45 protein-coding genes (1 of these 45 running past the window's edge) are annotated in these 57,671 nt (G+C 70.3%); 23 read left to right on the top strand and 22 right to left on the bottom strand.

Annotated features, from left to right (window positions below):
• Positions 1 to 2,290, bottom strand: partial view of an ATP-dependent helicase HrpB gene (gene hrpB / locus BLP95_RS05265; protein WP_089677384.1) — the 5' portion only. It extends 200 nt beyond the left edge of the window; only the first 2,290 of its 2,490 coding nucleotides appear in the window; its start codon is at positions 2,288 to 2,290; its stop codon lies beyond the left edge, outside the window.
• An 8-nt stretch (positions 2,291 to 2,298) separates the two neighbouring features.
• Positions 2,299 to 2,970: a TetR/AcrR family transcriptional regulator gene (locus BLP95_RS05260; RefSeq protein WP_089677383.1), complete on the bottom strand. Its 672-nt coding sequence runs from the start codon at positions 2,968 to 2,970 to the stop codon at positions 2,299 to 2,301.
• 191 nt (positions 2,971 to 3,161) lie between these two features.
• Here BLP95_RS05260 and xdhA point away from each other — a divergent pair, with 191 nt between their 5' ends.
• The 5 genes from xdhA to BLP95_RS05235 all read left to right on the top strand — a co-directional run bounded on the left by xdhA (position 3,162) and on the right by BLP95_RS05235 (position 10,972).
• The gene (gene xdhA, locus BLP95_RS05255; RefSeq protein ID WP_089677382.1) at positions 3,162 to 4,673 is read left to right on the top strand and encodes a xanthine dehydrogenase small subunit; all 1,512 of its coding nucleotides are present in this window, start codon (positions 3,162 to 3,164) and stop codon (positions 4,671 to 4,673) included.
• Positions 4,657 to 7,158 carry a xanthine dehydrogenase molybdopterin binding subunit gene (gene xdhB / locus BLP95_RS05250; protein WP_089677381.1) on the top strand — a complete coding sequence of 834 codons (2,502 nt, stop codon included), beginning with the start codon at positions 4,657 to 4,659 and terminating at the stop codon, positions 7,156 to 7,158. The genes xdhA and xdhB overlap by 17 nt, the downstream gene beginning before the upstream one ends.
• Positions 7,155 to 8,009, top strand: a complete 855-nt coding sequence (xdhC, locus tag BLP95_RS05245; protein ID WP_089677380.1) for a xanthine dehydrogenase accessory protein XdhC — start codon at positions 7,155 to 7,157, stop codon at positions 8,007 to 8,009. Before xdhB ends, xdhC begins: the two co-directional genes overlap by 4 nt.
• A 137-nt stretch (positions 8,010 to 8,146) precedes the next feature.
• Positions 8,147 to 9,469 (top strand): guanine deaminase, encoded by a 1,323-nt coding sequence (gene guaD / locus BLP95_RS05240; RefSeq protein ID WP_089677379.1) that lies wholly within the window; start codon positions 8,147 to 8,149, stop codon positions 9,467 to 9,469.
• Between the two features lie 135 nt (positions 9,470 to 9,604).
• Positions 9,605 to 10,972 carry an NCS2 family permease gene (locus BLP95_RS05235; protein ID WP_089677378.1) on the top strand — a complete coding sequence of 456 codons (1,368 nt, stop codon included), beginning with the start codon at positions 9,605 to 9,607 and terminating at the stop codon, positions 10,970 to 10,972.
• 84 nt (positions 10,973 to 11,056) lie between these two features.
• Here BLP95_RS05235 and BLP95_RS05230 read toward each other — a convergent pair whose 3' ends face one another.
• From BLP95_RS05230 to BLP95_RS05200, 7 genes are all read right to left on the bottom strand, one after another.
• On the bottom strand, positions 11,057 to 12,049 hold the full coding sequence (locus tag BLP95_RS05230; RefSeq protein ID WP_089677377.1) for an adenosine deaminase: 993 nt from the start codon (positions 12,047 to 12,049) through the stop codon (positions 11,057 to 11,059).
• Between the two features lie 148 nt (positions 12,050 to 12,197).
• A complete protein-coding gene (locus BLP95_RS05225; protein WP_089677376.1) occupies positions 12,198 to 14,201 on the bottom strand; it encodes a DUF4139 domain-containing protein in 2,004 nt (667 codons plus the stop codon).
• A 41-nt stretch (positions 14,202 to 14,242) separates the two neighbouring features.
• On the bottom strand, positions 14,243 to 15,973 hold the full coding sequence (cydC, locus tag BLP95_RS05220) for a thiol reductant ABC exporter subunit CydC (protein ID WP_089677375.1): 1,731 nt from the start codon (positions 15,971 to 15,973) through the stop codon (positions 14,243 to 14,245).
• Positions 15,970 to 17,640, bottom strand: coding sequence for a thiol reductant ABC exporter subunit CydD (gene cydD, locus BLP95_RS05215; protein WP_089677374.1), 1,671 nt, complete (start codon positions 17,638 to 17,640; stop codon positions 15,970 to 15,972). The genes cydC and cydD overlap by 4 nt, the downstream gene beginning before the upstream one ends.
• A gap of 3 nt (positions 17,641 to 17,643) precedes the next feature.
• A complete protein-coding gene (gene cydB, locus BLP95_RS05210) occupies positions 17,644 to 18,645 on the bottom strand; it encodes a cytochrome d ubiquinol oxidase subunit II (protein WP_089677373.1) in 1,002 nt (333 codons plus the stop codon).
• A 1-nt stretch (position 18,646) separates the two neighbouring features.
• On the bottom strand, positions 18,647 to 20,062 hold the full coding sequence (locus tag BLP95_RS05205) for a cytochrome ubiquinol oxidase subunit I (RefSeq protein ID WP_089677372.1): 1,416 nt from the start codon (positions 20,060 to 20,062) through the stop codon (positions 18,647 to 18,649).
• 286 nt (positions 20,063 to 20,348) lie between these two features.
• Complete coding sequence (locus tag BLP95_RS05200) at positions 20,349 to 21,329, bottom strand: calcium/sodium antiporter (protein WP_089677371.1); 981 nt, start codon at positions 21,327 to 21,329, stop codon at positions 20,349 to 20,351.
• Positions 21,330 to 21,570: 241 nt separating this feature from the next.
• On the opposite strand from BLP95_RS05200, the gene BLP95_RS05195 reads away from it, so the two are divergent.
• The 11 genes from BLP95_RS05195 to BLP95_RS05145 all read left to right on the top strand — a co-directional run bounded on the left by BLP95_RS05195 (position 21,571) and on the right by BLP95_RS05145 (position 34,420).
• Positions 21,571 to 22,917 (top strand): paraquat-inducible protein A, encoded by a 1,347-nt coding sequence (locus BLP95_RS05195; RefSeq protein ID WP_245678699.1) that lies wholly within the window; start codon positions 21,571 to 21,573, stop codon positions 22,915 to 22,917.
• Complete coding sequence (gene pqiB / locus BLP95_RS05190) at positions 22,914 to 24,590, top strand: intermembrane transport protein PqiB (RefSeq protein ID WP_089677369.1); 1,677 nt, start codon at positions 22,914 to 22,916, stop codon at positions 24,588 to 24,590. Before BLP95_RS05195 ends, pqiB begins: the two co-directional genes overlap by 4 nt.
• Positions 24,591 to 24,630: 40 nt before the next feature.
• Positions 24,631 to 25,233 (top strand): PqiC family protein, encoded by a 603-nt coding sequence (locus BLP95_RS05185; RefSeq protein WP_089677368.1) that lies wholly within the window; start codon positions 24,631 to 24,633, stop codon positions 25,231 to 25,233.
• A gap of 152 nt (positions 25,234 to 25,385) precedes the next feature.
• On the top strand, positions 25,386 to 26,717 hold the full coding sequence (locus tag BLP95_RS05180; RefSeq protein WP_089677367.1) for a DEAD/DEAH box helicase: 1,332 nt from the start codon (positions 25,386 to 25,388) through the stop codon (positions 26,715 to 26,717).
• A gap of 69 nt (positions 26,718 to 26,786) precedes the next feature.
• Complete coding sequence (locus tag BLP95_RS05175; RefSeq protein WP_089677366.1) at positions 26,787 to 27,338, top strand: hypothetical protein; 552 nt, start codon at positions 26,787 to 26,789, stop codon at positions 27,336 to 27,338.
• Entirely contained in the window at positions 27,331 to 28,536 is a 1,206-nt protein-coding gene (locus BLP95_RS05170) for an MFS transporter (RefSeq protein ID WP_245678687.1), read from the top strand. The genes BLP95_RS05175 and BLP95_RS05170 overlap by 8 nt, the downstream gene beginning before the upstream one ends.
• A 73-nt stretch (positions 28,537 to 28,609) precedes the next feature.
• Positions 28,610 to 29,341 carry an ABC transporter ATP-binding protein gene (locus BLP95_RS05165; RefSeq protein WP_089677365.1) on the top strand — a complete coding sequence of 244 codons (732 nt, stop codon included), beginning with the start codon at positions 28,610 to 28,612 and terminating at the stop codon, positions 29,339 to 29,341.
• 7 nt (positions 29,342 to 29,348) lie between these two features.
• Positions 29,349 to 31,715 (top strand): ABC transporter permease, encoded by a 2,367-nt coding sequence (locus tag BLP95_RS05160; protein ID WP_089677364.1) that lies wholly within the window; start codon positions 29,349 to 29,351, stop codon positions 31,713 to 31,715.
• The gene (locus BLP95_RS05155) at positions 31,712 to 32,923 is read left to right on the top strand and encodes an efflux RND transporter periplasmic adaptor subunit (protein ID WP_089677363.1); all 1,212 of its coding nucleotides are present in this window, start codon (positions 31,712 to 31,714) and stop codon (positions 32,921 to 32,923) included. The genes BLP95_RS05160 and BLP95_RS05155 overlap by 4 nt, the downstream gene beginning before the upstream one ends.
• Positions 32,924 to 32,987: 64 nt before the next feature.
• Positions 32,988 to 34,046 (top strand): asparaginase, encoded by a 1,059-nt coding sequence (locus BLP95_RS05150; RefSeq protein ID WP_089677362.1) that lies wholly within the window; start codon positions 32,988 to 32,990, stop codon positions 34,044 to 34,046.
• Between the two features lie 137 nt (positions 34,047 to 34,183).
• Complete coding sequence (locus BLP95_RS05145) at positions 34,184 to 34,420, top strand: DUF2789 domain-containing protein (protein WP_089677361.1); 237 nt, start codon at positions 34,184 to 34,186, stop codon at positions 34,418 to 34,420.
• Between the two features lie 105 nt (positions 34,421 to 34,525).
• Here BLP95_RS05145 and BLP95_RS17075 read toward each other — a convergent pair whose 3' ends face one another.
• Positions 34,526 to 35,110: an anti-virulence regulator CigR family protein gene (locus tag BLP95_RS17075; RefSeq protein ID WP_089677360.1), complete on the bottom strand. Its 585-nt coding sequence runs from the start codon at positions 35,108 to 35,110 to the stop codon at positions 34,526 to 34,528.
• A gap of 90 nt (positions 35,111 to 35,200) precedes the next feature.
• Positions 35,201 to 36,616, bottom strand: a complete 1,416-nt coding sequence (trhP, locus tag BLP95_RS05135; RefSeq protein WP_089677359.1) for a prephenate-dependent tRNA uridine(34) hydroxylase TrhP — start codon at positions 36,614 to 36,616, stop codon at positions 35,201 to 35,203.
• A 223-nt stretch (positions 36,617 to 36,839) separates the two neighbouring features.
• Here trhP and queC point away from each other — a divergent pair, with 223 nt between their 5' ends.
• On the top strand, positions 36,840 to 37,556 hold the full coding sequence (gene queC / locus BLP95_RS05130) for a 7-cyano-7-deazaguanine synthase QueC (protein WP_089677358.1): 717 nt from the start codon (positions 36,840 to 36,842) through the stop codon (positions 37,554 to 37,556).
• Positions 37,556 to 37,822: a YkgJ family cysteine cluster protein gene (locus BLP95_RS05125; protein WP_089677357.1), complete on the top strand. Its 267-nt coding sequence runs from the start codon at positions 37,556 to 37,558 to the stop codon at positions 37,820 to 37,822. The genes queC and BLP95_RS05125 overlap by 1 nt, the downstream gene beginning before the upstream one ends.
• On the opposite strand, the gene BLP95_RS05120 is transcribed toward BLP95_RS05125, so the two are convergent.
• Positions 37,819 to 38,097 carry a hypothetical protein gene (locus BLP95_RS05120; protein ID WP_245678686.1) on the bottom strand — a complete coding sequence of 93 codons (279 nt, stop codon included), beginning with the start codon at positions 38,095 to 38,097 and terminating at the stop codon, positions 37,819 to 37,821. The genes BLP95_RS05125 and BLP95_RS05120 overlap by 4 nt on opposite strands.
• Before the next feature lie 343 nt (positions 38,098 to 38,440).
• Between BLP95_RS05120 and BLP95_RS05115 the strand changes: the two genes are divergently transcribed.
• Positions 38,441 to 39,262 (top strand): helix-turn-helix domain-containing protein, encoded by an 822-nt coding sequence (locus BLP95_RS05115; protein WP_089677356.1) that lies wholly within the window; start codon positions 38,441 to 38,443, stop codon positions 39,260 to 39,262.
• A 137-nt stretch (positions 39,263 to 39,399) separates the two neighbouring features.
• On the opposite strand, the gene BLP95_RS05110 is transcribed toward BLP95_RS05115, so the two are convergent.
• From BLP95_RS05110 to BLP95_RS05075, 8 genes are all read right to left on the bottom strand, one after another.
• Complete coding sequence (locus tag BLP95_RS05110) at positions 39,400 to 39,780, bottom strand: histone-like nucleoid-structuring protein, MvaT/MvaU family (protein WP_023006985.1); 381 nt, start codon at positions 39,778 to 39,780, stop codon at positions 39,400 to 39,402.
• 393 nt (positions 39,781 to 40,173) lie between these two features.
• Positions 40,174 to 41,850, bottom strand: a complete 1,677-nt coding sequence (gene rpsA / locus BLP95_RS05105) for a 30S ribosomal protein S1 (RefSeq protein WP_089677355.1) — start codon at positions 41,848 to 41,850, stop codon at positions 40,174 to 40,176.
• Between the two features lie 180 nt (positions 41,851 to 42,030).
• Entirely contained in the window at positions 42,031 to 42,723 is a 693-nt protein-coding gene (cmk, locus tag BLP95_RS05100; protein WP_089677354.1) for a (d)CMP kinase, read from the bottom strand.
• Complete coding sequence (locus BLP95_RS05095; RefSeq protein ID WP_425402541.1) at positions 42,720 to 45,038, bottom strand: bifunctional prephenate dehydrogenase/3-phosphoshikimate 1-carboxyvinyltransferase; 2,319 nt, start codon at positions 45,036 to 45,038, stop codon at positions 42,720 to 42,722. Before BLP95_RS05095 ends, cmk begins: the two co-directional genes overlap by 4 nt.
• 9 nt (positions 45,039 to 45,047) lie before the next feature.
• Positions 45,048 to 46,139, bottom strand: coding sequence for a prephenate dehydratase (gene pheA, locus BLP95_RS05090; RefSeq protein WP_089677352.1), 1,092 nt, complete (start codon positions 46,137 to 46,139; stop codon positions 45,048 to 45,050).
• A 3-nt stretch (positions 46,140 to 46,142) separates the two neighbouring features.
• Positions 46,143 to 47,246 carry a 3-phosphoserine/phosphohydroxythreonine transaminase gene (serC, locus tag BLP95_RS05085; RefSeq protein ID WP_089677351.1) on the bottom strand — a complete coding sequence of 368 codons (1,104 nt, stop codon included), beginning with the start codon at positions 47,244 to 47,246 and terminating at the stop codon, positions 46,143 to 46,145.
• Positions 47,247 to 47,277: 31 nt separating this feature from the next.
• Positions 47,278 to 49,980: a DNA gyrase subunit A gene (gene gyrA, locus BLP95_RS05080; protein ID WP_089677350.1), complete on the bottom strand. Its 2,703-nt coding sequence runs from the start codon at positions 49,978 to 49,980 to the stop codon at positions 47,278 to 47,280.
• 109 nt (positions 49,981 to 50,089) lie between these two features.
• Positions 50,090 to 50,509, bottom strand: a complete 420-nt coding sequence (locus BLP95_RS05075; protein WP_089677349.1) for an acyl-CoA thioesterase — start codon at positions 50,507 to 50,509, stop codon at positions 50,090 to 50,092.
• A gap of 165 nt (positions 50,510 to 50,674) precedes the next feature.
• Between BLP95_RS05075 and BLP95_RS05070 the strand changes: the two genes are divergently transcribed.
• From BLP95_RS05070 to BLP95_RS05055, 4 genes are all read left to right on the top strand, one after another.
• Positions 50,675 to 51,598 (top strand): recombination-associated protein RdgC, encoded by a 924-nt coding sequence (locus BLP95_RS05070; protein WP_089677348.1) that lies wholly within the window; start codon positions 50,675 to 50,677, stop codon positions 51,596 to 51,598.
• Between the two features lie 5 nt (positions 51,599 to 51,603).
• Positions 51,604 to 52,812: a 1-acyl-sn-glycerol-3-phosphate acyltransferase gene (locus BLP95_RS05065; RefSeq protein ID WP_089677347.1), complete on the top strand. Its 1,209-nt coding sequence runs from the start codon at positions 51,604 to 51,606 to the stop codon at positions 52,810 to 52,812.
• Positions 52,813 to 52,898: 86 nt separating this feature from the next.
• Positions 52,899 to 53,615, top strand: coding sequence for a transglutaminase-like cysteine peptidase (locus BLP95_RS05060; protein WP_089677346.1), 717 nt, complete (start codon positions 52,899 to 52,901; stop codon positions 53,613 to 53,615).
• An 11-nt stretch (positions 53,616 to 53,626) separates the two neighbouring features.
• Complete coding sequence (locus BLP95_RS05055; RefSeq protein WP_089677345.1) at positions 53,627 to 55,543, top strand: EAL domain-containing protein; 1,917 nt, start codon at positions 53,627 to 53,629, stop codon at positions 55,541 to 55,543.
• 75 nt (positions 55,544 to 55,618) lie between these two features.
• Here the strand turns inward: BLP95_RS05055 and BLP95_RS05050 are convergent, their stop codons facing one another.
• Together BLP95_RS05050 and BLP95_RS16645 are read right to left on the bottom strand one after the other, a co-directional pair.
• On the bottom strand, positions 55,619 to 55,957 hold the full coding sequence (locus BLP95_RS05050) for a tryptophan synthase subunit beta like protein (RefSeq protein WP_089677344.1): 339 nt from the start codon (positions 55,955 to 55,957) through the stop codon (positions 55,619 to 55,621).
• 90 nt (positions 55,958 to 56,047) lie between these two features.
• A partial coding sequence (locus tag BLP95_RS16645) for an immunoglobulin-like domain-containing protein (protein WP_143004401.1) occupies positions 56,048 to 57,671 on the bottom strand: 1,624 nt, incomplete at its 5' end.

The raw sequence follows: 57,671 nt of genomic DNA, 5'->3' as shown, positions 1-57,671 counted from the left end.
GCAGGGGACGCCGCGCCGGCGAGAGCAGGTGCAGCAGCACCGCCGCACGGCCGTCGGCCACCCGCGGGGAGGCCTCCCAACCGAAGCACTCCTGCAGCTTTACCGCCAGCACCGGCGGCTGGTCCTCCAAGCAGGGCGCGTAGTCGACTCGATGATGGGCGCCGCTGGGCACCGCGAGGCGCTCCGGGGCGAGCGCGTCGAGCCGCGCGCGCAGCGGCCAGTCGAGGGTATCCAGCAACAGACGCGCGAGGGGCAGGCGCGCCACGGCGTCGAGACGGGTGATGCCATCGAGGTGCGGCCCGAGCCACCCCGCCAGGCTCGCGAGCAGCGCCTCCTCCGATGCATCGGGCCACTCCTCGCCCAGGGTGCGGCGCAGCAGCGCCAGGCGGCCACGCAGCTGGGTCAACGCCTCGTCCCTCGGCAGGCCGCGGCGGCGCAGCGCCTCGAGCAGGGCCTCGCGCACCGCCTCGGCCGGCAGCCGCTCCAGTGGCCGGCGCGCCAGCACCACGGCCCCCATGCCGCGCACCTGCTCCCCGACGAGGCGGCCCTGCTCGTCGGACCACTCCAGGCGAGGGCGCCATTCACTGCACTCGGGATAGAGCGACTCCAGGCGCTCGACACCCAGCGCCACCGCCCGGTAGATCCGCGCCCCGCTCGCTTCCCCCGAGAGCTCCGCGGCCACCAGCAGCTCGGTGTGGGCCAGGGGATGCGACTCGGGCAGGGTCGCCAGGCCCCCGGAAGCCAGGCGGAAGCGCCCCGGTTCGTCCAGGCGCTGGGCGATGCGCTCCGGGTAGGCGACCGCCAGCAGCGCCCCCAGCGGGGCCAGGCTCGCCGCCGCGAGGGGTACGCCGGCGATGCGGGCCAGGCGCTCGGCGTCGTGCCGCCACTGGCGATGGGCGCGGGGCTCGCGAAGGCGCGCCTGCAGCGCCCGTTCCAGGTCGCGCTCCTCGTCGCCACCACGCTCCTCCAGCAGCGCCACCAGGGCGCAGGCCAGCGGCAGCGCATCGAGCTCATGGGAGCGCTCCAGCATCGCCGCCAGGCGCGGGTGGGTGGGCCAGCGGGCGGCGGCGCGCCCCCGCTCGGTCAGCTGATGGCGCTCATCCAGCAGCCCCAGGCGACGCAGCAGGTCGCGACCGGCGGCCAGCGGCGCCTCGGGCGGCGGGGTCACCCAGGCCAGGCCGACGGGGTCGGTGATGCCCCAGCGCGCCAGCTCGAAGGCCAGCGGCGCCAGGTCGGCCTGGCGGATCTCCGGCTCGCCATGGGGGACCAGCGGCTGCTCCTCGGCCCACAACCGCAGGCAGAGGCCGGGTCCCTGACGGCCGGCGCGACCGCGGCGCTGGTCGGCGCTGGCGCGATTGACGCGGCGGGTCTCGAGCCGGGTCAGGCCGCTCCTGGGCTGGAACACCGGCACCCGCTCGAGGCCCGCGTCCATCACCAGGCGCACGCCGTCCACGGTGACGCTGGACTCGGCGATGGCGGTGGCCAGCACCACCCGCCGGCGTCCCTCGGGGTCCGGGCGCAGGGCCCTGCGCTGCGCCTCCAGGGGCAGGCGGCCGTGCAGCTCCATCACCTCAAGCTCGGGCGCCCGGCCGGCGAGCTCCCGGGCCAGGCGGCGAATCTCCGCCACCCCGGGGAGGATCACCAGGGCGTCGCCATGCTGCGCCGCCATGGCGTCGAGCAGCGCCCGGGCCTGCTGGGCAGCGGTGTCGTCGCGGGCATTGAGGGCGCGGTGGCGGGTCGCGACGGGGAAGCTTCGCCCGGGGCAATCGATCACCGGGGTCGCCTCCCCCAGCACCCCGAGCAGGGCCTCGACGTCCAGGGTCGCCGACATCACCAGCAGGCGCAGGTCGTCACGCACCGACTGGGCGTCCAGGGCCAGCGCCAGGCCGAGGTCTCCCTCCAGGCTGCGCTCGTGGAACTCGTCGAAGAGGATGCCGGCCACCCCCTCGAGCAGTGGGTCCTCCTGCAGCATCCGGGTCAGCACCCCCTGGGTGACCACCTCGAGCCGGGTGCGTGGGCCCACACGGCTCTCGCCGCGCATTCGGTACCCCACTGTCTCCCCAACACGTTCGCCAAACTGATCGGCCATAAAACCGGCGGCCAGGCGCGCCGCCACCCGCCGCGGCTCCAGCAGCAGCAGCCGGCCCTCGCGGGCCCAGGGCGCCTCGAGCAGCGAGAGTGGCACGCGGGTGGTCTTGCCGGCGCCGGGCTCGGCCACCAGCATCGCCCGGGAATGGTGGGCAAGGGCCGCCTGGATGGCGGGGAGACGGGACTCGATGGGGAGTGACATGCGGCGCTTCAGTCGGTTGACGTGGCGCGCGGTCTGACGCCGCACCCCTTGAGGATCACCCGGGTCAGGAAGGCGGTGATCGCCTCCACGTCGGCGTCGCTGAGCGACTCGCGGTCGGTGATGCCGAGCACCTGGGCCTCGAAGTCGGCGTAGTGCTGGGTGGCCGACCAGATCAGGAAGATCAGCCATACCGGGTCCACCGGGTCCATCAGGCCGCGCTCGGCCCACTGGCGGAAGATCGCCGCCCGCGCCTGCACCCAGTCACGCAAGTCGCCGCGCAGGTACTCCTGCAGGAAGGGGGCGCCGCCCAGGATCTCGGCGGCGAACAGCCGCGACCCCTCGGGATGCCGCCGCGAGAGCTGCATCTTGCTGCGGATGAAGGCCTCCAGCACCTCGGCCGGGTCGTCCTCGACGGAGATGTCGTCAAGCAGGGCGTTCCAGCGCGCCATCATCCGCTCCAGGAGGCGAACGTAGAGGCCCCGCTTGCTGCCCATGTAGTAGAGCACGTTGGACTTGGGCAGCCCGGCCTGCTCGGCGATGGTGGCCAGGCTGGCACCACGGTAGCCGTGGGCGGCGAAGACCCGTTCGGCGGCGGCCAGGATCTCGCGCTCGTTGCGCTCCCGGGTGGCACCGTTGCCACCCTCCGTCCCGGGGTTCGCGGGGACATCGCCCTGGCTCATCAAGCGCCTCCTGGCCATATGTAAGGTTGCGGCGAGTTTGCCGCATGCCCCGGGAGCTTGCAAAGCACCCGCATCTGGACCATGCTGAGAGCATTCCTGACCAAACGGTCAAGATAATCCCCCGAACCCACACCCCCGACACCATCGACGAGTCGCACTCAACAGTCGTACGACACAACAGAGACAACACGATGATCGACTTCCTGCTCAACGGGCAGCCCCGCCGGTGCGAGGCCTCGCCCGACACCAGTGTGCTCGAGCTCCTGCGCGACGCCCTGGGCCAGACCGGCACCAAGGAGGGCTGCGCCTCCGGTGACTGCGGCGCCTGCACCGTGGCCATCGGCGAGCCCGATGCCGACGGCACGACCCGCTACCACGCCGCCAACGCCTGCATCACCCCGGCCCACCAGCTCCAGGGCCGTGCCCTGGTCACCGTGGAGGGGCTGGCCCGGGGCGATACCCTGCATCCCGCCCAGGCGGCCATGGTCGTGCACCACGGCAGCCAGTGCGGCTTCTGCACCCCGGGCATCGTGATGTCGCTGTTCACCCTGCATGAAAGCCAGCGCCGGGGAGATGGAGAGCGTCCGGCACCGCTGACACCGCAACGCCTGGAGGCCGCGCTGGGCGGCAACCTCTGCCGCTGCACCGGCTACCGCCCGATTCGCGACGCGGCGCTGGCCATGGGCGACTACCCCGAGGCGCGCCCCGACTGGCTCGACCTCGCCGTGGACGCCACGGCCCCGCCGCAGGAGGCGGCGACCGAGGCCGCCTTCGTCCAGCCCACGAGCCTGGCGGCACTGATCGCCGAGCGTCGCGTCCATCCCGAGGCGCCGATCGTCGCCGGGGGCACCGACCTGTGGCTGGAGGTGACCCAGCGCCTGGCCCGCTTCCCGCGGGTAGTCGATGTCACCCGTGTGGCCGAGCTCACCGCCCTCGAGGAGGCGACCCTCGCGGATGACCGCGTCGGCTGGTGGATCGGTGGCGCGGTGACCTATGCGCGCCTGGAACCGCTGCTCGCCGAGCACTACCCGGCCTTCGCCCACCTCCTGCACCGGCTGGGCTCGGCCCAGGTGCGCAACCGCGGCACCCTGGGCGGCAACATCGCCAACGCCTCCCCCATCGGCGATACCCCGCCGGTGCTGCTCGCCCTGGGCGCGCGGCTGTGGCTGGCGGGCCCCGCAGACGATCAGGAAATCGCCGAGCGTGAGTTGCCCCTCGACGACTTCTTCCTCGACTACAAGCAGACCGCCCTGAACCAGGACAAGGCGTGCGAAGGCGAGGTGATCCGCGCCATCTTCCTGCCCAGGCCAGAGGCGGGACGACACCTGAAGGTCTGGAAGCTCTCCAAGCGCCGCGAGGACGATATCTCCGCGGTGCTCGGCGCCTTCGCCTGGCGCCTGGAGGAGGGCGTGCTGCGCGACGTGCGCCTCGCCTTCGGCGGCATGGCGGCGATACCGAAACGCGCCAAGGCCGCCGAGGCGGCCCTGGAGGGCCAGGCCCCCAGCGAGGCGGCCTTCGCGGCGGCCCGCGCCGCCCTGGCGGACGACTTCCAGCCGATGTCCGACGTGCGCGGCAGCGCCGACTACCGTCGCCTCTCCGCCGCCAACCTGCTCGAACGCCTGCGCCTGGTAGTGACCGCCCGCGACCAGGACCCGACATCCAACAGCGCCCGGGAGGTGATGCTCGATGCGTACGCTCACTAAGCTTTCTACCCAGGCGCCCGAAGCCGCGCCGACTCAGACGCCCGACACCCGTCCCGACGACCTCGATAGCGACGCCGCGGCGGCGCGCCGCGACCTCGAGGGGCGCATCCAGGGCTCGGGCCCGGTCGCTCGCGAGACCCTGGGCCAGGGCGGCGCCGGCAGCGCCCGCGCCCACGAGAGCGCCATCAAGCACGTCACCGGCCGGGCCGCCTATATCGACGACCTCAAGGTACCGGCGGACTGCCTGCACCTGGCGCTCGCCCTCTCGCCGGTGGCCCATGGTCGCCTGACCCGCCTCGACCTCGACCGGGTCCGCGCCCTGCCGGGCGTGGTGGACGCCGTGGGCTTTCATGAGGTGCCCGGCCACACCGACATCGGCCCGGTCTTCCCCGGCGACCCGCTGTTCGTTGCGGATACGATCAGCTACGCCGGCCAGGTGCTCTTCGCGGTGGCCGCCGACAGCCATCGCGCCGCCCGGGAGGCGGTGAAGGCGGCGTGTGATGTCGGCGTCGTCGAGATCGAGGAGCGCCCGGCGAGCCTCGATGCAGTGGCCGCCGCCGAACGCGGCGAGTTCGTGCGCCCCACCCATGTGCAGGAGCTCGGCGACTGGGCGGCCAGCCTGGCCGAGGCACCGCTGATGGTGGAGGGTGAGCAGTTCGTCGGCGGCCAGGAGCACTTCTACCTGGAGGGCCAGGCCTGCCTGGTCACCCCCACCGAGGACGAGGGCGTGGTGGTGCATACCTCCAACCAGCACCCCAGCGAGACCCAGAAGCTGGTCGCCGAGGTGCTGGGGGTGCCCCTGCATGCGGTCACCGTGGAGGTGCGCCGCATGGGCGGCGGCTTCGGCGGCAAGGAGACCCAGGCCTCGCCCTGGGCCTGCATCGCCGCCCTGGTCAGCCGGCGTACCGGCCGCGCGGCCAAACTTCGCCTGCCCCGCGGCGAGGACATGCGCGTCACCGGCAAGCGCCACCCCTTCCACAACCGCTATCGGCTGGGGGTGGACGCGCAGGGCGTGATCCAGGGCGGCGAGATCACCGTGGTCGGCGACTGCGGCTACTCGCCGGACCTCTCGGATGCCATCGTCGACCGCGCCATGTTCCACGCCGACAACGCCTACTCCCTGGGCCAGGCGCGGGTCACCGGCCAGCGGGCGCGCACCCACTTCGCCTCCAACACCGCCTTCCGCGGCTTCGGCGGCCCCCAGGGGATGATGGTGATCGAGGCGGCCATGGACGACATCGCCCGGCGCGTCGGCGAGGACCCGCTGACCATCCGCAAGCGCAACCTCTACCGCCCCGGTCGAGAGACCACCCACTACGGCCAGAGCGTGGAGCAGATCGGCCTGCTGCATGAGCTGGTGGAGCGCCTGGAGGCGAGCAGCAACTACTGGACACGGCGCCGCGAGATCAGTGCCTTCAACGCCGCGAGCCCGGTGGTCAAGCGCGGCCTGGCGCTGACCCCGGTGAAGTTCGGCATCTCCTTCACCGCCCAGCATCTCAACCAGGCGGGCGCCCTGCTCCACGTCTATACCGACGGCAGCGTGCAGATCAACCACGGCGGCACCGAGATGGGCCAGGGGCTGCACACCAAGATCTGCCAGGTGGTGGCCCGGGAGCTGGGCCTCGACCTCGATGCCGTGCGCATCACCGCCACGCGCACCGACAAGGTGCCCAACACCTCGCCCACCGCGGCCTCCAGCGGCGCCGACCTCAACGGCATGGCCGCCCGCGACGCCTGCCTGAGGCTCAAGGAGCGCCTGTTCGACTTCGCCGCCGAGCACTTTTATCAAGGGCATGCCCTCGACCGCGAAGGCATGCGCCTTGAGGACGGCCACCTGGTGGCGGGGTGGGGTGAGAGCGAGCGGCGCATCCCCTGGGGCGAGCTAGTGCAGACGGCCTACTTCGGGCGGGTCTCGCTCTCCGAGAAGGGCTTCTACGCCACGCCGCTGATCCACTACGACCGCCAGACCGGCCAGGGGCGCCCCTTCTACTACTACGCCTTCGGCGCCGCGGTGGCCGAGGTACGCGTGGATACCCTGAGCGGCGAGTACCGGGTGGAGGGGGTCGACATCCTCCACGACGTCGGTGACTCCCTCAACCCGGCCATCGACGCCGGCCAGGTGGAAGGTGGTTTCATCCAGGGCATGGGCTGGCTGACCAGCGAGGAGCTCAAATGGAACGAGGGCGGGCGGCTGATCTCCGATGGCCCCGCCACCTACAAGATCCCCACCTTCGGCGACCTGCCGCCGCGCTTCAACGTCGAGCTGATGGAGGGCCACCCCAACTCCATGGCGAGCCTCTACCGCTCCAAGGCGGTGGGCGAGCCGCCGTTCATGCTGGCCATCTCGGTGTGGTCGGCGCTGCGCGACGCCCTGGCGAGCCTCACCTCCTACCGCGAGGCGCCACGCCTGGACACCCCGGCCACCCCGGAGCGTGTCTTGATGGCCGCCGAGGCGCTGCGCCGCCGCGGGGAGTCGACGCCATGAGCCGGCAGGCCGAGAGCTGGCACGCCGCCCTGCACCGGCTGCAGCGCGAGGGGGTGCCCCACGCCCTGGCCACCCAGGTGACCAGCGCCGGCTCTACGCCCCGGGAGCCCGGGGCGCGGATGGTGATCACCGCGGATGACGTCTTCGACACCCTGGGCGGCGGCACCTTCGAGTGGCAGACCATCGAGGCCGCCCGAAGCCGCCTGTCCGCCGGCGAGCCCGGCATGAGCCTCGAGGCCTTCAGCCTCGGCGGGCGCAGCGGCCAGTGCTGCGGTGGCTTCGTCAACGTGCTGCTGGAGGTCTTCCCGGGCAGCCCCGTGACCCTGGCGCTGTTCGGGGCCGGCCACGTCGGCCGCGAGATCGTGCGGCTGGCCGCCCCCCTGGGCTGGCGCATCGTCTGGCACGACAGCCGCGACGACGCCTTCCCGTCCTGGGGCGAGGAGATCCCGCGCCTGGAGTGCCGGCGAACCACGGACCCGGCCGCCGCCGTGGCCACCCTCCCTCCGGGCAGCCACGCCCTGGTGATGACCCACGACCACGCCGAGGATCGCGCCCTGGTGGACGCCCTGCTGCGTCGCGACGACACGGCCTCGCTGGGCCTGATCGGATCAAGGAGCAAGTGGGCGAGCTTCCGCTCGCGGCTGATCGATGCCGGCCACGCTGAGGCGGCGCTGGCCCGGGTGCGCTGCCCGATCGGCGACTCCGGCGGCGACAAGCGCCCCTACGCCATCGCCCTGGCCACCCTCGCCGAGCTGCTGCCGCTGACCGCCGACGCCGAGCGCCCTGACCAGCGCGGTCTGGCTCCTGCCGTGCTGAGGGCCACTTTCCAAAGGGCTACCCCCGGAACCTAGGGGCGCCGGGGGCAGGGCGAAGAGGAGGTCCTACGCCAGGGATGGCGTCGGTAGCGTACAGGGAAGTATTCACAGCGCCTCCTCGCAGCCCTGCCGCCGGATCAGTCCCGGTGATACCAGATGATGAGCTCGACACCATGACGACGACAGACTCGCGCGTGCTGCGCGCCGAACTGCTGAGCTTCGATGCCGACCCCGGCGACGACGACACCCCGGCGCCGGGCAGCGTACGCCACCACCCCGATGGCGCGGTGTGGATCGAGAACGGCCGACTCCGTGCCGTTGACGACTACGCCACCCTGGCCCCCGACCTGCCCTCCGGCATCGAGGTCATCGATCATCGGGGAAAATTGATAGTGCCCGGCTTTATCGACAGCCATGTCCACTACGTGCAGCTGGAGATCATCGCCTCCTACGGGCGCCAGCTGCTCGACTGGCTGAACGACTACACCTTCCCCGAGGAGCTGCGCTTCTCCGACCCCGACCATGCCGCGGCGCTCTCCGAGGCCTTCCTCGACGAGCTACTGCGGGTCGGCACCACCACCGCCCAGGTGTTCTGCTCCAGTCACCCTGCCTCGGTGGACGCCTTCCTCGCGGCCAGCCACCGCCGCGGCCTCTGCATGCTGGCCGGCAAGGTGCTGATGGACCGCCATGCGCCGGCGGGGCTCACCGACGACGTCGAGGGCGGCATCCGCGACAGCGAGCGGCTGATCGGCGACTGGCACGGCAAGGGGCGCCTCGGCTACAGCCTGACCCCGCGCTTCGCCCCCACCTCCACCCGCGAGCAGCTCGACGCCACCGGGGCGCTGTTGCGTAACGACCCGAGCCTCTGGCTGCAGACCCACCTGGCCGAGAACACCGGCGAGCTGGACTGGGTGGCCGAGCTCTTCCCCGGCAGCCGCGACTACCTGGAGGTCTACGAGCGGTCCGGCCTGGTGGGCCCGCGCAGCACCTTCGCCCACGGCATCCACCTCGACCAGGAGATGCGCGGGCGGCTCGCCGAGCGTGGCGCCAACCTCGCCTTCTGTCCCAGCTCCAACCTCTTCCTGGGCAGCGGGCTCTTCGACCGCCAGGCCGCCCGGGAGATGGCCCTCAACGTCACCTACGCCAGCGACGTGGGCGGCGGCACCGACCTCTCGGGGCTCGCCACGCTCAAGGCCGCCTATCAGGTGGGCCAGCTGCGCGGCCAGCCGCTGACCGCCTGGCAGGGGCTCTTCGGACTGACCCTGGGCAACGCCCGGGCGCTCTCGCTCGACGATCGCATCGGCCGCCTGGCGCCGGGCATGGACGCCGACCTGGTGGTCCTCGACCCCGCCGCCACGCCGCTGCTGGCGCGGCGCACGGCACACAGCCGCAGCCTGGCCGAGACCCTCTTCGCGCTGATGATGATGGGCGACGATCGCTGCGTGGCCGAGACCTGGGCGGCCGGGCGCCTCCAGCACCGCCGCGACGCCGCCTGAGCCAGGCGTGGGCGGGGCGTTGACCGATGACACCAAGGTCGACTTGTCCGATCGGTCAACCCCGCCTAGGCTGCCGAGGTGCTTGCTGACCGAACGGTCAACAGAAACTTCCGCCACAACAACAACGGGTTCGACATGACAACCGAGACCTCCTCCCTCCCCGGCGAGGCGGCCAGCGCCGCCTCAGCCTCCGACGCCCCCTGGCTCGACCGCTTCTTCGGCGTGAGCCGACGTGGCTCCAGCCTCAGGACCGAGATACTGGCCGGCATCGCCACCTTCCTGGCCTCGATGTACATCATCGTGGTCAACCCGGCGATCCTCTCCGAGGCCGGCATCCCCTTCTCCGCGGCACTCTCCGCCACCGTGCTGATCAGCTTCATGAGCAGCCTGGCCATGGGGCTCTACGCCCGCAACCCCATCCTGGTCGCCCCGGGCATGGGCATGAACGCGCTGTTCACCTACACCCTGGTGCTGGGCGCCGGCCTCTCCTGGGAGGTGGCCCTGGGCTGCGTCTTCTGGTCCGGGGTGCTGTTCGCCCTGCTCGCGGTGTTCAACGTGCGCAAGGCGATCATCGAGGCGATCCCCGCCTCGCTGCGCTACGCCATCACCTGCGGCATCGGCCTGTTCATCACCTTCATCGGGCTCAAGAACGCCGGCTTCATCGTCGGCAGCGACGCCACCCTGGTGACCCTGGGCAGCTTCGGGCCGGGCCTTGTGACCTTCTTCATCGGCCTGATGGCCACCGCGGTGATGGTGATCCTGCGCATGAACGGCGCCCTGATCCTGGGCATCGCCCTGACCACCCTGCTGGCCACCCCCATGGGCCGGCTGTGGGGCGGCGAGATGGTCGTGGAGTGGAGCGGCCTGGCCGCCTGGCCCGACTTCGGCGCGGTGATGCAGGTGGATATCTGGGGTGCGCTCAAGGTCGCCTACCTGCCGTTCATCTTCGTGATGCTGTTCACCAACTTCTTCGACGCCCTCTCCTGCTTCATGGCGCTCTCCGAGTCGGCGGATCTCAAGGACAAGGACGGCAACCCCCGCAACCTCAAGCGCTCCATGACGGTAGACGCCTTCGCCTCGATGATCGCCGCGCCGCTCGGCACCAGCGCCGCCCAGACCTTCATCGAGTCCGGCGCCGGCGTCGCCCAGGGCGGGCGCACCGGCCTGGTGGCGGTGACCATCGCCCTGCTCTTCCTGCCGTTCCTGTTCCTGTCGCCGCTGCTGTCGCTGGTGCCCGGCATCGCCACCGCCCCGGCGCTGGTGCTGGTGGGGCTTTTCATGCTCTCGCCCATCGGCCGCATCGACTGGAGCCGCTACGAGGAGGCCTTCCCCGCCTTCCTGGCGATCATCCTGATGCCGCTCACCTACTCCATCACCCTGGGCATCGCCTTCGGCTTCCTGAGCTACGTGCTGATCAAGCTGACCACCGGCAAGGCCGGCGAGATCCGCCCCGCCATGTGGGTCTCCGCGGCCCTCTGCGTGGTGCTGCTGGCCACCACCTGAGGCTGATCGCCGGTACCGAAACGCCGAAGGGCCGCCCATGGGCGGCCCTTCGACGTTTCAGAAAGCCCCAAGGTGGCGACTGGGCTACGCCTCGGCCAGCAGGCGACGCAGCTCGTCGCGGCGAGCCTCGTCGACGAAGGCCGCCTCGATGGCGTTGCCGGCCAGGCGGCGGAAGGTCGCCTCGTCCCAGTCGAAGGCGCGCTGGCAGGCGAGGAAGTTCTCCAGCATGCCGCCGCCGAAGTAGGCCGGGTCGTCGGAGTTGAGGGTGACGTTGAGCCCCTCGGCGAGGAGTCTCGGCAAGGGGTGATCCTCGAGGCGGTCGACCACCCTGAGGCGCACGTTGGAGAGCGGGCAGACGGTAAGCACCGTCTGCTCGTCGCGCAGCCGGGCGACCAGCGCCGGATCCCCCAGGCAGCGCACCCCATGGTCGATGCGGCACACGCCGAGGAGGTCCAGCGCCCCACGGATATAGGCGGGCGGCCCCTCCTCGCCGGCGTGGGCCACCCGCGGGATGCCGAGCCGCCGGGCGCGCTCGAACACCTCGACGAACTTCTCCGGCGGGTTGCCCTGCTCGGCGCTGTCCAGCCCCACGGCGTCGAGCATCTCCCAGTAGGGGGCGGCCTCCTCCAATACCTTGAGCGCCTCCTCGGCGTCGCGGTCGCGCAGGAAGGCCATGATCAGGGCGGTGGAGAGCCCCAGCTCACGGGCCGCCTCGCGCCGCGCCAGGGAGAGCCCCTCCATGACGACCGGCAGCTCGACCCCGCGCGCCAGGTGGGCCTGGGGGTCGAAGTGCATCTCCACGTGGACCACCCCTTCGGCATGGGCGCGCCGGAAGTAGTCCATGGCCAGGTCGTGGAAGTCCTCGGCGGTGTGCAGCACGCTCATGCCCTGATAGTAGAGGTCCAGGAAGGACTGCAGGTCCGAGAAGTCGTAGGCGGCGCGCACCTCCTCCACCGAGGCGTAGGGCAGCGCAACCCCGTTGCGCTCGGCCAGGGCGAACATCAGCTCGGGCTCGAGCGAGCCCTCGATATGCAGGTGCAGCTCGGCCTTGGGCAGGCGGGTCAGGAAGTCACGCATGGTTCGTCTCGCTCTCCTCGGATCCTATCACCACATCCTGATAGAAAGCGGGCCACCGCGCAAAGCCCGCGCCCTCAACGCCCTCCTGGGCATGGCAACGCCTTCAGGGCAGCCGGCGCTCAACGCCCTCCTGGGCATGGCAACGCCTTCAGGGCAGCCGGCGCAGGGTCTCGGCCAGGGCCTCGCGACGCCGCTCGCGCTCGGCCTCGGCCTCGGTGCGCCGCGCCTCCAGCTCGGCGATGCGTTCCTCCGCGGCCTCCAGGTCGGCGAGATAGCGCTGCCCCAGGGCGTTGTCGGTGCCCACCGCCGCCAGGTTGTCGCGGATGCGAGCCTGCCCCTCAACGGCGCGCTCGAGCTCCCGCGCGATGCCCTCGAGGTCACGCTCCACCTCGGCCAGGGCTCGGCGCCGCTCCAGCACCCGCTCGAGCCCCTGCGCGGTCTCCCCCTCGGCGGCCTGCCGCCACTGCACCAGCTGGGCCTCGCCGGCGTCGGCCAGGGCCACGCTCTGGCGGCGGGTCAGCGTCTCCACGGCCGCCACCTCGCCACTCTCGCCGGCGGCCAGGCGCAGCGCCAGGCGGCGGTGGTTCGGGGTGCTCTCGACGAGGGCCTCGGAGGCGAACTCCCACCCCGCGCGGCGCGGATGCTCGATCAGCACCTCGCGCGCCTCCCGGGCATCGTTCTCCACCGCATAGCGGGTGATGCGCCGGGAGAGGTGGGTCAGGCGCAGGGCGCCGTCGACGATCACCATCCGCTCGAGGCGCTCCTCGGGGCGGCTGCTCTCCACCACACGCACCTGGCGATCGGCGGCGAAGCTCGCCAGACGCGACTCGCCGGCCGGGATGCCGGGGAGGTCGACGTCCCCCACATGGCCGAGCCCGGCGTCGTAGACGGTGACCAGCCCCGGCGGCAGCCAGGCGTCGGTGGTGTTCTCCAGGCGCACCGCGGCCACCGGATGGCGCTCGCCGCGCTCCGGCTGGTAGAGCGAGACGCGCCGCGCCGGCACCTCGGCGTCGATGAAGGGCAGCGACAGGGTGCGCCCGGCGTCCAGGTCCACCGGGGCCGGCAGGCGCCAGGTGGCGGCGGTAGCGCCCTCGCGCACCTCGGCGGGTCGGGCCGGCGCCGAGGGGGCCGCCTGAACACGCTCCGCGGCATCGGCGCCGAAGGCCATGGCGGACTCCAGGCGGGCGGCGCGAGGCGCGGCGATGGCGCCCTCGTCGGGGCGCACCGGCGCGATGGCATCGGCGCCCACCGGGACCTCGGGGCGCTCGGCCCAGTAGCGCGCCAGCAGGCGCTGGGTGAGGGTCACCGGGGCGCCGCTGGAGAGGGTCAGGGCGACATCGTCCCAGTCGCTGCCGCTGGCGTTCTCCACCACCGACCACGCCTGCAGCCGGGCCGCGTCGTCGCCCTCCAGCAGCAGCCGGTAGGCGCTCTTCCACACCGGGGCGGCCACCACGTAGGTGAGCGCCACCTCGCGCTCGCCCTCCCCGTCGAGGGCGATGGCGAGGCGGCGCATCTCGTCGGTGCGGGCCCGGGCACTGACCGCGGCGGCCTCACCCAGCCGCTCGCGCAGCGCCGGGTCGAGCAGTTCCAGCCGGGCGTCGTCGTCCAGCGCCAGGGTGGCCACGGCGCCCTCGGCATCGAGCAGCGCCAGGGTGCGCGTGACGCGACCCTCCGCGTCGCGCCGCTCATCGATGCCGAGCACCCGCCCCTCCAGGCGCTGGCCGGCAGCGCTGACGCGCACCTCTACTCCCTGCAGCGCCTGGGCCAGGCGCGCCACCGAGCCGAGGTCCTCGGGGCCGAAGGGCAGCCGACGGAAGGTCTCCTCCAGGGTCGCCAGGCCATCGAGGCTCACCCCCTCGAGGCGGCCGGCGGGGTCGCGCACCACCAGGCTCTTGAGCACGTCGTCCACCTGCTCCAGGGGCACGTCGAGATGCAGGGTGCCATCCCCCTCGAGGGTGGCGCGGCGCTCCACCTCGGCAAGGCCGCCCGAGGAGAGGGTGACGGCGGTCACCGCCAGCCCCTCGGCCTGGGCGGTGGAGGAGAAGGCCACCGTGGAGAAGGCGATGGTGAGGGGGGCGAGGCCGGCGAGGGCCACGGCGAGGCGCAGCGGGCGGCGGCGGGCCCGACGCGGGGCGATATCCCTGAGGATCATGGGGTACTCCTTGAGGTCGGATTCGGGGGAGCGGCGTTGGCTCAGGTATAGCCCCCGGGCTGCCCTTCGACCAGCGTCAGGGCGTGATCGATCCCCGGCGGGTCGAAGGCCCCGCCATCCAGCTGATGCACCAGGAAAAGCGTGGTGCGACCGGCGAGCCAGGCGTCGAGGCGCGGGCCCAGGCGCGCCACGGTCTCGGCATCGAGGCCGGCGAAGGGTTCGTCGAGGAGCACCAGGTCGGGCGCCATCAGGTGCAGCCGCGCCAGGGCCAGGCGCCGCGCCTGGCCCCCGGAGAGGCGCCGGCCGCCCTCACCCACCCGGGTGGCGAGCCCCTCCGGTAACGCCGCCGCCCAGTCGGCGAGCTCGACCCAGGCGAGCGCCGCCCACAGCGCGCCCTCCTCCGCATCCGGAGCCGCCAGGCGAAGGTTGGCGGCCAGACTGTCGTCGAGCAGGTCGACCCGCTGGGTCAGCGCCGCGACGCGTCGGCGCAGGGCCTCCTCGGGCCAGGCCGCGAGCGCCACCCCGCCCAGCCGGATCTGCCCCTCGTCGGGGGCGAGCCGGCGCAGCAGCAGCGACGCCACGCTGGACTTGCCCGCACCCGAGGCGCCGCACAGCGCCAGCCGCTCGCCTGGGGCCAGGCGCAGGGAGAGCCGCTCCAGGGTCGGCAACGACGCGCCGGGGTAGCGCAGCGACACCGCCGCCATCTCGACCGAGAGTGGCCCGGCGAGCGGGGTCGCGCCGCCCTCCCCGGACGGGGGCGGCGAGGCAGCCCGGCGCAGGGCGTTGAGCCGCGCCGCCGCGCCCCGGGTCGCCCCCAGCCAGGTGAAGGCCGCCGGCAGGGCGGCCAGCGCCTCGTTCATCGCCAGCACCGCCAGGGGCATCATCACCACCAGGGGCCCCGAGAGCGCGCCGGCCTGCCAGGCCGTGGCGGCGAGCCACAGCGCCGCCAGCGACGCGCCCCCCACCAGTAGCGCCACCAGGGCGTTGCCCAGCGCCACCAGGCTGCCGAGCCGGCGCTGGTCCCGATAGAGCGCCGCCTCGAGCGCCGCGAGGCGGCGCCGATGATCCGCCAGGGCGCCATAGGCCTCGAGCTCCGCCAGCCCCTGCAGCTGCTCCACCAGGCGGCCGCGCAGGGCATCACGGCCCTCGACCTGGCGCCGGCTGGCGGCCATGCCGAGCCGCGCCTGCCCGACCACCAGCCAGCCCCAGCCCACCAGCAGCAGCGCCGCCACGCTGAACCCCACCGCGGGGGCGAACAGGGCCAGGAAGGCACCGAGGCCGAGGATCGCCGCAAGCGCCACACCCGCCGGGGCCAGCAGGCGCAGGAAGAGGCTGTCCAGGGTATCGATGTCGGCGGTGAGCCGGCCGAGCCAGTCGCTGGCGCGACGCCGGGCGAGGGCGTCGGCGTCGAGGCCGGCCACCACGGCGAACAGGCGCCCGCGCAGGTCGGCCAGCAGGCGCAACACCGTGTCGTGGTTATAGAGCCGCTCCAGGTAGCGCGCCACGGTGCGGGTCACGGCGAAGGCACGGATGCCGCCCCCGGGCAGGTAGACGTCCAGCCGCGCCGCCACCCCCGCGGCCAGCAGCAGCCCGGTGAGGCCGGTGGCGGCGATGAACCAGCCCGAGAGCGCCAGCAGGCCGATGGCCGAGACCAGGGTCAGAACCATCAGCCCCGCCCCGCCGGCCAGCCGCCCGCGACGCCGGGCCAGCAGCCGCAGCCAGGGGGCGAGTTCGGCGAGCAGGCCGACGGGGCTCTGATCGTGTCGGCTCATGCGCCCTCTCCCGGGGAAGCGTCCAGGGCCAGGCGCCGGTCGGCCAGCGCCATCAGCGCCGGATGGTGGGTGGCGATCACCAGGCAGCGCCCCTCCTCGGCCAGCCGGCGAAGCGCCGCCACCACGACCGCCTCGCTATCGGCATCGAGGCTCGCGGTGGGCTCGTCGAGCAGCACCAGGGGGGCGTCGGAGAGGAAGACCCGGGCCAGCGCCAGGCGCTGGGCCTGGCCTCCGGAGAGCCCGGCGCCGCGCTCCCCCACCGCCGTGGCCAGGCCTTCCGGCAGGCGTGTGAGCAGCTCGGCCAGGCCGGCGCGCTCCAGCGCCTCGACAAGACTGGCATCGTCGGCATCGGGGGCGGCCAGGCGCAGGTTGTCGGCGAGGCTGCCCTTAACCAGCAGCGGGCGCTGGTCCATCCAGGCGAAACGTAGCCCAGGGGCCGTGCACCGCCGCCCCTCGGCGGGGCCGAGGAAGCCGGCGAGCAGCGCCAGCAGGGTCGACTTGCCGCCTCCCGAGGGCGCGGTGACCGCTACCACCTCGCCGGGAGCGAGGGCGAGGTCCAGGGGCCCCAGCACGCGCCCGCGCCCGGGGTAGTCGACGCAGGCGCCCTCCAGCACCACCAGGCGGCCCGCCGGCGCCGGCGGGGCCGCCTCGGCGCTGCCGCGCAGGGCATCGGGATCCTCGTCGAGCAGCGCCACCAGGCCGTCGGCGGCGCCCAGGGCCGCGGCGCGGTCATGGTAGTGCTGGGAAAGCACGCGCAGCGGCTGGAAGAACTCCGGCGCCAGCAGCAGCACCGCCAGGCCACTGGCCAGGGTGAGCTGGGGCGAGGGGCCGTAGGTGATGTAGCCGAGCAGGCCGAAGCCGACGTAGATCGCCACCACGGCGATGGCCACCGAGGCGAAGAACTCCAGCACCGCCGAGGAGAGGAAGGCCAGGCGCAGGGTGCGCAGGCTGCGCCGGCGGTAGTCGTCGGCGGCGGCATGAACCTCGGCGGTGGCCTCCCGGGTACGGCCGAAGAGCTGCAGGGTGGCCACCGCCCGCACCCGGTCGATGAAGTGGCCGGAGAGGCGCGAGACCGCCACGAACTGCTCGCGATTGAGGCGCTCGGCGCCCATGCCCACCAGGGCCATGAAGAGTGGAATTAGCGGGGCGGAAAGCAGCAGGAAGAGCGCCGCCAGCCAGTCGAGCCAGGCCACCACGGCGAGCACCGCAAGGGGCTGCAGCAGCGCCAGCACCAGCTGGGGACGGTAGCGCGCCACATAGCCATCCAGCGCCTCCACCTGCTCCACCAGCTGGCTGGCCAGCGCGCCCGTGTGCCGCGCGGCGAGTCCCGCCGGCCCCAGGCGTGCCAGGTGGTCGAGCAGCTCGCCGCGCACCCGGCGCCGCAGCGCCAGGCTGGCGGCGAGCCCCTGGCGCTCCTGGGCGAACAGCGCCAGGCTGCGCAGGACGACCAGCCCCAGCATGGCGATAGCCAGCGGCAGCAGCGTGGCGAGCGGCGCCTCCTCGACCAGCAGCGCCCCCACGAAGCGGGCCAGCAGCAGCAGCTGGGCCAGGGTGGCCAGGGTGGCCAGCACGCCGGCGGCCACCGCCAGGGCGAGGCGGCGCCGCTCGAGGGCGGCATGGGCCGCTAGCCAGCGCGCCGCCTGCCGCGGCTCCCGCGCCTCGGCCACCGCTCAGTGGTAGCCGTCGCCGGGGCGGACCTTGCCGCGGAACACCCAGTAGGTCCAGGCGGTGTAGGCGAGCACGATGGGGATCACGAAGAGCACACCGATCAGCAGGAAGAGCTGCGACTCGGGAGCCGAGGCGGCGTCCCAGATGGTGTAGTCCGGCGGCACGATCACCGGCCACTTGCTGGCCACCAGGCCCAGGTAGGTGAACAGGAAGAGTCCCAGGGTGGCGACGAAGGGCTGCCCCTCCTGGCGCCGGTGCACCGCCATCGCCAGCCAGGCCGCACAGCCCAGGGCGAGCGCCGGCAGCACCCAGATGAGATGCAGGTGGTCGAACCAGCGCTCGAACACCGCCGGGTCGACCAGCGGGGTCCAGACGCTGATGGCGGCGAAGGCCACCAGCACCGCCACCAGCAGGGCTGGGGTGATGCGGTAGGCCCAGCGCTGCACCTCGCCCTCCGACTTGAGGATCAGCCAGGTGGCACCGAGCAGCGCATAGCCGGTCATCAGGCTCAGCCCGGTGAGCAGCGTGAAGGGCGTCAGCCAGTCCAGGGCGCCGCCGACGTAGACGAAGTCCTCCACCGGGAAGCCCTGGATATAGGCGCCCACCACGGCCCCCTGGGCGAAGGCGGCCACCGCCGAGCCCCAGCAGAAGGCGCGGTTCCACCACACCCGGTTGCGCCGCGACTTGAAGCGGAACTCGAAGGCGATGCCGCGGAAGATCAGCCCGGCGAGCATCAGGAAGACCCCGATGTAGAGCGCCGGCAGGTAGACCGAGTAGACCAGCGGGAAGGCGCCCAGGAGGCCGGCGCCGCCCAGCACCAGCCAGGTCTCGTTGCCGTCCCACACCGGCGCCACCGAGTTCATCATCACGTCCCGGGCCTCCTCGTTGGGCGCGAAGGGGTAGAGGATGCCCAGTCCCAGGTCGAAGCCATCCATCAGCACGTACATCATCACGCCGAAGCCGATGATCAGCGCCCAGATCAGGGAGAGGTCGAAGGATGCCATGTCACTGCCTCCAGGTCGGGGCCGCGTCGTCGTCGAAGCGGGCGTTGGCGGCGGAGAAGGGACGCTTGGCGTGGTGCGCCTCGGCGCCGTCGTCATCGGGCGATTCGGGCAGCATGCCCTGGCGCACCACCCGGGTCAGGTAGTAGGTGCCGCAGGCGAACACCACGGCGTAGACCGCCACATAGCCGACCAGAGTGAACAGCGCCATGCCCCCGGTGAGCGACGGCGTCAGCCCCTCGGCATGGGTCATGATGCCGTAGACCAGCCAGGGGGCGCGGCCGGTCTCGGTGACGAACCAGCCGGCCAGCACCGCCACGAAGGGGGTCACGCTCATCAGGCGCAGCACCTGCAGGAAGCCACGATGGTGGTAGAGCCGCCCGCCGCGACGCAGCCAGAGCCCGGCCACGGCCACGGCGATCATCACAAGGCCGATGCCCACCATCACCCGGAACGACCAGAACACCAGCCACACCGGCGGTTGCTCCTCCGGCGGCACCTCGCTGATGCCCGGCACCACGCCGTCGGCATGGTGGGTCAGGATCAGGCTCGCCAGGTTGGGAATGCCGATCTCGAAGCGGTTCTCCTGGGCCAGCTGGTCGGGCCAGGCGGCCAGCAGCAGCGGCACGTTGGACTGGGTCTCCCAGTTGCCCTCCATGGCGGCCACCTTGGTGGGCTGGTGCTCCAGGGTGTTGAGGCCGTGGAAGTCGCCGATCACCGCCTGGGCGGGGGTCAGTATCAGCAGCAGCCACAGGCACATGGAGAGCGCCCGGCGATTGGCCTCGACGTCACGCCCGATCAGCAGGTACCAGGCGCTGACCCCGGCCACCACGAAGCCGCCGGTGACGAACGACGCCATCACCTTGTGGCTGAAGCGCCAGGGGAAGGAGGGGTTGAAGATCGCCGCCGCCCAGTCGGTGACGTGGAAGCGGCCATCGATCAGTTCCACCCCCGCCGGGGTCTGCATCCAGCTGTTGGCGGAGAGGATCCAGAACGAGGAGATGAAGGTGCCCACGGCCACCATGATGGCGGCGAAGAGGTGCACCCCCTGGGGCACCTTGCCGCGCCCGAACAGCAGCACGCCGAGGAAGGCGGCCTCCAGGAAGAAGGCGGTGACCACCTCGTAGCTCAGCATCGGCCCGAGGAAGTTGGCGCTGGTGTGGGAGAAGTTGCTCCAGTTGGTGCCGAACTGGAAGGACATCACGATGCCCGAGACCACCCCCATGCCGAAGACCACGGCGAAGACCCGGGTCCAGAACAGCGCCAGGCGGTCCCAGGCGGGGTTCTCGGTCCTGTAGAAGAGGCCGTTGAGCACGGCGATGTAGGACGCCAGGCCGATGGTGAACACCGGGAAGATGGCGTGGAAGGAGACCACGAAGGCGAACTGCAGTCGCGACAGCAGGAGGGGATCCAGTTCCATGACGCTTGCCTCGGTTCAGGGGTGACACGAGCCGGACGCAAGGGATGCGGATGCACGCTGGGAAGCGTGTTGTGCCTCTGGTGCCGAGTCTCGCAGACACCATGACGCATTCCACCTGGCCACCTGAGGTACCGCTTCAGCCTAGCAGGCCGTGGCGAGGCGCACGGCAGCGCCCCGAAAATGCATTTTAGTTATTTAATTATTCCTTAACTTCAGAACAGTCTACCCGTCTCGACAGGCAGATGGGCGAGGAAGTTGCGTGGCGCCTTGTCGCACCCGCCTCGCCTCAGCCGCCACCGCTCACCACCAGGTTGACCATCCAGGCGGTGTAGGCGACGAACATCGACAGCAGCGCCGCGCCCTCGTAGCGATTGATGCGCCCCTCGCGGCCCCGCCAACCCATGGCGAACACCGCCAGCATCACCGTCATGGCGGTCATCAGGCTCCAGTCGCGCAGCAGCACCTCGCTGCTCACCTCGATGGGGGTGATCACCGCGGCGAGCCCGACGACCCCCAGGGTGTTGAAGAGATTGGAGCCCACCACGTTGCCCAGCACCAGGTCGTGCTCGCGGCGGCGCAGGGCGCTGATGGAGGAGGCGAGCTCGGGCAGCGAGGTGCCCACCGCCACCACGGTGAGGCCGATGATCAGGTCGCTGACCCCGAAGCCCTGGGCGATGGCCACCGCTCCCCACACCAGGATCCGCGAGCTGACCACCAGCAGCAGCAGGCCGATACCGGTCCAGGCCAGGCCGGCCTTGAGGCTCATGGGATGGACCTCCAGGCTCTCCTCGGTCTCGGCGGCCAGCGGGTCCTCGCCCTCGCCCCGGGCCCGCCAGATGCTCACCCCCATGAAGAGGGCGAGAAGCCCCAGCAGCAGCGCCCCCTCGAGGCGACCGATCACCCCGCCCCACATCAGCAGCGCCGAGAGCAGGGTGGCGGCGCCCAGCACGGGCAGCTCGCGACGCACCACCGCGGAGTGCACCGCCAGCGGCGAGACCAGCGCCACCAGGCCCAGGATCAGGCCGATGTTGGCGATGTTGGAGCCGTAGGCATTGCCCAGTGCCAGGCCGGGATTCCCCTGCCCGGCCGCCAGCGCCGAGACCACCAGCTCCGGCGCCGAGGTGCCGAAGCCGATCACCAGCATGCCGATCAGCAGCGGCGAGAGCCCCAGCCGCGACGAGGTAGCCGCCGCGCCGTCGACGAAGCGCTCGGCGCTCCACACCAGCAGGACCAGGCCTGCCACCACCGCTACCGCAGGTACTATCATGGGGATCCCCGTTACATTCAGCGCTGAATGCCAGCGTATGGTAGAGGCCGCGGCGACATGTCACACTTCATCCATACCACGGCCCGCCGCAGTGTAAGCCCGTGCCGGGCATCGCGGGAAGGCCCGGGCCGCCGCACACCCGTCGCCTTCCGCTGACTGCCAGCCGATGATTATCGCCCGAGAGAGACCGCCCTTGGCCCACTCCCCCCTTCGCCTCCGCGGACGCCTGACGCCCCCGACGCTGCTCCAGGGCGAGGCGCCGCGGGTCGAGCGCACGCCGCCCGAGGCGCGGGCGCGGCGCCGCCTGCGCTGCTGCGAGGAGTGCGACTGGGTGGTGGCGCTGCCGCCGCTGCGCCCGGGGGAGAAGGCCGACTGCCCGCGCTGCGGCCACACCCTGGTGACCCGCCACTTCCGCCCCGCCCAACGCAGCCTGGCGCTGGCCCTGGCGGCGCTGATCGCCCTGGGGCTGGCGCTCGCCTTCCCCTTCATCAGCTTCAGCGTGGGGGGCATCGGCAACCGCATCGAACTGACCCAGACCGCCACCACCCTGATCGGCTTCCACCAGCCTGTGGTGGCCGGGGCGGTGGTGCTCACCATCATCGTGCTGCCGGCGCTCTACCTGGCGGGGGTGATCTGGCTGCAGCTGGGGCTGTTGCGGGATGCCCCGCTGCCGGCCAGCCGCACCCTCGCCCGCTCGCTGACCCAGCTGACGCCCTGGATGATGGCCGATGTCTTCATCGTCGGAGCCCTGGTCAGCCTGATCAAGATCGCCGGCATGGCCGACGTCGACCTGGGCGCCTCCTTCTGGGCCTTCTGCGCCTTCGCCGTGCTGCTGCTGATGACCAGCCAGTCGCTGGATGCCGACTGGATGTGGTTCTCGCTGGCCGGCGAGCCGCGCGCCCCCGCGGGCACCCGCACCGGCACCACCGCCGCCGGCCAGGGCCTCACCGGCTGCCACACCTGCGGGCTGATCGGCCGCCTCGACGCCGCCGGCCACGGCCGCTGTGAACGCTGCGGCGAGCGCCTGCACGCACGCCGCCCCCAGAGCCTGCAATACACCTGGGCACTGCTCGCCGCCGCCACGCTGATGTACGCGCCGGCCAACCTCTATCCCATCATGACCACCACCAGCCTCGGGCGCAGCGACCCCTCCACCATCGTCGGCGGCGTGGTGGAGCTGATCCAGATGGGCTCCTGGCCGGTGGCGGCGGTGATCTTCGTCGCCAGCGTGATCGTGCCGGTGGGCAAGCTGGTGGCGCTGGCCTGGCTCTGCCTGGTGGTGAAACGCAGCAGCGAGCTCAACGCGGTGGCCCGCACCCGCCTCTACCGGCTGACCGAGTTCATCGGCCGCTGGTCGATGATCGACGTCTTCGTGGTCGCCATCCTGGTGGCCCTGATCCGCGCCGGGGCGCTGATGTCCATCGAGCCAGGCCCCGCCGCCCTGGCCTTCGGCGGCGTGGTGGTGCTGACCATGCTCGCCGCCATGACCTTCGACCCGCGCCTGCTGTGGGACAGCCCGCTGCCGACGGACGGGGCCGAGCCCCGCGCGCCTGCCCATGGACGACACCCTGAAGGAACCCCGGGATGAGTGACGACGCCCCGCGTCAAGAGGACGCCGATTCCCCCCTGCACCGCGCCCGCCCCTCCCCCCAGGCGCGCTTCTCACCGATCTGGATCGTGCCCATCGTGGCGCTGGCGATCGGCGCCTGGCTGGTGTGGGACAACTACCGCAGTCGCGGCCCGCAGATCACCCTGACCATCGCCAACGCCGAGGGCATCGAGGCCGGCAGCACCCTGATCAAGACCCGCAACGTCGAGGTGGGGCGCGTCGAGCAGATGCACCTCTCCGAGGACCTCTCAAGCGCGGTGATCACCGCGCGCATGAGCCCGGACAGCGAGCCGATGCTGGTGGAGGACAGCCGCTTCTGGGTGGTCAAGCCGCGGGTCGGCCGCGAGGGGATCAGCGGCCTGGGGACCGTGCTCTCCGGCGCCTATATCCAGCTCGAGCCGGGCCAGAGCGAGGTGGAGTCGCGCCGCTTCGAGGTTAGCGACCAACCGCCGGTGGCCCCGGCGGGCGCCGACGGCCTGCGCATCAACCTGGTGAGCCAGCTGGGCAACTCGCTCAGGGTCGGCGACCCGGTCACCTACCAGGGCTACACCGTGGGGCGTGTGGAGGAGGCGACCTTCGACGCCGCCACCCGGCGCATGCAGCACCGCATCTTCATCGAGGCCCCCTACGACACCCTGGTCACCGACAGCACCCGCTTCTGGTCGGCCAGCGGCGTCGACCTGCGCCTCGACTCCGAGGGCTTCCGGGTCAACGTGGAGTCGCTGGAGGCCCTGCTCGGCGGCGGGGTCACCTTCGGCGTACCCGAGGACCTGCCGCTGGGCCAGCAGGTGGAGCCCGACGCCACCTTCCGGCTCTACGCCGACGAGGACGACGCCCGCCAGGGCACCTTCAACCGCTACCTGGAGTTCGTGCTGCTGGTGGACGACTCGGTGCGCGGCCTCGCGCGCGGCGCCCCGGTGGAGTTCCGCGGCGTGCGCGTCGGCACCGTGGCCGCGGTGCCCTGGAACTTCACCGCCCAGCAGCCGGCCGGGCGCAGCGGCTTCGCCATCCCGGTGCTGATCCGCATCGAGCCCCAGCGGCTGGGGATCGAGAACCGCGAGGTGGACATCGAGGAGTGGCGCAAACGCTACGAACGCTTCTTCGAACTGGGGCTGCGCGCCACCCTCAAGAGCGGCAACCTGCTCACCGGGGCGATGTTCGTGGACCTCAACTTCCAGCGCGAACTGGAGGGGGAGTACGCGCCGCTGACCTTCGCCGAGCAGCGCGTCTTCCCCACCACCTCCGGCGGCTTCGCCCTGATCGAGTCCCAGATCACCGAGCTGCTGGCCAAGCTCAACGGCCTGGAGGTGGAGCCGCTGCTCGAGGGGCTCGACCGCAACCTGCAGAGCTCCGAGGCGATGCTCGCGGAGGTGCGCACCCTCTCCGCCTCGCTGCGCGAGCTGATCGAGGATCCCGGCACCCGCGAGGTGCCCGCCAACCTCAACGCCACCCTGGCCGAGCTGCGCGACACCCTGGAGGGCGTCTCCCCGGAGTCCGCCGCCTACCAGCAGCTGGTCGGCGCGGTGGAACGCCTCGAGCGGCTGATGCGCGACCTGCAGCCGGTGGCGAGGACCCTCTCCGACAACCCCCGCGCCCTGCTCTTCGACAGCCTGGACGCCGAGGATCCCGTGCCCCGGGCACCGCGACCGTGAGCAGAGCGAGTCCGAATCACGCAACCCAGGAGACCCCGAGATGACGGCAAGGCGCTGGCTCTTCCCCCTGCTGATGGCCCTGCCGCTGGCCGCCCTCACCGGCTGCGCCAGCAACACGCCGGCCCCCGAGCGCTACACCCTGCCGGCGGTGGAGGTCGCCGCCGCCGGCGGCGCCGAGGCGGCCCACGAGCTGCGCCTCGCCCCGCCGCGGCTCGCTCACTACCTGGATGTCGAGGGCATCGTCATGCAGGTCGACGACATCACCCTGGTGGAGGCTAAGGGCTACCAGTGGGCCGAGGCGCTCTCGGCCCAGTTGCAGCGCGGCCTGCGCGACCGCCTGGCGGCGCGTCTGCCCGACACCCGGGTCGTCCTCGAGCGTCCCGGCCAGGCGGAGGGCGACAGCCTGCGCCTGGCCCTGGAGATCGACCGCTTCCAGGGTCGTCACGACGGCCTGGCGGTGATCGGCGGGCGCTGGCGCCTGGAGGATGCCGACGGCAGCCTGCTGGCCATGGAGGGCCTGGCGGCCGAGGTGGCGCTGGCGGCGGACGGCTACCCGGCGCTGGTGCGCGCCCTGGGCCAGGGCTGGGACAGGGTCGCCGACGAGCTCGCCGCGGCCATCCGCCGGTCCCGCCGACAACAATAGCTGCGCCGGGGCGCGGGTTCTGGCATAATGCGCCGACGCGGCACCCAAGCGAGTCCCTCCTGCCGCGCCCTGACCCCCGAATTTCTCACGCCCCGGCCCGGGACTGGCCACGCGCATTGCGTGGCACGGCCGCGGCGTTCTGCGGAGACCGCATGACCTTTTCCGACCTCGGCCTGCGTGCCGAACTGCTGCGTGCCGTCGAGGCACAGGGCTACACCACCCCGACCCCGATCCAGCGCCAAGCCATCCCCGCCGTGCTCAAGGGCGGCGACCTGCTGGCCAGCGCCCAGACCGGCACCGGCAAGACCGCCGGCTTCACCCTGCCCATGCTGCAGCGCCTGGCCGACGGCCCGCGCCCCGGCAAGCGCCAGGTGCGTGCGCTGGTCCTCGCCCCGACCCGTGAGCTGGCCGCCCAGGTCGGCGAGAGCGTGGCCGACTACGGCCGCCACCTGACCCTGAAGAGCCACGTGATCTTCGGCGGCGTCGGCCAGCAGCCCCAGGTGGACGCCATCCGCCCGGGCCTCGACGTGCTCGTCGCCACCCCCGGCCGGCTGCTCGACCTGCAGCAGCAGAAGCACGTGGACCTCTCCAAGGTGGAGATCCTGGTGCTGGACGAGGCCGACCGCATGCTCGACATGGGCTTCATCCACGACATCAAGAAGGTGCTGCGCCTGCTCCCCGAGAAGCGCCAGAACCTGCTGTTCTCGGCGACCTTCTCCGACGAGATCCAGGCGCTCGCCGGCAAGCTGCTCGACCGTCCCGAGAAGATCGAGGTGGCCCGGCGCAACACCACCGCCGAGACCGTCGACCAGGCGATCTACCGGGTCGACCGCGAGAAGAAGCGCGAGCTGCTCGCCCACCTGATCCAGCAGCATGACTGGCACCAGGTGCTGGTCTTCACCCGCACCAAGCATGGCGCCAACCGCCTCGCCGAGCAGCTCTCCAAACAGGAGATCCCGGCCATGGCGATCCACGGCAACAAGAGCCAGTCGGCGCGCACCAAGGCCCTCTCCGCCTTCAAGAGCGGCGACCTGCAGGTGCTGGTGGCCACCGACATCGCCGCCCGGGGCCTGGACATCAGCGAGCTGCCCCACGTGGTCAACTTCGAGCTGCCCAACGTCGCCGAGGACTACGTCCACCGCATCGGCCGTACCGGCCGCGCCGGCAGCGAGGGCCAGGCGGTGTCGCTGGTCTGCGTCGACGAGCACGGCCTGCTCAGGGGCATCGAGCGGCTGATCAAGCGCGATCTGGAGAAGCGCATCGAGCCCGGTTTCGAGCCCGACCCCAACGCCAAGCCCGAGCCCATCGAGAACGGCCGCAACCGGCGCGGTGGCGGCGGCCGTGGCGGCAACGGCCAGCGTCGCGGTGATAGCGGCCAGGCGCGAGGCCAGGGGCAGCGACGCGGCGCCGACGACCAACCGAGTGCCAACCGTCGACGTCGCCGCCGCGGCGGCGGGAACGGCGGCGGCCGCCAGCAGGCCTGACACCGGACTGGCAGTCAGCATCGCAATATGCGAATGTAGCCTGTTTCCTCCACCACCACGCACGCCATCATGCTGAAACGACTGCTCGGCAAGCAGCCCATCGAGGTCTGGGCCATCAAGCAGGTCGACACCGACCTGCTGCACCTCTGCGGCCGTGCCACCCTGCCCGCCCGCCCCAGCCGCAAGGCGGTGCTGGCGGCGCTGGCCGAATCGCGCTACGAGGGGCCGGTCACCATGGCAACGGGCGGGGTCGTGCTCAACGCACGGCTCTTCGCGGCGTTGGTACCGGTGGACGACCTGCAGCTGCTGCCCGATGGCCAGGCGCGCTGGCAGGGCCGCGACTGGCAGCTCGCCCAGGTGCCCCAGCGCTGCTGGACCTACCAGGGCCGCCTGGTGACCCAGCCCGACCCGCTGGGCGGTGCCGGGGCCCTGGTCAGCGCCGAGGATGTCTCCGGCATCCGCCGCCAGGTGGAGAAGGAGGCGCCGCACACGCCGGGCACGGTGGTCTTCCGCCCCGAGAACGCCAACGAGGACCACCCGCTGGTGGCCGATCGCGACGACACCCCCACCTCCGGCCCCCGCGTCAAGCAGGGCCGCGAGTGGCGCGGTGACCATGATTGAGCGCTCCTCGCGAGGCTCCCTGGCGCTCTTCATCGGCCTGATGGTGCTGGTGGGGCTCAACCTGCGCCCCGCCCTCTCCTCCCTGGCCCCGCTGCTGACCCGCATCCAGCAGGAGACCGGCCTCTCGGCGCTGGCCATCGGCGCGCTGACCACCCTGCCCGTGCTCTGCCTGGGGCTCTTCGCCCCCCTGGCCCCCTGGCTCGCCAGGCGCCTGGGGCCGGAGCGGGCCCTGGCGGCGGGCCTGTTGCTGCTCAGCGCCGGCCTTGCGCTGCGCGGGGTGCCGCTGGTCGCCAGCCTGTTCCTGGGCACCCTGATGGTGGGGGCCGCCATCGGGGTGGCCGGGACCCTGCTGCCGGCGCTGGTCAAGCGTGAGTTGCCCGCCGGCGCCGACCTGATGACCGGCGTCTACACCATGGCGCTCTGCCTGGGTGGGGCGCTGGGGGCCGGGCTCTCGATCCCGCTCAGCGAGTGGCTGGGTGGCTGGCCCCTGGGGCTTGCCAGCTGGGCGGCGCTGGCGGTGACCGCCCTGATCGCCTGGGTGGCCCTGGCTCCCCGCCGCGACGAGGCCACCCTGCCCGGCGGGGGCGGTGCCATGGGCGCCATACTGGGCCAGCCCCTGGCCTGGCAGGTGATGCTGTTCATGGGGCTGCAGTCGTCGCTGGCCTATATCGTCTTCGGCTGGCTGCCCACCCTGCTGGTGCAGCGTGGCTATGGCGAGGCCGAGGCGGGCTGGATGATGGGTGCCTCGGTGATGGTGCAGCTGCCCGCCGCCCTGGCCGCCCCCTGGCTGGCGCGCCTGGGCCGGGACCAGCGCCCCGCCCTGCTGGTCGTGCTGACCCTGGCCGCCACGGGCTTCTGGCTGCTGCTGCAGGCGCCCACCTCGCTGCGCTGGCTGGGGGTGGTGCTGCTCGGCATGGGCCAGGGGGGCAGCTTCAGCCTGGCGCTGACCCTGATCGTGCTGCGCACCGGCAACTCGCGCCTGGCCGGCAAGCTCTCGGGCCTGGCCCAGGGCGGCGGCTACACCCTGGCCGCCATGGGGCCGCTGGGGGTGGGCGTGATGCTGCAACTGGGCCTGGGACTGGCGGCGATCACCGGCGTGCTGGTGACCATCTGCGCCCTCTCCGCCTCCTTCGCGATGTTCGCCGGCCGCAACCGCCGCCTGGAGAGCGACGCCGACGGCCGGGTATTCACCCGCTAGCCGGCTGCCCGCGATCAAGGTCGACCGGACCATCTGCCGCTAGACTGGGGTCAGACAGGCCGGGAGCACGCGGATGGAACACGCCAAGGAGATCGCCCTGGAGGCGCGCGGGCTGACGCGCCACTATCGCCTGGGCGAGGTGACCATCCAGGCCCTGCGTGGCGTCGACCTGACCCTCTACCAGGGCGAGCTGCTGGTGCTGCTGGGCGCCTCGGGCTCGGGAAAGTCCACCCTGCTCAATATCCTCGGCGGGCTCGACAGCGCCAGCGGCGGCGCGGTGCGCCATGTCGACCGCCAGGGCAGCGAGCGGGACCTGACCCGTGCCGGGCCCCGGGAGCTGACCCGCTACCGTCGCCACCACGTCGGCTTCGTGTTCCAGTTCTACAACCTGATCTCGAGCCTCACCGCCCGCGAGAACGTGGCCATCGTCACCGAGATCGCCCGGGACCCCATGGCGCCGGAGACGGCCCTGGCCCTGGTGGGACTCGAGGGGCGCCTCGACCACTTCCCCTCCCAGCTCTCCGGTGGCGAGCAGCAGCGCGTCGCCATCGCCCGCGCCGTGGCCAAGCAGCCCGAGCTGCTGCTCTGCGACGAGCCCACCGGGGCGCTGGACTTCCGCACCGGCATCCGGGTGCTCGAAGTGCTCGAGCGCATCAACCGCGAGACCGGGACCGCGGTGGCGATCATCACCCACAACGAGGTGATCGGCGAGATGGCCGACCGGGTGGTGCGCCTGCGCGACGGCCGGGTCGATCGGGTCCACGCCAATCCACGTCGCCGCCCGGTCGGCGAGCTGCGCTGGTGAGGCCGCCATGAGGACCCTCGACCGCAAGCTTGCGCGTGACCTCTGGCGCCTCAAGGGACAGGTGCTGGCGATCGCCTTGGTGATCGCCGGCGGGGTGATGACGCTGATCCTCGCGGTGACCAGCCTGGAGGCGCTCTCCGGCGCCCGCGAGCGCTTCTACGCCAGCCACCACTTCGCCGAGGTGTTCGCCGAGGTCAAGCGCGCGCCCCTGGGCCTGGCCGAGCGCCTGGCAGAGATCGAGGGGGTCAACCTGCTGGAGCCCGGCGTGCGAGCGCCCATGCGCCTCTCGCTGCCCGGCTTTCGTGACCCCATCCGCGGCCTGGCGCTGTCGCTCCCGGATGGCCGCCAGCCCCTGCTCAACCGCCTCCACCTGGTGGCGGGCGGCCTGCCCGAGGCCGGCCGCGACGACCAGGCGGTGATCTCGGACGCCTTCGCCGAGGCCCATGGCCTGATGCCGGGCGACCGCCTCGAGGCGATCCTCGACGGCCGCCGGGCCACCCTGAGGGTGGCCGGCATCGCGCTGAGCCCGGAGTTCCTCTACCAGGTGGCCCCCACCGACCTGATGCCCGACTACCGCCGCTACGCGGTGCTATGGATGAACCGGCGCGCCCTGGCCAGCGCCTTCGGCATGGAGGGGGCCTTCAACCACCTGGCCCTGACCCTCCAGGCCGGCGCCTCCAGGGAGGACGTGATCGACGCCCTGGACCTGGCCCTCGCCCGCTACGGCGGCACCGGCGCCTGGGGCCGCGACGAGCAGCCCTCCCACCGCTTCATCGAGGAGGAGCTGCGCCAGCAGCGCCTCCAGGCCATCGTGGTGCCGGCCATCTTCCTGTCGGTCTCCGCCTTCCTGCTGCACGTGGTGATGGGCCGCCTGATCCAGACCCAGCGCGTCCAGGTCGCCGTGCTCAAGGCCTTCGGCTATCGCGACACCGAGCTGGCCCGCCACTTCGCCCTGCTCGCCGGGGCCATCGTGCTGCTGGGCTGGGCCCTGGGGGTGGCGCTGGGCGCCTGGGCGGCCAGCGCCCTGGCCGAGCTCTACCGCGCCTACTTCCGCTTCCCCGAGATGCCCTTCCGCGTCCCCGCCTGGGCGCTGGCCCTGTCACTGGCGGTGGTCGCCGCAGCGGCGGGGCTCGGCGCCTGGCGCACGGTATGGCGGGAGGCCGCGCGCCCCCCGGCCGAGGCCATGCGTCCGCCGGCGCCGCAACGCTTCCGCCGTAGCTGGCTCGAGCGCACCCTGCCGACGGGCCTGCTGGGCCACGAGGGGCGCATCGTGCTGCGCCACCTCGGCCGCCACCCCGCCAAGGCGGGGCTCTCGGTGGCGGGGATCGCCCTCTCCGCCGGGCTGCTGATGATCGGCGCCTACCAGCTGGACGCCGTGGAGACGATGATCGACCGACAGTATCGCCAGGTGCTGCGCATGGACATGGAACTGACTTTCCGCGAGCCCACCCCGCGCCGGGCCGAGGGCGAGCTTGCCCACCTGCCCGGGGTGCTGGCGGTGGAGGGCTGGCGCCGGGTGGCGGTGACCCTGCAGCATGGCCACCGGGAGGAGCGCGTCGGCCTGCTCGGCATGGCCTCGCCCCCGCGGCTGCGCCAGGTGCTCGACGCCGGCGGCGAGCCGCGGCGACTCCCCGAGGCGGGCCTGATGGTGACCCGCTGGCTGGCCGAGTCGTTAGATGCCCGGGTGGGCGACACCCTGGAGGTGCAGGTGATGGAAGGCAAACGCCAGCGCCTGGCGCTGACCCTCTCCGCGCTGGTGGACGAGCCCCTGGGGGTAGGCGCCTACCTGGCGCGGCGCGACCTCAACGCCCTGCTCGCCGAGGGCGATGCCATCAACGGTGCCTGGCTGCTGGTGGACGACGCCCGCCGCCAGGCGCTGCTCGACGCCCTCTGGAAACGGCCGGGGGTAGCCGCCATCGGCCTGCTGGACGAGGCCGAACAGGGCATCCGCGACTACCTGGACGAGACGCTGCTGGCCTTCGCCCTGATCTTCCTGGCCATCGCCTCCTCCATCGCCTTTGGCGTGGTCTACAACAACGCGCGCATCGCCTTCGCCGAACGCGCCCGGGAGCTCGCCACCCTGCGGGTGCTGGGCTACGGCCGCGCCGAGGTGGCACGCATCCTGCTCGGCGAGATCGTCCTGCTGACCCTGCTGGCGCTGCCGCCGGGCTGGGCCATCGGCATCGCCTTCAGCCACCTGCTCAACCGGGCCTTCAGCAGCGACCTCTACCGCCTCCCGCTGGTGCTCACGCCCCACGCCTTCGGCTTCGCCGCCGCCGGCGTGCTGGCCGCCTCCCTGCTGGTGGCGCTCATGGTGATCCGCCGCCTGGGTCGGCTCGACCTGGTGGCCTCCCTGAAAGGAGTCGAACGATGACCACACCCTCCCCCTGGCGACGCCGGCTGGCCTGGGGCCTGGCCGGCCTCGTGCTGCTGCTCCTGCTGGCCTGGGCCCTGCGACCGGCGCCGGTGACGGTGGACGTCGCCCGGGTCGAGGTGGCGCCCTTCGTCGACTCGGTGGTCGAGGAGGGCCGGACCCGGCTGCGCCACACCTGGAACGTCTCGGTGCCCATCGCCGGCTACCTGCAGCGGGTCGGCCTGGAGGTGGGCGATGCGGTCGAGCAGGGACAGACGCTGTTCCGCCTGGAACCGAGTCCCGCCCCGGCGCTGGACCCGCGCTCGCGCCGGCAGGCCGAGGATGCCCTGCATGCCGCCGAGGCGCGCCTGCGCGGTGCCGAGGCCAACCTGGAGACGACCCGCGCCGAGCGGCGCTTCGCCGAGGCCGAGTACGAGCGCTATCGCCAGCTGCGCCAGCGCAACCTGGTCTCCGCCGCCGACCTGGAGCAGCGCCAGAGCCAGCGCGATCGCCAGCGCGCCCTCGAGCAGGCCGCCGCCTCCGCCGTGGAGGCCGCGCGCTTCGAGGTCGAGAGCGCCCGGGCGATGCTGGCGGTGGCCAGCGGCACCCGCGACGAGGCGACCACACCGACCCTTGCCGTGCGCGCCCCCATCGACGGCACCGTGCTGCGCCGCTACCGCTGCTGCGAGGGCAGCGTCGCCGCCGGCGAGCCGATCCTGGAGCTCGGCAATCTCAACACCCTGGAGGTGCAGGTCGACCTGCTCTCCATGGACGCCGTGCGCCTGGCCCCGGGCATGGCGGTGCGCCTCACCGGCTGGGGCGGCGGCGAGGCGGTGGAAGGCGTGGTGCGGCGAATCGAGCCCGCCGGTTTCACGCGGGTCTCGGCGCTGGGCGTCGACGAGCAGCGCGTCCCGGTGATCGTCGACTTCGCCGAGGGAGTCGACCCCCAGGCCCTGGGCCTCGGGAGCGGCTTCCGGGTCGATGCCGAGTTCCTGATCTGGCAGCGAGAGGAGGTGCTGCAGCTGCCCACCAGCGCCCTGTTCCGGGCCGAGGGCGAGTGGTCGGTGTTCCGAGTGGAGGAGGCACGGGCGCGCCGGGTGGTGGTGACGACGGGCCGACGCAGCGGCCTGGTCACCCAGGTGCTCGAGGGCCTCGCGGCCGGCGACCGGGTGATCGTCCACCCCGGCCCCCGCGTCGCGGAGGGAGTACGCGTGCGCCTGGCGCCCTGACCGCGGTTGTGCCCGGCGCGGCGCGGGGTATCATGGGCCCCTCCTCACCCGCCCGGAGCCCGCCATGCCCTCTTCTGCCGTCGCCGACGACCGCCCGCTGCTGGTGATCTACACCGGGGGAACCCTCGGCATGGTGGAGAGCGAGCGGGGCCTCGCCCCGGGCGGCGATATCGCACCGCGCCTGGCCCGCGCCCTCGACGCCCTGCCGCCGGGACGAGGCGCCCTGCTGCCCCGCCATGAGGTGCTCGCCGTCGACACCCCCATCGACTCCAGCGCCGCCACCCCGAGCGACTGGTCGCGCCTGGCCGGGATGATCGCCGCACGCCACCGCGACCACGCCGGGTTCGTGGTGCTTCACGGCACCGACACCCTGGCCTGGAGTGCCGCCAGCCTCGCCTACCAGCTGCAGGGCATCGACCGCCCGGTGGTGCTGACCGGCGCCATGCAGCCGCTGGAGGCACCGGGCAGCGACGCCGCCGACAACGTCACCCTGGCGCTGCGCTTCGCCGCCAACCCGGCGCTCCAGGAGGTCGCCATCGCCTTCGGCGGCCGGCTGCTGCGTGGCGTGCGCGCCCGCAAGTGGCACAGCCGGGACGCCGACGCCTTCACGAGTCCCAACTACCCGCTCCTCGGCGAGCGCGTGGGTGACGACTCGGTGCTCTACCCCGGCCGGGGGCTGGAGCGCCAGCAGCGCGGGGCACCCCGCTTCGAGCTTGCCGACTACGCCGGCCTCGACGACGGTGGGGTGGCGCGTATCGCCCTGTGGCCGGGGATCAGCGCACGCCAGCTGGACACCTGGCTCACCGACCCCGCCCTCGAGGGCGCCCTGCTGGAGGTGTGGGGCGGTGGCAACCTGCCGGACGACCCCGACCTGCTGGGGGTGCTGGCACGCGCCAGCGGCGAGGGCAAGCTGCTAGCGGCGATCAGCCAGTGCCCCCACGGCCCGATCACGCCCGGCGACTACGCCGCCGGTCAGGGGCTCGCCACCGCCGGGGTACTATCCGGGGACGCCATGACCCCTGAGGCGGCCTTCACCAAGCTGGTGCACCTGCTCGCCCAGCCGCTTCCCGATGCGGAGCGTCGGCGCCGCTTCCTGACCCCACTGGTGGGCGAACGGCTCTGAGGGGGCACGCCTACCCACGGGAGCACGCCAGAGCGTTGACGTCCATCAAGCAGAGGCCGCGACGAATGGCTATGGTGGTAGGGGCATCCTCCGCGGCTGCCACGTGCGCCGCCTCACCTCACGCAAGGAGCGCCACCATGGAACATCCCGACCACCCCTTCAGCGAGCTCTTCGAACAGCTGGGACTCGCCTCCGACCCCGAGGCCATCAAGCGCTTCATCGACCGCCACGCCCCGATCCCCGATGAGATCGCCCTGCCCGACGCCCCCTGCTGGAACGAGGGCCAGGCGGAGTTCCTGCGCGAGGCGATCGACGAGGACGCCGACTGGGCCGAGGTGGTCGACCACCTCAACACCTCGCTGCGCAAGGGCTGATCCTTTCCAGCGCCCCCCTCCCCACCACGCCAGCGACGCAGCGAGCCCGCCCCCGATCGGGGGCGGGCTCGTCATGGTCAGGGCTGACGGCCGAGGCGTGCGGGCCTAGTAGAGGACGTCGCGGATCACCCGATAGATGATCTCGTTGGCGGCGTCGACCAGGATGGCATCGGGGCCGACCCGGCGCCACTCGTAGCCGTCGTAGTGCGGCAGGTCGCGCAGCACGCGGTCGTCGAAACGCTTTGCGATCCCCGGGGGCAGCGGCTTGCCGCGCTCCAGGTTCATGCGGATGCCTGGCGGCAGCCCGGCGCGTTCCTCCTCGCGGACCCAGTCGCGGCGCTCGCTGAAGAGCCGGCGCAGGTCGCGCTCGTCGATGATGGGCCTGTCACGATCGCGATAATCGCGACGTTCCCCGAAGTCACGACGGTCATCGACGTCGCGACGTTCGCGGTCACGATAGCCATCGTCACGGCGCTCACGCCAGGACTCGCGGTCGCGACGCTCCTCCTGATAGCGCTCGCGGGACTCGCGTCCCTCCTGCTTCTGCTGGCCCGGCGGCAGCTGGCGCTGCGCCTGCCCCTTGCCCTGGCCGGCGTGCTCCGGGGGCTGCGCCAGTGCCGGCCCCGTGGCCAGCAGCAGGGCCAGGCCGGAGAGGGCCAGGGTCGTGCGAAGATCGAGTCGCTTGCTCATGGGAACCTCCGTTTCCATGGGGTGATGCCCCCAGCATAGCGGTCAAAGATGCAGGCGGCATGGAAACGCTGTCGGCTCCCGGCGACAGGCTCAGCCGAGGTCGCGCATCAGCAGGGCGAACTCGATGCGCTCGGGGGCGATCGCCTCGCCGGGCACCGGGATACGCACCACATGGCCGGAGCCCGGAGCGGCACCCACGGACTCGCCGCGCCGGTTCTCGATATGCTCGAGGCTGAAGCGACGATTGCCGCCGGGCAGCATCAGCTCCATGGAGTCCCCCACCTCGAAGCGGTTCTTGACGTCGACCTCCAGCACCCCGCGGTCGGGATCGTAGCCGATCACCTCGCCGACGAACTGCTGGTGCACCCCCACCGAGTTGCCGCGTTCGTAGTTCTGATACTCGTCATGAACGTGGCGGCGGTAGAACCCCTCCGTATAGCCACGGTTGGCCAGGTTGTCGAGCTCGTCCATCAGGCGCATGTCGAAGGGGCGGCCGGCCACGGCGTCATCGATGGCCCGGCGATAGACCTGGGCGGTGCGTGCCACGTAGTAGTGGGACTTGGTGCGCCCCTCGATCTTGAGCGAGGTGACGCCCATCTCGGTCAGGCGCGGCACGTGCTGGACGGCACGCAGGTCCTTGGAGTTCATGATGTAGGTGCCGTGCTCGTCCTCGAAGATCGGCATCAGCTCGCCGGGACGGGTGGCATCCTCGATCAGCGCCGAGAGCTCGTCCTGGCCCTCGACGCCGCCCGCGGTGGCGGTGCTGTGGCGGGTGCTGCCGCCCCCGGAGGCGATCAGGCCACCCCCTTGCCCTGGGGTCCAGACGCCGCTCGCCGCATGGGCCGCGGCGGAGTTGGCCGGCACCAGGTCGCCGGTCTCGTCATGGGCCGCGGCCACGGTGTTGTACTGCCAGCGGCAGGCGTTGGTGCAGGTGCCCTGGTTGGGATCGCGGTGGTTGAAGTAGCCGGAGAGCAGGCAGCGCCCGGAGTAGGCGATGCACAGCGCGCCATGGACGAAGGTCTCGATCTCCAGGTCCGGGCACTCGGCGCGGATCTCGGCGATCTCCTCGAGCGACAGCTCGCGCGACAGGATGATGCGGCTGATGCCCTGCTGCTGCCAGAAGCGCGCCGCCGCCCAGTTGACGACGTTGGACTGCACCGAGAGGTGGATCGGCTGCTCCGGCCAGCGCTCGCGGATCATCATGATCAGCCCGGGATCGGACATGATCAGCGCATCGGGGCCGGCCTCGATCACCGGCTCCATGTCGCGCAGGTAGGTCCTGAGCTTGCTGTTGTGCGGCGCGATGTTGGAGGCCACGTAGAACTGCTTGCCGCGCTCGTGGGCGTAGGCGATGCCCTTGTGGAGGTTCTCGAGCTTGAAGTCGTTGTTGCGCACGCGCAGCGAGTAGCGCGGCTGGCCGGCATAGACGGCATCCGCCCCGTAGGCGAAGGCGTAGCGCATGTTCTTGAACGTCCCCGCCGGGGAGAGCAGTTCGGGAGCTTGCATGAGAGATCACCGTTGTCAGGACGATGGCGCCACCAAAGCGCTGGAAATGAGGGGCGCATATTATAGCAGCAACCAGCACGCCATAGGGCCATGGCGAATGGCGCTGGCAACAGGCCTCTGCCGTTTGCCTCACCCTGCGGGTCCAGTAGAATGCCTCCCCTTCCGGACCGGACCCCGGAACGCCGCGCTGCGGCGCGACAAATTCTCCGACCAGAGCGACCCCATGACTTCTTCTCCTTCCCCCAAGGCGGCCGGCCGCGCCACCGTGGTGATCTACTCCGGCGGCATGGACTCCTATACGGTGCTGCACCGAGCCCTGCGCGAGGGCCTCGACGTCCATGCCCTCTCCTTCGACTACGGCCAGCGCCATGCCCGCGAACTGGAGGTCGCGCGCCGGGTCTGCCGCGGCCTCGGCGTGTCGCACCAGGTGATCGACATCACCGCCATCCACGGCCTGATCGACAATTCCGCGTTGACCGACGCCGGCCGCGCACTGCCCGACGCCGACTACGCCGAGGACAACCTGCAGGACACCGTGGTACCCAACCGCAACATGATCCTGCTTGCGCTTTCCATCGCCAAGGCGGTGAACATCGGCGCCGGGCGGGTCGACTACGGCGCCCATGGCGGCGACCACGTGCTCTACCCGGACTGCCGCCCCGAGTTCGTCGAGGCGATGAACGCCGTGGCAGGCATCGCCAACTTCGAGGCCGTCGAGATCCATGCGCCCTACCTGCGCGCCAGCAAGGCGGAGATCCTCGCCGACGGCCTGGCCATGGGGCTCGACTACGCCGACACCTGGACCTGCTACCGGGGCGGGCGGCTTGCCTGCGGGCGCTGCGGCAGCTGCCGGGAGCGCCTGGCGGCCTTCGCCGCCAACGGGGCGGTGGACCCGCTGGCATATGCAGAGCGCCCCTTCGACGGCCCGGGAGGCGGCTGATGGGTCGTTTCCAGGAAGCCTGCCGTCCAGGCTGTGGCGCCTGCTGCATCGCCCCCTCGATCTCCTCGCCGATTCCCGGCATGCCCGACGGTAAGCCCGCCGGGGAGCGCTGTGTCCAGCTGGACGACGACAACCTGTGTCGACTGTTCGGCGATCCGCGGCGTCCCGAGGTGTGTCGCCGCTTCACCTTCGACCCCGACCTGTGCGGCAGCCATCGCGACCAGGCGCTCGAGCGCATCGCCGCGCTGGAGCTCGAGACCGACTAGGCGATCCGGTCGAAGCGCCGCAGCGTCTCCACCAGCTCTTGCACCCGCTCGGCGGAGAGCTCGTACTGCGCCATCAGTGCCTCCAGGCGCCGCTGGAAATCCTCGCCAGCGGGCTGCGCCGCCTGGGTGGGGGGTGCGTCCGTCTCGGCATCGCTCTCCGCGGCCGGCGAAGGCTCCAGCTCGCGCAGCGCCTCGGCGAAGGCATCATCGAGCTCCCGGAATTGACGCAGCTTCTCGCGCTCATCCATGCCGTTGCGTTGGGTGTGGTGTTTCATTCGGGTCCATCTCGATGCTGGGAGGAGGAGGCGGGAGAAGCCCGCCGACAAAGCGGCGATTATACCCCGATCGCTACCCGTCGCTAAGGGCCCTGGCCCCCTACAGGATGATGCCAGGATTACGTATTTCCCCGTCGGGCGCGCCGTGTCGACGCAAAACTGTGCAACAGCGAGCAAACTAATATTCCAAACTTGCCTTTGCAACTGGTTAACACGCATAAAGACATCAGGCACACGACGCGACCACTACCCCCCAGGGTCCGGCGGCACCCAGGACCGCCGCGCCGACGAGAGGGCCGGGCGCTGCCCGGATGGGATCATCCGCAAGGAACGGGGCCAGAGCATGTTCAACGAGATTGTGCGAGCAGAGATCTGGCTGCAGGACACCCTGGAGAGCCAGGAGACCATCGACACGCTGGCCGAGCGCCTGGGCTACTCGACCTCCCAGGTCAGGCGGCGCTTTCGCCAGCACTTCGGCATGTCGCCAAGCGCCTACCGCGAGGCATTGCGCCTGGAGAAGGCATCCCGGTTGCTGATCCACACACCACTCGGCATCCGCACGGTGGCCGGGCGATGCGGCTACACCAATCACTCGGCCTTCAGCCGCGCCTTCCTGCGCCGCTTTCGCCACAGCCCGCGTCACCATCGCCTGACGGGGCGCGAGGCCCTGGTCGAGGCCGCCGCCCGCGCCGGCAGCGCCCCCCGCCCGGAGGTCGAGACGCTGCCTCCCTGCGCGGCGGTGGTAGCACGGGAGTACGCCACCAGCGAGACGCTCCCCCCGCCTCGCCGCTGGCTGGAGCGGCTCGATGGCTACCCGTTGCCGCTGCCGGGTGCCAGCGAGCGCGCCGCCGCCCTCCTGCTGCTCCACGACCCCGGCCCGCCGAGCGGCCTGCCGCGGCTCGACCTGGGGGTGCTGGTGGATGGCGAGTCGGCGGGCAGCCTGCCGATTCCCCCCACCCTGCGGCTGCTCGAGCTGCCCCGGACCCGCTGCGCCTGCCTCGACCTGCCCGGGCCCCAACGGATCCATGACACCCTGGTCGCGCTGCTGGCGGCACTGCCGGAGATGGGTGAGCACTACAACGGCGACCCGGTACGGCTGGTCAGGTCCGAGTCGGCGCTGACGCTCCAGCTGCCCTTGCTCGACGGCGAGGAAACGCCGCGATGACCCGTCTGTCGACCGGCCCGCGAAGGAGGCGAAAAAGATGCAAGGAGGGCACGACTCACCAACAATAACGGCGCCTCTCGGGCGCCGTTGACTCTCGGAGCGTGGGGACGCACGCCCCTCGCGTCAGGGATTCGCGATCACTCTTCCACGCGCACCAGCCAGGACTCGACGGTGTCGGAACCGAACTCGTCCTTCCACGCCTTGAGCGTCTTCTGGTTGCCGCCGCGAGTCTCGACGACTTCGCCGGTGTTGGGATTCTTGTAGATCTTCAACTTGCGCTTGCGACGACCGCCGGTGCTGCTGGGCGAGGCGGCCCTGGCGGCAGGCGCCGCGGGCTTCGGGTCGAGCAGGGCGATGACATCGGCGGCGCTCTTGTCATACTCCTTCATCAGCGCCTCAAGCTTCTCCTTGAACTCGAGTTCGGTCTGGAGACGCTTGTCGTTGTGCAGCTTGTCCAGATTGGCCTGGAGTTCCTTGAGCTGCTGTTCCATCTGCATGTAGTCGTTGAGAAGTGACATCTAGCGCTTTCCTTGAGGTGGGATTGGCGGGAAACAACGGGCAAGCATTATGTCGGTTAACTCCATCTTATGGCAAGAGTCTGGGTGAGTTAACCGATTAACGCAAGTTGTCGCACTTACCAGGGCGATACTATTTCACGGGACCAACTTCACGGGACCCACCCGCTGATTTGCCAAGTAAAGGGTAAAGTTAAACGCGTTGCTACTGAAGCCGGCCAACCAAGAGTGTGGACCGTACGAACTCCTCAACTCAGGATGCGGAGTGAACACAATAGTCGGCGCAAGAGAACGGGGCCCGACATATCGACAGGCATCGTCGAATATGTGCCCCAATACAAAGAAAACCGCCGCCCCGGAGGGCGGCGGTTTCGGTCCGGCGAGACGGCGTCTCGATCAGTCCTGACCCATCTGCTGCTTGATGAGGTCGCCGATGGTGGTCGGGCCACCGCTCTCGACGCTCTCCTCGCGCAGCTTCTTCAGGTTCTGGCGAGTATCGTCCTGCTCCTTGGCCTTGATGGAGAGGGCGATCTGGCGGTTCTTGCGATCGACACCGATGATGCGGGCCTCGACGCTGTCGCCCTCGCTCAGGACGTTGCGGGCATCCTCGACGCGGTCGGCGCTGATCTCGGAGGCCTTGAGCACCGCCACGACGTCGGTGGCCAGCTCAACCTGGGCCTGCTTGGCATCGACCTCGACCACACGGCCGGTGACGATGGAGCCCTTGTCGTTGACGGACAGGAACTCGGCGACCGGATCGGTATCGAGCTGCTTGATGCCCAGGGAGATGCGCTCACGCTCCGGGTCGATGGAGAGGATCACGGCCTCGGCCTCATCACCCTTCTTGAACTGGCGAACGGCTTCCTCGCCGGTCTCGGTCCAGGAGATGTCGGAGAGGTGCACCAGGCCATCGATGCCGCCTTCCAGGCCGATGAAGATGCCGAAGTCGGTGATGGACTTGATGGTGCCGGCAACGCGGTCGCCCTTGTTGTAGGTCGCGCTGAAGGTCTCCCACGGGTTGGCGGTGCACTGCTTGATGCCCAGGGAGATACGACGACGCTCCTCGTCGATATCCAGCACCATGACGTCCACCTCGTCGCCGACCTGAACGACCTTGGACGGATGGATGTTCTTGTTGGTCCAGTCCATCTCGGAGACGTGGACCAGACCCTCGACACCCTCTTCCAGCTCGGCGAAGCAGCCGTAATCGGTGAGGTTGGTGACGCGGGCGTGCACCTTGGTGCCTTCCGGGTAACGATCCTTGATGTTGACCCAGGGATCCTCGCCCAGCTGCTTCAGGCCGAGGGAGACGCGGTTGCGCTCGCGATCGAACTTGAGCACCTTGACGGTGATCTCGTCGCCGACGGCCACGATCTCGCTCGGGTGCTTGATGCGCTTCCAGGCCATGTCGGTGATGTGCAGCAGGCCGTCGACGCCACCGAGGTCGACGAAGGCGCCGTAGTCGGTGAGGTTCTTGACGATACCCACGATCTGCTGGCCTTCCTGCAGGGTGGCGAGCAGGGCCTCACGCTCGGCGCTGTTCTCGGCCTCGAGCACGGCACGACGCGAGACGACGACGTTGTTGCGCTTCGGGTCGAGCTTGATGACCTTGAAGTCGAGTTCCTTGTTCTCGAGGTGCGTGGTGTCGCGCACCGGACGCACGTCGACCAGGGAGCCCGGCAGGAAGGCACGGATGGAGTCGACGTCGACGGTGAAGCCGCCCTTGACCTTGCCGTTGATCACGCCCTTGACGATCTCGTCCTTTTCGAAGGCCGCTTCCAGCACCTTCCACGCTTCGGCGCGCTTGGCCTTCTCGCGGGAGAGGCGGGTCTCGCCGAAACCGTCCTCGACGGCTTCCAGGGCGACGTGGACCTCGTCGCCGATGGCGATGGTCAGTTCGCCATTCTCGTCGCGGAACTGGGCCGCGGGGATCTGACCTTCGGACTTCAGGCCGGCATTGACGGTGACCCAGTCACCCTCGATGTCGACGACGGAGGCCGCGACGATGGCGCCCGGCTCCATGTTGATGTCCTGGAGAGACTGTTCAAACAGTTCAGCAAAGCTTTCGCTCATGATGTTCCTACGTGATCAACGTTAACGTGCGGCAGGGCCGCTTCCTCCGCACCACCAGCGAGTGCGGGCCTTATTCACCAAGCCCCCGGCGATGTTGGCGCTGGTTCGACCTGGCTCGGCTCTCGGCTGTCGGTGCCGAGCCACGTCATCACATGCTGCCGGAGGCGCCGCAAGGGAGTTTCAGGCGTCGGGGAGCAGACCGCGTTGGGTCAGAAGCTCCGTCAGCCGATCCACCACTTCCGGTATCGTCAGGCGCGTGGTATCAAGCGTGATGGCGTCATCGGCCGGCTTGAGTGGCGCCACGCTGCGCTGCATATCGCGGGCGTCGCGCGCCTGAATCTCCTTCAAAAGACTCGATAGACTAGCATCCACCCCGGCCTCCCGCAACTGGCGCTGGCGGCGGTGGGCTCGCTCCTCGGCCGAGGCGGTGAGGAAGATCTTCAGCGGTGCCGCGGTGAACACCACGGTGCCCATGTCACGGCCGTCCGCCACCAGGCCCGGGGGCTTGCGGAAGTCGCGCTGACGGCTCAGCAGCGCCTCGCGTACCGCGGGCAGCGCGGCGACCCGGGAGGCGGCATCACCCACCTGCTCGGTGCGGATGGTGGTGGTGGCATCGTCGCCCTCCAGCAGCACCCGGGTGGCCTCGGCCTCGGCCACGAACACCACGTCGAGGTGACGGGCCACCTCGGCCAGCGCCGCCTCGTCGTCGAGGGCCACGCCATGGCGGCTGGCGGCCAGGGCGGTCAGCCGATAGAGGGCGCCGGAGTCCAGCAGGTGCCAGCCCAGGCGCTCGGCGACCAAGCGGCTGATGGTGCCCTTGCCGGCCCCGCCGGGGCCATCGATGGCCAGTACCGGAATCTCGGATCCGCTCATGCGCCCTCCTCGCCGCTCTCTTCCTCAAGGGTCAGCCCCACCTTGCGCGCCAGGTCGACGAAGCCGGGGAAGGAGGTGGCGACGTTGGCGCAGTCATCGATGACGATCGCGTCGCTCGCCCGCAGGCCGGCGATGGTGAACGCCATGGCGATGCGGTGATCCTCCAGGCTGTCGATCCGCCCGCCGCCATAGTTGGGACCCTCGTGACGGCCTCCTCCCATGATATCGATGCCGTCGGGATACAGGGTGTGTTCGACGCCGATGGCGGCCAGGCCGTCGGCCATGGCCTGCAGGCGGTCGGACTCCTTGACCCTGAGCTCCTCGGCGCCGCGCAGCCGGGTCACGCCCTCGGCGTTGGCCGCGGCGATGAACAGCGCCGGGAACTCGTCGATGGCCAGCGGCACCTGGTCCACGGGGATCTCGATGCCCTTGAGCGGCGTGTAGCGGATATGCAGGTCGGCCACCGGCTCGCCGCCCACCACGCGCTCGTTCTCCTGACGCAGGTCGGCGCCCATCAGCCGCAAGATGTTGATCACCCCGATGCGGGTCGGGTTGATGCCGACGTGCTCCAGCACCAGGTCCGAGCCCGGGGTGATGGCCGCCGCCACCAGGAAGAAGGTGGCCGAGGAGATGTCCGAGGGCACGTCGATGGGCGCGGCGGTCAGCTTGCCACCACCCTCGAGCCAGCAGATGTCACCCTCGCGCTGGACCGCGTAGCCGAAGCCGGTCAGCATGCGCTCGGTATGGTCGCGGGTCGGCGCCGGCTCGCGCACCCGGGTCTCGCCCTCGGCGTAGAGGCCGGCGAGCAGCAGGCAGGACTTCACCTGGGCGCTGGCCATGGGCATGTCGTAGGCGATGCCCTTGAGCGTCTTGCCGCCATGGATATGCAGCGGCGGGCGACCGCCCTCGGCGGTATCGATCTCGGCGCCCATCAGGCGCAGCGGGTCGGCTACACGCCCCATGGGGCGCCTGGTGAGGGAGGTGTCCCCGGTGAGCTCGGTGTCGAAGGCCTGGCCGGCGAGCAGGCCGGCGAACAGGCGCATGGCGGTGCCGGCGTTGCCCACGTAGAGGGGACCGGACGGCGCCTTGAGGCCGTGCATGCCCACGCCATGGACGGTCACCCGCCCCTGGTGCGGGCCCTCGATGGCCACCCCCATCTCGCGGAAGGCCTGCAGGGTGGCCAGGCTGTCCTCGCCCTCCAGGAAGCCCTTGATCTCGGTAACCCCCTCGGCCAGGGCGCCGAGCATGATGGAGCGGTGGGAGATCGACTTGTCGCCGGGGACGCGGATGCGCCCGGTCACGCCGCCACCGGGGCTGACCCGGTAGCGCAGCTTGCCTTGCTGTTGCATCTGGTATTCCGCCTGATAACTGGTCTTGTTGAGCAGGGTGTCGAAGTAGTGGCGCGCATGGCTGGCACGGTCGAAGGTCGCCAGCATGGCGTCGCCATCGCCGCGCTCCACGGCGTCGCGCAGCCGCGCCACGCCGGCCTCGAAGTCCTCCAGGGAGGTAAGCACGGCGTCGCGGTTGGCGATGAAGATGTCGCGCCACATCACCGGGTCGCTGCCGGCGATGCGGGTGAAGTCGCGAAAGCCGCCGGCGGCGTAGCGGAAGATCTCGAGGCGCTCGTCCTGGCGCGCCAGGGTATCCACCAGCGAGAAGGCCAGCAGGTGCGGCAGGTGGCTGGTGCGGGCCAGCACCTGATCGTGACGCGCCACGTCCATCTCCAGCACCTCGGCGCCGCAAGCCGCCCACAGCGTGCGCACCCGAGCGAGCGCCGCCGGGTCGGTGTCGGGCTCGGGGGTCAGGATCACCTTGTGGTCGGCGTAGAGCGCGGGGTTGGCCGCCGCCACGCCGCTCTTCTCGGAGCCGGCGATGGGGTGGCCGAGCACCAGGCTCGGCGGCATGCGCCCGAAGGCAGCGACGGCACCGTCGCGGATGGCCGCCTTGGTGCTGCCCACGTCGGTGACCACCACCTGCGGGGCGGCGCGGCCCAGCAGGCCGGCGAGCTCGCCCATCACGCCGCGCATCGCCAGCACCGGCACCGCCAGCACCACCAGGGTGGCGCCGTCGATGACGCCTTCGAGGCGGGTGTCACCGCCGTCGATCAGGCCCATCTCGATGCCCCGGGCGATCTCATCGGCATCCGGGTCGCAGGCGAGGATCTCCGCCCTCTTCACCGGCCCGCCCCCACCGGCATCGTCGCTATCGCGACGACCGAAGCCTGCCTCACGCAGGGCCGCGGCCAGGGAGCCGCCGATCAGGCCCAGGCCGACGATCAGGATGCGCGCTTCGGCGACCGCGGATGGCTCCGTCACCGCCATGCCTCAGAGCACGCCGACCGGGTAGGAGCCCAGCACCTTGACCTCGGCGGCGCGCAGGCGCACCTCCTCCAGCACCGCGGCGACCCGCGGCTCGTCGCGGTGGCCCTTGAAGTCGATGAAGAACACGTAGTTCCACACGCCGCTGCGCGAGGGGCGGGTCTCCAGGCGGGTCATGTCGATCTGGTGGCGATGGAAGGGCTCCAGCAGGTCATGCAGGGCGCCGGGCTGGTTGCGCATGGCCACCACGATGGAGGTCTTGTCCTCGCCGGACATCGGCACGTCCTGGTTGCCGATGATCAGGAAGCGCGTGGAGTTGTCCGGGCGGTCCTCGATCTTCTCGGCGAGCCGCGTCAGGCCGTAGAGCTTGGCGGACATGTCGCCGGCGATGGCGGCGCTGTGCCACTCGGTCTTGACCAGCCGCGCCGCCTCGGCGTTGGAGGAGACCGGCACCCGCTCGGCCTGGGGGTAGTGGGCGTCGAGCCACTTGCGGCACTGGGCGAAGGACTGCGGGTGGGAGTAGATGCGTGAGACCTTGTCCTGGCGGGTGGTCTCGCCCACCAGCAGGTGATGGTGGATGCGCAGCACCACCTCGCCGCAGATGCGCAGGCCGGAATCCATGAAGGAGTCCAGGGTGTGGTTGATCACCCCCTCGGTGGAGTTCTCCACCGGCACCACGCCGTAGTTGACCGCGCCGGCCTCCACCTCGCGGAACACCTCATCGATGGCCGCCATGGGCAGGCTGACCGCGCTCTCGCCGAAGTGCTTGAGGGTGGCCTGCTGGGTGAAGGTGCCCTCCGGGCCCAGATAGGCGACCTTGATGGGCTGCTCCAGGGCCAGGCAGGCGGACATGATCTCGCGGAACAGTCGGGCGACCTCCTCGCTGTCCAGCGGCCCCTTGTTGAGCGCCATGATGCGGCGCAGCACCTGGGCCTCACGCTCGGGGCGGTAGAAGACCGCCCGGGGGTCCTCGGCGGTCTTCACCTGGGCCACCTGCTGGGCGGCGGCGGCCCGCTCGTTGATCAGCCGCAGCAGCTCGCTGTCCAGGTCGTCGATGCGGTGGCGCAGCGCCTCGAGATCGATGGGAGTCTCGCTCATCCCTCAGCCCCTTCTCTGTTCAAAGTCGGTCATGAAGTCGATCAGTGCGTCCACGGCGGCCTCGGGCACGGCGTTGTAGAGGCTCGCGCGCATGCCGCCGACGCTGCGGTGCCCCTTGAGGTTCAACAGCCCCGCCGCCTCGGCCTCGGCCAGGAACGGCGCGTCCAGCCGCTCGTCGGCGAGCACGAAGGGCACGTTCATCCGAGAGCGGTTGGCCGGGGTGATGGGGTTGGCGTAGAGCCCACTGGCGTCGATGGCGGCATAGAGCTTTGCCGCCTTGCGGGCGTTGATCGCCTCCATGGCGGAAAGACCGCCGATGTCGTCCTTGAGCCACTCGAACACCAGACCCGCCAGGTACCAGCTGTAGGTGGCCGGGGTGTTGACCATGGAGCCCGCCGCGGCGAGCTCCTTGTAGGAGAACAGGGTCGGCATGTCGGCGCGGGCGCGGTCGAGCAGGTCGTCGCGCACGATCACCACCACCAGGCCGGCCGGGCCGATGTTCTTCTGGGCGCCGGCGTAGATCACCCCGAAGCGCGAGACATCCAGGGGCCCGGAGAGGATCGTCGAGGACATGTCGCCAACCAGCGGCACCTCGCGCCCGTCGGGACGGAGCGCCTCGGGGAGGTAGTCGAAGGCCAGGCCCCCGATGGTCTCGTTGGCGGTGTAATGCAGGTAGGCCGAATCCTCGGCGAGGCGGATCGCCTCCGGGCGCGGCACCGCGGTGTGGCCGTTCTCCTCGCTCGAAGCGGCGAGGTCCACCTCGCCGAAGAGGTGGCGCGCCTCCTTGATCGCCTTGCGGCTCCAGATGCCGGTGTCGACGAAGCTCGGCCGCCCGCCCTCGCCAAGCAGGTTGTAGGGCACCGCGGCGAACTGCTGGCTGGCCCCGCCCTGGGTGAAGAGCACGCGGTAGTTGGCGGGAATCGCCAGCAGCTCGCGCAGGTCGGCCTCGGCCTTCTCGGCGATGGCGACATACTCCGGCGAGCGGTGGCTCATCTCCATCACCGAGAGGCCGCGGCCATGATAGTCGAGCATCTCGTCACGGGCCCGCTCGAGCACCGCGGTGGGCAGCGCCGCCGGGCCGGCGCAGAAGTTGAAGTGGCGTGTCATGCGTCCTGAATCTCCCCTGGGGTCAGACCCCTCAATCCGCTTCGGGGGCTGCCCCCGCGTCCTCTTGGCCATCCTGATCGAGGATCTCGGCCTCCTCCGGCGTCTCTTCCGGCTCGTCGATGCGTACCGTCTTGACCAGTGTCTCGTCGTTGCCCAGGCGGATCAGCATCACGCCCTGGGTATTGCGCGAGCTGATCGAGACCTCGTCGACGCGGGTGCGCACCAGGGTGCCGCGATCGCTGATCAGCATCATCTCGTCGGAGGCGTAGACCTGCATGGCGGCGACGAGCGCGCCGTTGCGCTCGCTGGTCTGCATGGCGATCACGCCCTGGCCGCCGCGGCCGCGCAGCGGGAACTCCTCGAGGCGGGTGCGCTTGCCATAGCCGTTCTCGGAGGCGGTGAGGATATAGATCTGGCCGCCGTTGGCCTGCTCGATGGCGGCGCCCTCCTCGCCCTCGGCCTCGACCCCGACCCCGTTCTCCACGCCGGCCTCGGCATCGATCTGCTGGCTCTGGGGGATGATCAGGCTGATCACCTCGGCGTCATCCAGCAGGCGCATGCCGCGCACGCCGCGGGCGGTGCGGCCCATGGCACGTACGTTGCCCTCCTCGAAGCGGATCGCCTTGCCGTTGGAGGAGAGCAGCATGACGTGGTCGCTGCCCGAGGTGATCTGGGCGCCGACCAGGCGGTCGTCATCGTCGAGATCGATGGCGATCAGGCCCACGCTGCGCGGCCGCGAGAACTGCTCGAGGCTGGTGCGCTTCACCGTGCCCTTGGCGGTGGCGAAGAAGATGTAGCTCTCGGGGTCGTAGTCGCGCACCGGCAGGATGGCGTTGATCGCCTCGCCCTCGTCCAGCGGCAGCAGGTTGACCAGGGGCTTGCCACGGGAGCCGCGGCTGGCCGCCGGCATCTCGTAGACCTTGAGCCAGTAGACCTTGCCGCGGTTGGAGAACAGCAGCACGGTGTCATGGGTGGAGGCCACCAGCAGGTGCTCGATGACGTCCTCGTCCTTCATGGCGGTGGCCGACTTGCCGCGTCCGCCGCGGCGCTGGGCCTGGTAGTCGGAGAGCGGCTGGGTCTTGGCGTAGCCGGAGCGGGACACGGTGACCACCATGTCCTCCTCGGCGATCAGGTCCTCGATGGAGAGGTCGAGGTGGCTGGCCTGGATCTCGGTCTTGCGCGGGTTGCCGAACTGGTCGCGCACCGCGGCGAGCTCCTCGCGGATCACCTCCAGCAGGCGTTCGGCGGAGGCCAGAATCGCCATCAGCTCGGCGATCTTCTCGAGGATGCCGAGGTACTCGTCGAGGAGCTTCTCGGTCTCCAGGCCGGTCAGGCGGTGCAGGCGCAGCTCGAGGATCGCCTGGGCCTGGGCCGGCGAGAGGCGGTACTCGGTGGCCGAGGGGTTGAGGCCGAAGCCCTCCTCGAGGTCCTCGGGCTTGCAGGAGGTGGCCCCGGCGCGCTCCAGCATGCCGGTGACCTGCCCCGGCGACCAGTTGCGCGCGAGCAGCTTCTCCTTGGCCTCGGCGGCATTCGGCGAGGCCTTGATCAGCTCGATCACCTCGTCGATGTTGGAGATGGCGACGGTGAGGCCCTCGAGGATATGGCCCCGCTCCCGCGCCTTGCGCAGCTCATAGAGGGTACGCCGGGTGACCACCTCGCGGCGGTGGCGGATGAAGGCCTCGAGCACCTCCTTGAGGTTGAGGGTGCGCGGCTGGCCATCCTCCAGGGCGACCATGTTGATGCCGAAGACGTTCTGCAGCTGGGTCTGGGCGAAGAGGTTGTTGACCACCACCTCGCCGGACTCGCCGCGCTTGACCTCGATCACCACCCGCAGGCCGTCCTTGTCGGACTCGTCGCGCAGCTCGGCGATGCCCTCGATGCGCTTCTCCTTGACCAGCTCGGCGATCTTCTCGATCAGCCGCGCCTTGTTCACCTGGTAGGGCAGCTCGGTGACGATGATGTGGTCGCGGCCGCTCTTGTCGTCGTGCTCGATGGTATGACGGGCGCGCACGTAGATGCGCCCGCGGCCGGTGCGGTAGGCCTCGAGGATGCCGGCACGGCCGTTGATGATGCCCCCGGTGGGGAAGTCCGGCCCGGGGATGTGCTCCATCAGGTCGTCGACGGTAAGGGTGTAGTCGTCGATCAGCGCCAGGCAGGCGTCGATCACCTCCACCATGTTGTGGGGCGGGATATTGGTGGCCATGCCCACGGCGATGCCAGAGGAGCCGTTGACCAGCAGGTTGGGCACCTTGGTGGGCAGCACGTCCGGGATGCGCTCGGTGCCGTCGTAGTTGTCGACCCAGTCGACGGTCTCCTTCTCGAGGTCGGCCAAGAGCTCATGGGCCAGGCGCGACATGCGCACCTCGGTGTAGCGCATGGCCGCGGCGCTGTCGCCGTCGATGGAGCCGAAGTTGCCCTGGCCGTCCACCAGCACGTGGCGCATGGAGAAGTCCTGGGCCATGCGCACGATGGTGTCGTAGACGGCACTGTCACCGTGGGGGTGGTACTTACCGATGACATCGCCCACCACGCGGGCGGACTTCTTGTAGGGCTTGTTCCAGTCGTTGCCGAGCTCGTGCATGGCGAACAGCACGCGCCGGTGCACCGGCTTGAGGCCATCGCGCACATCCGGCAGCGCCCGGCCGATGATCACGCTCATCGCGTAATCGAGGTACGACTGCTTGAGTTCGTCCTCGATGTTGACTGGCAGAATCTCTCTGGCGATGTCACCCATGGGTCGTCGAATCCTTTGCACTGCAAGAGGTTGGCCGCCCGCCGTGGCGTTGCCCGGGGCGCCATAACAGCGTCACATCATACCACCCCGGGCGAGGCAAAGGCAGGCGCTATTCGACCACCAGCGGGGCTAGCAGGGTGCGCAGCTCACCCTCGATGGGGATGGCACGGTTGGCCGCCACGTCGAGCAGCACGAAGGTGATGGTGGCGCGACTGATCAGGGCGTCGTCAGCGACCCGGCGGATCTCCTGGGCCATGCGCGCGCTGCGCGAGCCCAGCTCGCAGAGGCGGCTATCGATGGCCAGGTCGTCGCCGGCCACCGCCGAGGCGCAGTAGTCGATGTTGAGGTTGACCGCCACGAAGGCGATGTCGCCGCGCTGCAGGCGGGCGAACAGCTCGGGCCGCGCGTCGAAGTAGGCCCAGCGCCCCTCCTCCAGGAACTCCAGGTAGCGGGCGTTGTTGACGTGGCCGTAGCCATCCAGGTGGTAGCCGCGCACGCGCAGGGTGGTACGGGTGGATCGTGGGTCCATGGCAGGGCTCCGTCATGGGAAGTTGGATGGGGTGCGGGCCTCGATTCTAGGCCCGCGATCGCACCACATTCAAACACTCGTTTCAAGTCCGGCCCAGCATCCAGGCTGGCACCCCCGCCCCCCTTCGGTGATAATGGCGCCCCTTTTCTGCGGGAAAAATGCTTCATGTGGTTCAAGCACTTACACCTCTATCGGCTGCACGATGCCCCTGAGCTGGACGCCGCCACCCTGGAAGAGGCCCTGGCCGAGCAGGCCGCCCGCCCGCTGGGCGGCCAGGATCCGCGCCGCCTGGGCTGGACCTTCCCCGGCGGACGCGCCGACACCGCCCGCCTCCACGAGCTGCAGGGCCAGCGACTGCTCAGCGCCCTGCGCCAGGAACGCCTGCTGCCCGCCGGCGTGGTCAAGGAGGAGGTCGACGAGCGCGCCGCCGAGGTCGAGGCCCGCGAGGGACGCAAGCTGCGCCGCCAGGAGAAGCTCACCCTCAAGGAGCAGGTGGTGGAGGAGCTGCTGCCACGGGCCTTCGTGCGCAGCCAGAGGGTCGACTTGTGGTGGGACACCCGCCGCCGGCTGATCGGCATCAACGCCAGTTCCCGCACCCGCGCCGAAGAGGTACTCGACCTGCTGCGCGAGACCCTGGGCAGCCTCAAGGTCACCCCGCTGGCCACCCAGACCCTGCCCATGCGCGCCATGACCCAGTGGCTGACCGACCCCGCCTCGCGCCCCGCCGACCTGGTGCTGGGCGACCAGGTAGAGCTCAAGGCCAAGGGCGACGACGGCGTGCTGCGCGCCCGCCAGGTCGACCTCGACAGCGACGAGATCCAGCAGCTGCTGGAGAGCGGCCGCCAGGCCAGCAAGCTGGCCGTGGAGATCGAGGGGCGGCTAAGCTTCGTGCTGCATGACGACCTGGCGCTCAAGACGCTGCGCTTCGGCGACGCCCTGATCGACGAGGCCAACGCCGCCGACGACGGCGACGACGCCCTGCTGCGCCTGGAGACCGATTTCGTGCTGATGGCCCAGGCCCTGGGCGAGAACATCGAGCGCCTCATCGCCTGGTTGGGCGGCGAGGCGGGTACCGCAAGCGACGCCTGACCACCATGACCGAGACCCGACCCACCAGCGACGCCCGGGATCCCTGGGCCGAGATCCGCCCCTACCACGACGACGAGGTCGCCGGCGTCCTGGCGCGCCTGGCCCACGAGCCGGAGCTGCTCGACGCCCTCACCCGCTACCGCCTGCCGCGGCTCTCCCGGGTCATGCCGGGGCTCTCGCGTGCCCTGGCGAGCCTCGCCATCCGCCGCCAGGTGCGCGGGGTGGAGAGCGTGCAGGGCTTCCAGCAGCGCGTCGCCGGCTACATGGAGCGGATGATCCGCACCACCACCGACGCCTTCGAGACCGAAGGCCTCGACGCCCTGGACCCGGGCACCGCCTACCTGTTCATCGGCAACCACCGCGACATCTCGCTGGACCCGGCCTTCGTCAACTACGCCCTCTACCTGGCCGGGCGCGACACGGTGCGCATCGCCATCGGCGACAACCTGCTCAAGAAGCCCTACGTCACCGACCTGATGCGCCTCAACAAGAGCTTCATCGTGCCGCGCAGCGCCCGCGGCAAGCGCGCCATGCTGGCCGCCTATCAGAAGCTCTCCGGCTATATCCGCCACTCCATCACCGCCGACAACCACTCCATCTGGATGGCCCAGCGCGAGGGGCGCGCCAAGGACGGCATCGACCGTACCGACCCGGCGATCATCAAGATGATGACCATGGCGCGCCGTGCCGAGGACCGCCAGGCGGGCCTCGGCGAGGCGATCGCCGAACTGCGCCTGGTGCCGGTGGCGATCAGCTACGAGTACGACCCCTGCGACGTGCAGAAGGCCCGCGAGCTGTACGCGGTGCACCACGAGGGGGCCTACCAGAAGGCCCAGTACGAGGACATCCAGTCCATCGTCGCCGGCATCACCGGCCACAAGGGGCGGGTACGGCTCAGCTTCGGCACGCCGCTCGATGCCTCCTTCGATGCCCCGGATGCCGTCGCCGCCGAGATCGACCGCCAGGTGCTCGCCGGTTACCGCCTCTTCCCCAGCCATCAGCTCGCCCTGGAGACGCTGGGCGCCGCGCCCGAGCTGGTCGACCTCGCGGAGGTCACCGACGCCGACCGCGCCCGCTTCCAGGCCCGCCTGCAGCAGGTGCCGGCCGAGCTGCGCGACTGGTGGCTCGCCCAGTACGCCAACCCGGTGCTCAACAAGGCCGGCCACGCGCCCTTCGACCCCGCCGCGGCCGAGCGGGACAGGAACGCCGACTAGCCCGCACGAGCCCCGCCGCGGGGCTCGCATTGCCGTGCCCGGGCACCTAGACTTCAGCAAACCCTGATCCATCATCAGAGCCGCCCATGCCCGCCGCCCTGCCCGCCTCCTCTCGCCCGCTCGCCTCGCGGTCGCGCCGCCGCTTCCTGGCGGGTCTCGTCGGGGTGATGGCCGGCGCGGCGCTGGGGCTGAAGCCGGGCATGGTGGGCGCCAACCTCGACCCCTCGCGGCTGCGCCAGAGCATGCAGCGCCAGTACGGCCAGGGCGGAATGAGGGTGCTGGAGGAGTGGTTCGCGCTCCTCGACCGCCTGGCCGGGGCCGAGCTGCAACGCCAGCTCGAGGGAGTCAACGACTTCTTCAACCGCCGCATCCGCTGGATCGACGACATCCGGGTGTGGGGGCAGGAGGACTACTGGGCGACGCCGCTGGAGGCGCTGGGCAAGGGCGAGGGGGACTGCGAGGACTACGCCATCGCCAAGTACGTCACCCTCAAGCAGTTGGGGGTACCCGGCGAGCAGCTGCGCATGATCTACGTCCGCGCCCGCATCGGGCGCAGCAGCATCACCCAGGCGCACATGGTGCTGGGCTGGTACGAGACGCCCTCGGCCCAGCCGCTGGTGCTCGACAACCTGGTGCCGTCGATCACCCCGGCCGAGTACCGCACCGACCTCGACCCGCTGTTCAGCTTCAACAGCCAGGGGCTATGGGCCGGCGGCAGCAGCCAGTCCCGCGCCGACCCCTTGGCGCGGCTGTCGCGCTGGCGGCGCGTCATCGATCGCATGCGTGACCAGGGATTCATCTAGGGAGAGCCATCATGTCGCTAATCAAGCAGCTCTGGTTGACCATCGTGGTGCTGCTGTTGCTCGCCTTCGGCGGCAGCCTGTTCATCGGGGTCACCACTAGCCGCGCCTACATCGAGCAGGAAGTGGAGATCAAGAACCGCGACAACGCCAACGCCCTGGCGCTGACCATGAGCCAGATGGAGAAGGACCCGGTCACCATCGGCCTGCTGCTGGCCGCCCAGTTCGACACCGGCCACTATCGGCGCATCGAGCTGCGCGACCCCGAGGGCGGCGTCATCGACCTGCGCGAAGGCCCCGAGGCGGTGCCCGAGGTACCGGGCTGGTTCGTCGACCTGGTGCGCTTCGAGGTCGCCCCCGGCCGCGCCGTGATCCAGGACCGCTGGAACCAGTACGGCACCCTGATCCTCGAGAGCCAGCACAGCTTCGCCTACCGGTCGCTGTGGCGCAGCACCCTGGAGCTGATGGGCTGGTTCGCCCTGGCCGGCGTGCTCAGCCTGGCGCTGGCCGCCCTGATCGTGCGCGGCATCCGCCGTCCGCTGCGCCGGGTGGTGGAACAGGCCCGGGACATCGGCAACCGCCGCTTCACCACCTCTCCCGAGCCGCGCACCCGCGAGCTCAGGGAGGTGGTGCAGGCCATGAACCAGCTCTCCGGCTCGGTGGCCGAGATGCTCGGCCGTGAGAGCGAGCGCCTCGACCTGCTGCGCAAGCGTCTACAGCACGACGCCGTCTCCGGCGTGCTCAACCGCGAGGCCTTCATGCACCAGCTGCGCATCATGCTGGAGAGCAACAACCGCCGCGCCACCGGCACCCTGCTTCTGGTGCGCGTGGCGCGGCTGGGCGAGGTAAGCGAGGCGCTGGGCCACGCCGACACCGACAAGCTGCTGCACGACCTGGCCCAGAGCCTGGAGCAGCTCGGCGAGGTCCGCGGCGAGGGCATCGCCGGTCGCCTCTCCGGCACCGACTTCGCCCTGCTGATACCGGCCAGCACCGACACCGCCGCCATCGGTCAGGAGCTGACCCAACGGCTGGCCGCCCTCAAGGAGCAGCAAGCGATCCGCCTCGGCCTGCCCTCGTCGCTGATCGCCTATGCCCAGGGCGACCGCCCCCGCGCCCTGCTGGCGAGCCTCGACGGCGCCCTCTCCACCGCCGAGAACCGCGGCGACCTCGCCCAGCTGGTGGCCGAGGGGCAGCAGCGCCTGCCGCTCTACCAGAGCCACACCGAGTGGCGCCAGGCGCTCACCCAGGCGCTAGACGATGGCGTCTACCTGGGCCGCTTCCCGGTGCTCGACGCCGAGGGCAAGCTGCTGCACCTGGAGTGTCCGTCGCGCCTGCGCCTCAAGGGCGAGTGGCGCCCGGCCGGCATCTTCATGCCGTGGATCTCGCGCCTCGGCCTAGACGCCCGCCTCGACCTGGCGGTGGCCCGCGAGACCCTGCGCGAGATCAACCGCCACGGCAAGCCGCTGGGTATCAACCTCTCCCCCGCCTCGGTGCGCGACGGCCGCTTCGTGATGGATCTCAGCGGCCTGCTGCAGAGCAACCGCGAGGCGGCCCGGCAGCTGTGGATCGAGGTGCCCGAGGCCATGGTGATCCATGACCAGGAGAGCTTCCGCAGCCTGTGCCGCCAGCTCCAGCCCCTCGGCTGCAAGCTCGGCCTCGAGCACGTTGGCCGCGAGTTCCGTCGCATCTCAGACCTCAAGGACCTGGGGCTCGCCTACCTCAAGATCGACGCCTCCCTGGTACGCGGCATCGCCGACAGCCCCGAACGCCAGACCCTGCTGCGCGGCATGGCCACGCTCTGCCACTCCATCGGCATCCTGGCCATCGCCGAGGGCGTCGACAGCCTGCAGGAGTCCGAGCTGGTCCATGAGCTCGGCATCGACGGCGTCACCGGCCCCGGCATCCGCCAGCTCGATCGCCCCGGCGGCTGAGAACCAGGCCCACGAAGAAGCGCCGCCTGGCAAACAAGCCAGGCGGCGCTTTCGTTATGGGCCGTAACATTGCACTTAGATCACCCCGCTCTCCTCATCCTCCGAGCCCACCAGGTGCAACCCATTGAGCCGGCGACGCAGCGACTGGCGCTCCATCACCTTCTCCTGGGCCGCCTCCGGCAACTCGGTAAAGCTGATCACGCCCTTGTCCATCAACAGCTCGAGCACGTCCTCCAGTACCCGCACGAAGGCCAGATCTGTCGCCTGGAAGTAGGCGCGTCCACGACTCGACTCCCCCTCGGTCAGGAACGCCAGCAGCTCCGGCGAATCCGCCGCCAGGTACTCGTCGCACTCCGCCGTCACCTCCCGGCTGACCAGCTCGATGCGACCGTCACTGTCGCGCTTGATGTACATGGGTGAGCTCCTGAACAGGGTATGAAGGCAGCTTAGCAAAAAGCCCCGCCCGAGTAACCGGGCGGGGCGAGATTGGGTCAAATTAACATGTTATTGATCGATATTTATCTGACCTGTTTCGATAAGGTGCTGGATAAGGTCTTCACCATTATTAAAGGGCGCATCGGTATCAGGATCATTCCAGCTATCGAAACCTTTACCTTCAAGCTTGATGACTTGGTCAGCATTGGCTCCATCGCTATCTATGGCTCCATCGCCTCCATCGTGCTTGATGTAAAGAAGCAGATTTCCATCATCAGCACCCTCACCTTCCTTGGCAACAATATAGTCAGTAATTGCATTAGATTCTAATTCTTCACCCTGAAGAAGATCGGAGATATCCAAGACATCATCGCCATCGCCAAAGTCAGTTACAGTGTCCTCAGCAGGAACGGAGGGCGAACTCTGATCGCCTAAGTTCCAGACAAAGGTGTCGGCGCCTAAGCCACCGATCATTGTATCGTTCCCCGAGCCGCCGGTGAGGGTATCATTACCGGAACCACCAGCCAAAAAGTCATCACCTTCATCACCATATAGTGTGTCATTTCCCTCACCACCAGATAGTGCATCGTTGCCTAGGCCTCCTGCCAATATGTCATCGCCGCCACCACCACCAAGCAGATCATCCCCACTGCTACCGGTTAGATTATTGCCATTCTTATCACCATACTGCTCGAGACCATCGCGATCACCGTAGTCAGCATCATTCAATACGATAGAAGTATCTCCGGGCTGGACTTCCACCTCGAAGAAAGCGTCATAGTTGTTACCTGTTCCCAACTTTATACCTCCGGAATCCGAAATACTGGTTCCTTCCACTACAAAGTCGGTAATTATCACCTTATCACTGACACTCTCCTCGTTGCCCATATACAAGACGTTAATAGTATATGGTTGACTTGGGTCAATATCAAAACCTACATCCAGCGCGAGTGAAGCTCCCTGCCCTTGAGCATCTAGTGCCAATACGCGCGTATAACTGTTTTCTCCCTGAGTAAACAGAATTTGTATGTACTGAGTGTTGACGTTTGTGTTCGTTATTATGTCTAGGTTGAGAATATTGGGTGGTGACCCAACATTCGCAGTGCCTTCATGAACAAGGTTTTCATAGTTCCCCCCGTCATAACTACCGACTTTAATTTCATAGCTTTGCCCAATAGACACAGGAACATCAGCAGTACCTTCGGTCGATTCTGCCTGAATTATTATGGTGACCGGTACGCCATCTTTCATGATGACATCGCCGTTATCGTCGACTAGGTTAAGAGTCAGGTCAGATTCAGGAGCATTATCGACTGTTGCAGTGACAGTGGCTACAGTTCCACCTTGGGTCGCTTCAGAGCCAGTCAGGGTTACGAAACTGTCATTAATAGTGTCGGTAATCGTCACCGTTGCGGTGTCAGTGGTGTCCAGCGCTTCGTAGTTGCCGCCACTGGTGGAAGCAATGCTGATCGGGAAGCTGTCAGCATCGAGGTAAACGTCTTCACCCTGGGCTGGCTGCGGCTCCGAACTGCCAGTCAACGCACCGTCGGCAAAGTTGATCACCACGCCGTTGTTCAGCGTCACGCTGAAGGCACCTTGCGGGGCGTTGTCCACGCTCGCGGTGTAGACCAGCTGTTGCGCTTCGTTCACCGTCACGTCGTCCAGCGTCACCGTGGTGGTGTCAGTGGTGTCG

Origin of the sequence: Halomonas shengliensis (assembly GCF_900104135.1) — a bacterium.
In the GTDB taxonomy this organism is placed as follows: domain Bacteria; phylum Pseudomonadota; class Gammaproteobacteria; order Pseudomonadales; family Halomonadaceae; genus Halomonas; species Halomonas shengliensis.
This window is presented reverse-complemented; position numbering and strand designations above follow the sequence as displayed.

Excerpts from the sequence above, each read along its gene's own strand:
- BLP95_RS05160 (WP_089677364.1), top strand. The coding sequence starts at position 29,349 with ATGAGGACCCTCGACCGCAAGCTTGCGCGTGACCTCTGGCGCCTCAAG.
- xdhB (WP_089677381.1), top strand. The coding sequence starts at position 4,657 with ATGCGTACGCTCACTAAGCTTTCTACCCAGGCGCCCGAAGCCGCGCCG.
- BLP95_RS05070 (WP_089677348.1), top strand. The coding sequence starts at position 50,675 with ATGTGGTTCAAGCACTTACACCTCTATCGGCTGCACGATGCCCCTGAG.
- BLP95_RS05235 (WP_089677378.1), top strand. The coding sequence starts at position 9,605 with ATGACAACCGAGACCTCCTCCCTCCCCGGCGAGGCGGCCAGCGCCGCC.
- BLP95_RS05050 (WP_089677344.1), bottom strand. The coding sequence starts at position 55,957 with ATGTACATCAAGCGCGACAGTGACGGTCGCATCGAGCTGGTCAGCCGG.
- xdhC (WP_089677380.1), top strand. The coding sequence starts at position 7,155 with ATGAGCCGGCAGGCCGAGAGCTGGCACGCCGCCCTGCACCGGCTGCAG.
- BLP95_RS05165 (WP_089677365.1), top strand. The coding sequence starts at position 28,610 with ATGGAACACGCCAAGGAGATCGCCCTGGAGGCGCGCGGGCTGACGCGC.
- BLP95_RS05075 (WP_089677349.1), bottom strand. The coding sequence starts at position 50,509 with ATGGACCCACGATCCACCCGTACCACCCTGCGCGTGCGCGGCTACCAC.
- BLP95_RS17075 (WP_089677360.1), bottom strand. The coding sequence starts at position 35,110 with ATGAGCAAGCGACTCGATCTTCGCACGACCCTGGCCCTCTCCGGCCTG.
- BLP95_RS05175 (WP_089677366.1), top strand. The coding sequence starts at position 26,787 with ATGCTGAAACGACTGCTCGGCAAGCAGCCCATCGAGGTCTGGGCCATC.
- BLP95_RS05060 (WP_089677346.1), top strand. The coding sequence starts at position 52,899 with ATGCCCGCCGCCCTGCCCGCCTCCTCTCGCCCGCTCGCCTCGCGGTCG.
- cydB (WP_089677373.1), bottom strand. The coding sequence starts at position 18,645 with ATGGCATCCTTCGACCTCTCCCTGATCTGGGCGCTGATCATCGGCTTC.
- BLP95_RS05115 (WP_089677356.1), top strand. The coding sequence starts at position 38,441 with ATGTTCAACGAGATTGTGCGAGCAGAGATCTGGCTGCAGGACACCCTG.
- BLP95_RS05170 (WP_245678687.1), top strand. The coding sequence starts at position 27,331 with ATGATTGAGCGCTCCTCGCGAGGCTCCCTGGCGCTCTTCATCGGCCTG.
- pheA (WP_089677352.1), bottom strand. The coding sequence starts at position 46,139 with ATGAGCGAGACTCCCATCGATCTCGAGGCGCTGCGCCACCGCATCGAC.
- rpsA (WP_089677355.1), bottom strand. The coding sequence starts at position 41,850 with ATGAGCGAAAGCTTTGCTGAACTGTTTGAACAGTCTCTCCAGGACATC.
- xdhA (WP_089677382.1), top strand. The coding sequence starts at position 3,162 with ATGATCGACTTCCTGCTCAACGGGCAGCCCCGCCGGTGCGAGGCCTCG.
- trhP (WP_089677359.1), bottom strand. The coding sequence starts at position 36,616 with ATGCAAGCTCCCGAACTGCTCTCCCCGGCGGGGACGTTCAAGAACATG.
- BLP95_RS05065 (WP_089677347.1), top strand. The coding sequence starts at position 51,604 with ATGACCGAGACCCGACCCACCAGCGACGCCCGGGATCCCTGGGCCGAG.
- BLP95_RS05055 (WP_089677345.1), top strand. The coding sequence starts at position 53,627 with ATGTCGCTAATCAAGCAGCTCTGGTTGACCATCGTGGTGCTGCTGTTG.
- gyrA (WP_089677350.1), bottom strand. The coding sequence starts at position 49,980 with ATGGGTGACATCGCCAGAGAGATTCTGCCAGTCAACATCGAGGACGAA.
- BLP95_RS05185 (WP_089677368.1), top strand. The coding sequence starts at position 24,631 with ATGACGGCAAGGCGCTGGCTCTTCCCCCTGCTGATGGCCCTGCCGCTG.
- BLP95_RS05180 (WP_089677367.1), top strand. The coding sequence starts at position 25,386 with ATGACCTTTTCCGACCTCGGCCTGCGTGCCGAACTGCTGCGTGCCGTC.
- cydC (WP_089677375.1), bottom strand. The coding sequence starts at position 15,973 with ATGAGCCGACACGATCAGAGCCCCGTCGGCCTGCTCGCCGAACTCGCC.
- queC (WP_089677358.1), top strand. The coding sequence starts at position 36,840 with ATGACTTCTTCTCCTTCCCCCAAGGCGGCCGGCCGCGCCACCGTGGTG.
- BLP95_RS05225 (WP_089677376.1), bottom strand. The coding sequence starts at position 14,201 with ATGATCCTCAGGGATATCGCCCCGCGTCGGGCCCGCCGCCGCCCGCTG.
- BLP95_RS05260 (WP_089677383.1), bottom strand. The coding sequence starts at position 2,970 with ATGAGCCAGGGCGATGTCCCCGCGAACCCCGGGACGGAGGGTGGCAAC.
- BLP95_RS05120 (WP_245678686.1), bottom strand. The coding sequence starts at position 38,097 with ATGAAACACCACACCCAACGCAACGGCATGGATGAGCGCGAGAAGCTG.
- cmk (WP_089677354.1), bottom strand. The coding sequence starts at position 42,723 with ATGAGCGGATCCGAGATTCCGGTACTGGCCATCGATGGCCCCGGCGGG.
- BLP95_RS05150 (WP_089677362.1), top strand. The coding sequence starts at position 32,988 with ATGCCCTCTTCTGCCGTCGCCGACGACCGCCCGCTGCTGGTGATCTAC.
- BLP95_RS05155 (WP_089677363.1), top strand. The coding sequence starts at position 31,712 with ATGACCACACCCTCCCCCTGGCGACGCCGGCTGGCCTGGGGCCTGGCC.
- guaD (WP_089677379.1), top strand. The coding sequence starts at position 8,147 with ATGACGACGACAGACTCGCGCGTGCTGCGCGCCGAACTGCTGAGCTTC.
- BLP95_RS05200 (WP_089677371.1), bottom strand. The coding sequence starts at position 21,329 with ATGATAGTACCTGCGGTAGCGGTGGTGGCAGGCCTGGTCCTGCTGGTG.
- serC (WP_089677351.1), bottom strand. The coding sequence starts at position 47,246 with ATGACACGCCACTTCAACTTCTGCGCCGGCCCGGCGGCGCTGCCCACC.
- BLP95_RS05145 (WP_089677361.1), top strand. The coding sequence starts at position 34,184 with ATGGAACATCCCGACCACCCCTTCAGCGAGCTCTTCGAACAGCTGGGA.
- pqiB (WP_089677369.1), top strand. The coding sequence starts at position 22,914 with ATGAGTGACGACGCCCCGCGTCAAGAGGACGCCGATTCCCCCCTGCAC.
- BLP95_RS05125 (WP_089677357.1), top strand. The coding sequence starts at position 37,556 with ATGGGTCGTTTCCAGGAAGCCTGCCGTCCAGGCTGTGGCGCCTGCTGC.
- BLP95_RS05110 (WP_023006985.1), bottom strand. The coding sequence starts at position 39,780 with ATGTCACTTCTCAACGACTACATGCAGATGGAACAGCAGCTCAAGGAA.
- BLP95_RS05230 (WP_089677377.1), bottom strand. The coding sequence starts at position 12,049 with ATGCGTGACTTCCTGACCCGCCTGCCCAAGGCCGAGCTGCACCTGCAT.
- BLP95_RS05205 (WP_089677372.1), bottom strand. The coding sequence starts at position 20,062 with ATGGAACTGGATCCCCTCCTGCTGTCGCGACTGCAGTTCGCCTTCGTG.